This is a genomic window from Paenibacillus sabinae T27 (assembly GCF_000612505.1).
GTDB lineage: Bacteria > Bacillota > Bacilli > Paenibacillales > Paenibacillaceae > Paenibacillus_AQ > Paenibacillus_AQ sabinae.
Genome location: NZ_CP004078.1, coordinates 2,645,695 through 2,703,196, shown reverse-complemented (window position 1 = coordinate 2,703,196; position 57,502 = coordinate 2,645,695). Strand labels below are relative to the sequence as shown.

Below are 57,502 nucleotides of genomic sequence, written 5' to 3'. Positions count from 1 at the left end.
GAACCTTGCTGTGGAGCCATACGCGAAACCCGCTGCGTTCCAATTCGTCGACCGTTAGGGCGAGCAGCAAGCGGTTTTGAAACACGCCGCCGCTGAGAGCCACCTCATTCAGACCCCGCTGGGATCGAATCCGTCCGCAGATATCCGCTACAATTGCAGCTAATGTCCGGTGAAACGCTCCGGAAACTCTGGAGACGCTTACTCCGTCCCGAATTTCGCGAACCAGTTCCCGGATCAGAGGCGCAGTGCCGATCTCAAGCATGCCTTGCACAGTCTTCACTTCGTACGGATAAATCCGTGAAGTCTCCGGGTCCGCCGCGCTTTCCAAACGGATGGCCGCTTGGCCTTCGTACTCGGCATAATGGCATATGCCGGTCAGAGACGACACGGCGTCAAACAGCCTGCCAACGCTGCTCGTAAGCGGCGTGTTGATGCGCTGCAGAATTTGGCGTGTGACAATGTCCCTCTTGTACGGCTCGATTGTATTCAGCCACTCAGCCGGCAGCTCCGCCGCTTCGTCATTCAGAATATAGCTCAAGGCCATCCGCCAAGGCTCCTTGACGGCTGCATCCCCGCCGGGGAGCGGGACATACCCGAAGCGGGCTATGCGCTCAAATCCGCTGTAATCCCCGGCGAAAAATTCACCGCCCCAGATATGCCCGTCTTCGCCTAGTCCCGTGCCGTCGAAGGCAACCCCGATCACCGGACCGTAAACGCCGTTCTCCGCCATGCAGGAAGCGATGTGGGCGTGATGATGCTGAACGGGAATCTTGACGATGTTCTTTTGCTCGGAAGCATATTGGGAAGATCGGTATCCAGGGTGCATATCGTAAGCCACAACGCCGGCTTCGGCAGCAAAAATACGCTGAAAATGCTCCGCTCCACCGATCAGGGAATCCAGCGTTTCCAGGTTGTCCAGATCGCCGATATGATGGCTGACAAAGGCTTTGCGGTCCTTCACCAAACAAAAGGTATTCTTTAACTCTCCCCCCACAGCTAAAATGGGAGGATTGCCGGACTTGTCCGGCTCCCCTTCCGCCGGTTGAACGACAGCGGACAAGTCAATGGGAAAAGGGACGTATCCCCGTGACCTGCGAATAATGTACTCCCGTTCCCGGAACACGCTGGTTACCGTATCATCCGTCCGCATATGAATTGGCAGTTCCCCAACCAGGTAATAATCGGAGATTCCTTGAAGAGCGGGCACCGCCTCTTTGTCGCGGTACACAATAGGTTCGCCGGAACGGTTGCCGCTTGTCATGACCATTAGCTCCATACCGTCCTGAAACAGCAGATGCTGCAGCGGCGTATACGGCAGCATCACCCCCAGCATGTTGTTGTCGGGGGAAAGGGAATCCGCCGCCGGAAGAAGCTTACGCGCCTCTTGCTTCAAGGGAAGCAGGACGATCGGCCGGCGGGGGCTTGTGAGAAGCTCCCGCTCCTTCTCCGTCACGGTGCAGATGCGGAGCACCGTCTCCAGCGAATCCGCCATAACGGCGAATGGTCTGCCGTCTCTGCGCTTTCGCGCTCGCAGCTCTCGTACCGCCGCCTCCTTCGTTGCGTCACAAGCGAGGTGATAGCCGCCAAGGCCCTTGACCGCAAGAATGGCGCCCGACTTCAACCGTTCGGCAGCACATGAGACCGGGTCAGCCGTTTCCACTCTTTTGCCGGAAGCGTCCAGCAGATATACCTTCGGTCCGCACTTTGGACAGGACACCGGCTGGGCATGAAACCGCCGATCTGACGGGTCATGGTATTCCTTCGCGCAGTCCTCACACAGCTCGAAATCCCGGATTGTCGTATGCTTCCTGTCGTAGGGAACCTGAACCGTAATGGTAAACCGGGGGCCGCAGTTGGTACAGTTGATGTAGGGATAGCGGTACCTCCGGTTACCGGGGTCCTTCAACTCCGCAAGACAATCTTCACAAACGCAAATATCCGGCGAGAGGTGCACCTCGTGAGAGGCGGCGCCAACGCTCTCTTTTATGCTGAATTCCGTGTATCCGATTGGGGAGTGCAGTTCCCAGGTCAGTTCCTCGATATGAGAGAGCGGCGGGGCGGACGTTCGTAGTGAAGCCAAAAAAGCATCGATGTCCGGTCTGCGGCCCTCCGCCTCCAGTCTGACGCCGCTTGCGTCGTTCGTAACCCATCCTTTCAGATCATGCTGATGCGCAAGCCGGTATACAAAAGGGCGGAACCCCACTCCCTGCACAATACCCTTCACCTGGACATCCACCCGGATGACCTCACTCAACATAGCTTTTCGCCCTCATTCCATTCCTGGATGTCATAATGAAGCCGCCTCCCTGCGTTTTTCCATCCGTATGACGACTCTCAGGCTAATCTCATAAATAAGAATCAAAGGCACGGCCAGCAGGATCACCGAGGTGATGTCAGCCGCGAGCAAGCCTTCCCCGATCAATACGGAGAACACAATGGTGAACCTTGCTTTTTTCATCCAGGAGGAACGCAGGAGTCCCAGCTTCCCAAGTGCGATGAGCGGAAAAGGAAGCATGAAGACAAGACCGAAAACGACACACAGCATCGCAATGAAGCTGAGGTATTCCTCACCTGACAAAGCCGCCTTCATATAAGAGTTTCCGTATGTGAGAAGTGCACGCAAAACGGAAGGAACGACCGCCGCATAACTGAGCACGACGCCCAAAATGAAACTGGGAACCATATAAAACACCGCCGAAAGCAGCACCTTTCGTTCCTTGACGGTCAGGCCGGGACCAATAAATGCAAACAGCTGATAACCGATGAACGGGGTCAACGCCACTAGGGACGCAATAAAAGCCAGCTTGACCCTCAGGACAAAAGCACCGGTTAACGAAAAAAACGCCAGATCCAGCTCCTCGTTCCCAACGGATCTTTTTAAAAGCTCCACAATCAGGAACGCTTTCGCGTATATGACGGCAGTCAGCACGATGATGGAAGCCAACGTCACAATCAATCTTCTGCGCAGCTCCGCCAAATGCTCCAACACCGGTTGATCCGTATCTTTCCGCACACGGTTTGGATTAATCATGGGTAGTCACACGCTTCATCCTTGGCATGCCCTTTCGCTCTAGAAGATAAATCGTCCAAATGCTGATTTCGTACAGCGCCGCCACCGGTATCGATTCCGCCACCAGCGAGAACGCATCGGGGGTTGGAGACAAGATCGCCAGGATGATCGCAATTCCCAGTATCGCGAATTTCCGTTTTCTCATCAGTATTTTGGAATGAACCAGCCCAATTCTCGACAATGCGACCATCACGATCGGCAGTTCAAACACCAAAGCTACGGAAATCAGGAAGAAGGCCATAAACGATACATAAGCGCTCCCGGCAATCATCGGCCTCAGAACGCCTTGTCCGCTCTTGATCAGAAAGTCGACGGTGTTCGGTAAAATAAACTTGTAGGCAAATGCGAGTCCCCCCGCAAACAGAACGACAGCGAACGGAATGGCTAAAAAATAAATTTTGAGACGAATGCCGCGTCCCAGCAGGGGGGCGAACATGGATACGATCAGGCAGGCTAGTACCGGAAAAGAAGCGACAATCCCTCCGAACATCGCCACCTTCAGCTTCGTCATCACTCCGTCTACAGGTGTCATAAAGAACAGCGGCTGATCCTGAAGCGGCTGGCATAACAGCTTCAGAAGCGGGTCCGACACCGCGTATACTGCCGTCGCTGCGACAATGACAACCAGCACCCCGGCTATGATGCGGGAGCGGAATTTGCCCAGCCAGCGAACGGCCTTAACGATATTTTCGCTCTCCCACATCAGCATTCACCGATGAGACGATTACGACTTAACTTCATTGGTTTCTTGAGTAACAGTTGCTTGAACCGGAACAGAGGCAACTTGAATCGGAACAGGCTCGTTAGTGGCGGTTGAAGCGGTAGTCTCGCCGGTTAATTCCTTGGACGCTTTCCGGAATTCTGAGAAGGCTTTACCGATAGCCCCGCCCACCGAGGGAAGCTTGCCAGGACCGAACACAATTAACGCGATGACCAAAATAACAATAAGTTCGCCAAAACCAATATGAGGCATAGGTAACACTCTCCTTTTTTTATACTGGATTCGAGATTGAGATCTTTTCCTTCAACCAGGAGCACAGCTCATCAATCCCCTGGCCGGTCACGCAGGAAGTTTCAATAACTTTCGCTCTCGGATTGATTTCCCGGATATCCTTGTGGAATTCATCCTTATTAAAGTTTGTATAGGGCACCAAATCGACTTTATTCAAAATGACAAATTCGGACTTTTCAAACATTCTCGGATATTTCAGCGGTTTGTCGTTTCCTTCCGTCGTGCTTAATACGGTGATGATCAGATCCTCCCCCAGCTTGAAGGACGCCGGACAAATCAGGTTGCCGACATTCTCGATAACCAGCAGGTTCGTCTCGTCCAAGTTCAAATGACTTAAGGCGTTCCGGATCATCTGCCCGTCCAGGTGACATCCGCCCTCGGTGTTGATTTGCACGACTTGCACGCCTTGAGCCTCGATTCTTTCGGCATCTTTGGTTGTATAGAGGTCACCCTCAATCACCGCAATCTTCACTTCATCCTTCAGCTTCGCGATCACTTTCTCCAGAATGGAAGTTTTGCCGGACCCCGGGGAGCTCATCAGATTGATGACATACAGGCCCTTCTCGTTCATCAGCTTCTTGTTCTCTTGCGTCAGCTCGTCATTCACCTTCAGGATGTTGGTAACCACTTTAACGCTGCTCATTTAATCACCCTCCATTGTATCGATATACAGCTCATAACCTGTAAGGACCTGATTGTCCAACCCACCGCACGAAGGGCATACGGGATGGTAATAAAGGATGGGAAACGTAATGTCACAGCTCCCGCATGAGGCTGTTGCTTCCACCTGTTCGATGATAAAATCCGACCCTTCGGCAATCGTACCCTGCGATGCGTTCTGAAAAACGAATTGCATGGCATCCGGAAGTGCCCCCGACAGTTCTCCCACCTTGGCCGTGATGCGCCTGATTTTGGTCAATTGATGCTCTTCGGCTTTCGCGAGGATTAATTCCAAGGCGCTTTCTACAATAGCCGCTTCATGCAAAGTTCGTCTCCTCCTGACTTGCAAAACCCAACTCTTGCTTGAGAAGCCCGATAATATCGGGAATCTTGCTCCTCATGAGATCCGTCATTTCGAGTTCAAAACCAATCTCCTGCGGCTCAATACCGAATATGATCACGTCCGGAGCGGCGCCGAGCATGCGGGCCATTCGGACCACATCAAAAATCTGAACATCGTGAATGGACAAGTTCCCCTTCTCGTAGCTCTTAAGATCCTCCGGCCTGATCCGGTAAATCGTTCCGGGCTCCAAGCCGGCCTTTAATGCATCGATAACGATAATTTTCCGGCACTCCAGAAAATAGCTCAGCATGGCCAGAGTGGAAGTCCCCCCATCCACCAGTTCAACCGTGGACGGGAGGTCTTCTTTCTCCAACTCGCGGATCGTATGGACGCCGATACCGTCATCCTTCAGGAGTATGTTGCCGATTCCAATGACCGCGGTATCCTTCATCGTTATTTGCCAAGAGGCTGCACGACAAATTTGGACATTTCCACGCCGTCCGGGGACATGACATGCACGGAACAACCGGTGCAGGGGTCAAAGGAATGCACTATGCGAAGCAGCTCCACAGGCTGCGCCGGGTCTGCCACATGGGTGCCAATCAGTGCTTTTTCAACTGGCCCAGGGTTGCCGGAATCGTCCATCGGGGAGGCATTCCAGCAGGTTGGGGTAATAATTTGGTATTTGGAAATTTTGGAACTGGATACCGATACCCAATGCCCGATCGCGCCCCGGGGAGCTTCCGTTAATCCGGAGGCGCTGCCCGTTACCGGATCGCCGATATTTGTAAAGCCGCTGGCTCCTGGCGTCAATTGATCCACCCAAGTCTGCATGTTGCTTACGAGCTTGGCCATTTCTACGTAGCGCGCCATATGCCGGTCCATAACGGATACGCCCCTGCGGTAGTCGCCGCTTACCCATGCTCTGGCCAGCGGTCCCGCTTCAAAAGGCGTATTGTTGTACCGTGGAGATTTCAACCAGGTATAAGCTCCGCTCTTTCCGTAGCTCGCCGTAGTGGTGCCGCTTGCCGGAGCTTGTCCGCTTGGAGAGGAGTAGTAGGAATATTTATTGTATTCCTTAATGTTCGCTTCGTTGAATGTGCCGACAGTTCCGCCTGTGACCGTACCGGCAGGGAATAACAAGCCTCCGGAAGTATTCGTGTCAAATGCGCCGAAGGTGATCAGGTTGCCGTATCCTGTCCCCACGTTGTAGTAATCACTGTAAGCCGAAGCCAGCATGTTGACGTCCGATTGATAAGTACTGGAAATGAAGGACTGTATCTCGTTCAAATAGTTTCTGAAGTTGGTGATTTCCGTTGCCGATGGCAAGGCGGTTACGCCGCCCGGAATAATATTCGCGGCATGGGGAAGTTTACCGCTGAAGATGGCCGCCATTTCGTTGGCTTTTCTACGGATTTGCAGCGCCGAAATATAGTGATCCGTCAGCGTTTGGGTATCGGCGGCACTGAACCTTAGATCCTGCGTATAGCCTCCCGTCCACGGGCTCATCTGCGGACCTTGAATATAGTCTAGTAACGATAAATGGTAAAAATGCGTGATGCCGCTGTCCAGGAAATTCGCCCCTTGGATCAAATTCCGAAGCATCAGCCCCTGGAGATTCGGTTGAAAGCCCTTTATTTTCTCAACCGCCTTTGCAGAAGCAACGGCCTGGGGAACCGGGCATACCCCGCAAATCCGCTGAGTCAGGAAAGAAGCATCCCTTGGAGGCCGATTGAGCAGCATGTTCTCAAAATCCCGGAACAGCATTCCGGCGACGGTGGCGGAAGCCACAGTATTATCAGCACCCAATGTGACCTCGACCTTCAAATGTCCTTCTAGACGCGTTACCGGATCCAGTTTGATCGTGCTCATTATCATTCACCCTTTCTTAGTGGCCGCTTTAAGCGTTAATAATGGGATTTAGCGGGAATGTAGGAGATGTACAACCGATGCACGGATGATCCGATTGGATGCACCAGCCTTGTTTGTTATTCCACATTAACGAGGGGCACGGCGATTGGTTATAGGGCCCTCTGCAGCCGACAGCCTTATAACAGCCGTAAATTCCGGGCTGGGGCACCTGGGTTTTTCCTCTTCTCGGACACACGCTATGAATGTTTGTGTTGAAATATTTACTTGGGCGGCTGTTGTTGTCGAGAGAAGGCACACCGGTCAAAATTAAATCAAGCAGAGTCTGCACCATTACCGTCGCATTCACAGGACATCCCGCCAAATTGACGATTGGGTTCGCGGTTTGCCCGCTCAGCAGCGACTTCACGGATACACATCCTGTGCTGTTCGGGGCTGCGGCCGCAACCCCGCCGAAAGAGGCGCAGGTGCCTGCCGCCACGACGTATTTCGCTTTCGGTCCATATTTGAGAACCGCATCATACATGGTAAGCGGCACCCCGTCCTGCTCGCCTATAATACAGTAGTTCTTGGAGGCTCCCCCCGGAATGGCGCCTTCGATTACAAGAATAAATTGTCCGTTATACTGGTTCGCCGCATTCTCAAGCGCCTGCATCGCACTTTCACCTGAAGCCGCCATGAGCGTGCTGTCATACTTCATACTGATTTTGTTTTGAAGCACATCTTCGATGGTGGTCGGGTTCGTCACGTTAAGCGTGGATATGCTGCAGCCGGAACAGCCCGACCCCAGCAGCCAAATGACCGGCGGGTCCGTGTCCGCCGCTAGAACCGTGTTAAGCTTGTCCATATCCATCTCCAACTTCAGCGCTGCCACAGCCGCCACCGACCACTTGAGAAAATCTCTCCTGTTGATTCTCATCAAATCTCTCCTTTTCGTCGATTGGGAGTCTCCTATCCATGGAACCACTTTCTTTCTATGACAAAACCACCCAGATTATAAAGTGAAAGGGAATGAAAGATCAATGAACAAATTGAAAACTTTTGGATAAATTACCTAAAATTTGACGTTTATCTACAAGAATCGAGGGGCGGTGTAGGAGGGGATTGGTGAGAAAGGCTGAAGGATGTCGAGATTGAATTTGCAGAAGAATAGCCGTTTATAACGTTCATTCATGCAAAAATAGGTATAATGCCCACTATGCTTCGGGCCTAATGAACCACTTCCATAATCCCATATCCGGCTTCATTCTATGGTGATCTCCGATGATCTTCGTTATAATTAAACCAGGAAAATAATTTATATATTGAATCTTTTGATCAGGTGAATGTTAAATTTTACAATCATTGGAGCTGGTTAATAGATGGAGCAGGTGCTTGAATATATTCGCGGGCAAAAAGAAGCCGTTATAGAGTGGTGGTTGAACGAGGTTGATAAAGAGTATCCCCTTTTTTATAATTTGGATAAATTAAGGGAGCATGGAAAGCTCTATTTTGATCTGGTCACAGCCGTACATATTCCTGTCAAGGAGCATCCTCTTTTTCAGCATTTACCGGAATGGTGCCAGATTCTGTTTCTAAAAAAAGTGCCGATCGTACATGTCATGCACAGTTCCCATTTATTCCGTCAATCAGTGTTTAAAGCGCTTTCGGATGCGCCGCTGGATGAAGGAAAGCTGATGAAGGTGTTGGCCATTCTGAGTGAGCGCATTGATACTTATGAGAGACAAGTAACGCAGTATTATACGGTCCACGCCCATGCACAGCTGGAGGATCAGGAACAAAGACTGGGTGAGATGCATGACGATAAACTAAATCTGATCGGAAAAATGGCGGCCAGTATGGCCCACGAAATCCGCAATCCGCTGACTTCCATTCGAGGGTTCATCAAACTGATTCGGGACCGTCTGCCGGAAGAGTCACTTGCTCTCGTTGAAAATTATATCCACATCATCGAGACCGAATTCGATTTGATCCAGAGTCAAATCACCGGCTTTCTTACCTTTTCCAAAAAACCGGTTGAGGAAAACTTCGTGCTGCTGAACGTCAGAGAACAGATACAATCTGCGCTGGTGCTTATCAATCCGCTGCTGATCAACAATAACATTGAGCTGACCGTCGATTTGCCGCATGAGATGATGTTTTATGTACAAAAGACGCCGATTCAACAGGTGATCTCGAATCTCCTTAACAACAGTATCGATGCGCTCGGCAGCGTCAGCGGAGAGAGACGGATTTGGATTACCGGCGCTGAAGACGAACATTGGATCACCCTCAAAATCACGAATAATGGACCGAAAATTCCGGACGGAATTCAGCACAAGCTATTCCAGCCTTTTGTTACGGGCAGAGAGCATGGGACGGGTCTGGGGCTTGCCATTTGCAAAAAGATTATGGATAACCACCAAGGTGACATTTCCTTCCGCTCCACCGATAACGAAACCGAATTCATCCTGCAGTTCAAGAAAAAAGGTTACGGTTCCATAACCTTTTAAACAAAAAAACTCAAGCCTTTTTATGGCATGAGTTTTTTTGTTTTCTCAAAGTGTGCGTCAGTCTCGGCTCAGGATTTTTAAGCATTCTGCTGCTGTAAAATCATTTTCAGCCCGTTTTTGTTAACCAGCAAATCCTCCAGCGTGTATTCGTCAAGCACTTGCAAATACGCATTGAGTGCTCGCCCGAGTACGCCTTTCAGACCGCATACCGGGGTAATCGGACATTGGTTCCCTGCGGGATTAAAGCATTCGACGAGGTGGAAATCGTCTTCCATTCTCCGAATGACTTCGCCGATGTTGATTGCTTCGGGTGCATGCGCCAGCCGGATGCCGCCTCCCCTTCCTCTCACTGTTTCGATATACCCCGCTTTGCCAAGTTCATGTGCAACTTTGACCAAATGGTTTTTGGATATGTTATACGCATCCGATATTTCCTGAATGGTTGACCGTTCGCTTCGCTCTTTCGTCCCTAGATACAGCAGAATCCGCAAGGAAAAATCAGTGTACATCGTAAGTCTCATCATTACCCTCCTGCCCTAGCGTGACAGTATGTGATTATTATTACAATTCGACTTAAATATTTTGTCCATTTTGTTAAAGATGTATTTTGAATATATCTTTAATTTTATGAAAAGCTTATAGTTAAGCTATCGAATTGAGAAGGAGTGAATCATCATATTATCCCAAAGAACAAGAGACATCGTCAAATCGACAGCCCCTGTCTTGGCGGAGCACGGCACTGCAATTACATCGGTGTTCTACCGGAATATGTTTGCTGCTCATCCTGAATTATTGAACATTTTCAACCATACCAACCAGGCTCAAGGCCGCCAACAGGCAGCACTTGCGAATACGGTATATGCGGCGGCTGTTCATATTGACAACCTGGAGAATATTTTGCCTGCAGTTGTTCAAATTGCGCATAAGCACGTCAGCCTCGGGGTCAAGGCGGAGCATTATCCGATCGTCGGCGAGCATTTGCTGAAAGCGATCAAGGAAGTATTAGGAGAAGCGGCGACGGATGACATTCTGGGCGCATGGGCAGAAGCTTATGGTGTCATCGCTGATGCTTTTATAGGCGTCGAAGCCAACATGTACAAAGAGTCGCGGGAACAAGATAACGGCTGGAACTTCTTTAAATCGTTCATTGTTGCACAGAAAGTAAAAGAAAGCGACACCATCACATCCTTCTATCTAAAGCCGGCAGATGGCTCCAATGTTCCGGAATACAAACCGGGTCAATACATCTCCATTCGCGTTTCCATACCGGGTGAGGAGTATATGATGATCCGTCAATACAGCCTGTCCCAGGCGCCAAGACCGGATGAGTTCCGAATCTCGGTAAAACGCGAAGCCGACAAAGATCCAAATGGCGTAGTCTCCCTCTATCTTCACGAACAGGTCCAAGAAGGGAACACCGTCGAAGTGAGCGTCCCTGCCGGTGAATTTATTCTCGACCCAGCGAAAACTTCGCCTGTGGCCTTTCTTTCAGGCGGTGTCGGCATTACGCCGATGATGGGCATGCTCGAAACGGTATCGACCATAACGCCTGACCGGCCGACCGTCTTTTTGCATGCTGCGCGTAATGAAGCGCTTGCCGCTTTTCAAGTCGAAGTGGAAAAACATGCAGCAAATATGAGCAATATGAAGTACAAAACGTTCTTTTCGGATAAGCCGGATGGCTACATCTCGCGCAAAGTTCTGGAGGAGTTTGTCGATACTGCCGGAGACGTGTATGTGTGCGGACCGGTTCCATTCATGGAATCCATTATCCGTGAATTACATGAGATAGGTGTAAAGAACGAACAGATTCATCACGAATTCTTTGGACCAGCTATGCAGCTGGATAACAAATAGTCCTTGTCAGACAGTAAACGGCGGCCTCTCCCTTAGTAATTTCGGGGAAAAGGCCGCCGTTTGAGCTTACCTATATTCCAGTTTTCTGTTCAGCAGAAGACCAATTGGATCGGCCTTATTTATACATCATCGTCCAAAATCCGATATCCTGAAAGCCGATCCGTTTATAAATCGTTCCCGCCTTCGGATTATCGTAAAAGAGACACAGCGAGCGGCCTTTCTGGACGACATCGGCGCACAGCTTCCTGACGACGGAAGTGGCCAGCCCCTGACCGCGGTAATCCGGGTGCGTTGCTACGCCGATGACCATAGCCGACAACGAATTTTCCGCCGCCGTTGAGGCAGCTGCGGCAACATGCCCGTCACGCTCAATGAGATAGGTGCGTCCCGTGCCGGTCTCCAGCGACCTCCGCATACCCGACCGCATGCTGTCTGGATTCGTATCGAATTCTTCGATAACGTCCATAAGCGAGCACACGGGCTCTACATCGGCAATCTCTGCCCGCCGGACCGAGGCCCCGACATGTGGAGACCTATCCCCGGCTTCATTCAGCGATGTAAGCTCCGCAAAGAACAATTTTTTTTCTTTTCGAAAGCTCATCAACTCGCGAAATTGTGCAACCAGATCCGACGATCCGGAAAGCATCTCAAGCCGGTCGTCCCTTAGCATCAGCTCGGCGAAGCCGTTCACATCAAACGGTCCATCCGCGTATGGCAAATAGTTATGCTCATAGCGCAGAAGCACGGCCTTCAGCCTCCCGTCCGCAGAATCAAATTCTCCCCATATCTCCTGAAAATCCTGCTTGAAGCCAAAATTCTCGACGTCGCCGATCAGAAACAGATTAAGCGCGGGCGCTTGACCCAAAAAAGCCAGCAGCGTCTGGCGATCGTCGTCCGTAAGCTTGCGAATCATCCGACATCCCCCTACCGATAATTAAGATAACTGCGATTGAACTGCGGTGTTACAAGCAACGACTGGTGTAAAGAATACTCGGTCTATAAATCTATATTTTGACGTAAAGTCTGTCCAAGCGCAATTAAAAAAAGACGCCACGCGGACGATTGGCGTAGGAATAACTTCTTGCCTGCCGCTATCCGTGGGCGGATGTTGCCTTGCCTTTACCTGAAGGCTCATTGAGCTGCTGTCCTGCATAAGACGTCTGCTCCTTAATCGCTAGCAGTACCTCATCTACAATAAGACCGGAGGATTCAGTATGCGAAACAGCCCTCATCTGCCTCTTCATTTCCTCCCGGAAAGAATATATTTCAAGTCTCCGCAGCTGGTCCAGCAGCTCCGCTTCGCTAAACGCGGTGCAAATGGCTTGCTGCCTCGTTAGCGATTCTGCATTTCCAGCTTCCTGGCCGGGGAGCGGACGGTACACAATAACCGGCAGTGACATCGCGAACGCCTCCGTCAGCGTCACCCCTCCCGCTTTGGTCAGCAGGCAGAAGGAAATGCTCATCAGCTCATGCACATCGTCGGTATATCCCAAGATGTGGACGCGGGTATTGTCCCGGTATGTGTTATCCATTGACGTACGGAGCCGATGATTGTTCCCGCAGAGCACGATGAGATCAAATTCGGTACGGTCCAGCACGCTTTTTAAAATATTCCGGACTCTCGACATCACCCCATACGCTCCTCCGGCAAGGAGAATATAGCGCCGGCCATCCTTTAACCCATGCTTCCGCAGCACCTTGGCCGGGTCCGGTGCTCTCCTGAACGCATCTCTAACCGGAATCCCGGTGACCTTAATCGCCTGCTCGTCGATGCCAGCTTCCAGCAGCGCCTCTTTAATCTTTTCCGTAGGGATAAAATACTTCATCGTATGGGGGTGAATCCATCTGCCATGCAGCACGTAATCCGTTATTACGGTAAAGACCGGAACCTGACTCGCGGACTCTTTACTAAGCTCTGAAGCGGCCAGATACGGAAACGTGTGAATAATGACGTCGGGCCGGATATACTCCAAAATGCCTTTCGCTTTCCGCTTTCCCATCGAGTGGAGCAGTCTGCCCAAAGGATCTTCCGGCTTCATTGCGCTCGTTGCACCGTACATCAAGCCGTAAAGATTTGGAGCATAGATAGCGCTTTTTAAATAAAAAGCCCGGGAAACCCCGTTCAGCCACGGATGAACACGGGCAAAAAGGTCAACAATGTGCACACGTTCAACGCCTCTTGCCCGAAACGACTGCTCAATTGCCTGAGCCACTTTGGCATGACCGTCTCCGAACGCGGATGATACGATAAGCACAACAGGGTCTGGGTTCATCGGTAAGCTCCTTTGTGTTCAAGCGTTTATATTATTAATTACCGATACGCGAAAATTATGCAAAAAAAACAAAGCCCCGAGACGTCATCGGGGCATGTCTGAATATTTCGTTATTACCGGATGTAGCTGTCCAGCGCTTTGGTGAGGTCTTCCAGCACCTTGCTTTCGTTGCCGTGATGAACGGCTTTGACGACGCAGTTCTCCAGATGATCCTTGAGCAGCAATTTGGCCGCCTTGTCCAGCGCCTTCTGTACGGCTGCGATTTGCAGCAGCACTTCGGAGCAGTCCCGGTCCTCGGCGGTCATTTCTTTCACTGCACGAATATGGCCTTCAATCCGGGCTAATCTATTGACGATCTGCTTACGGTACTTATGCTCATAATCGTGTTCGTGAACACCGGATTCCTGACCCATATGCGTACCCCTCCGATTTTTCACTGATTTAGCTGATTCAAATGATGACCATGCCGTTATTATATCAAGAGTCGCGTCGGAGGGGCAATTTTCCTGCCTTTCGGCCCATGAGAGATCAGCGCAGCAGTCTTAGTCCGCTCAGGATAACGGCCAGCGTGCTTCCTTCGTGGCCGACTACGCCTGACGGCAGATTGATGCCGCCCCAGAAGTTGGATACAACCAGCACGGCAATTACGGCAAGCGCAAACGTGAGGTTCTGCCGGATGACTCTGCGAGCGCGCCGTCCAAGTGAAATGGCGAACGGGATTTTGGAAATGTCGTCCGTCATCAGCACAACGTTCGCCGTCTCCAGCGCAACGTCGGTTCCGGCGGAGCCCATCGCGATTCCCACGGCGGAAGCGGCCAGCGCAGGCGCATCGTTGACGCCGTCGCCCACCATGGCAACCTTGCCGTGCTGCTCGGTCAACTGCCGGATCAGCGCGAGCTTCTGATCGGGCATCAGCTCCGCGTGAACCTCGTCGACGCCGGCGGCCCGGCCGATGGCTTCCGCCGTAAGCTTGGCGTCACCGGTAAGCATAACGACCTTTTTATTCATGCTCTTCAGCTTCATGACGGCTTCCCGGACACCGGGACGAAGAACATCCTGCACCGCCAGCATACCGGCCAGCGTGCCATCCGTCTCCACGAAGATCACCGTCTTGCCGTCCGCTTCAAGCTTGCCCGCTGTTTCCAGTACAGTATCTGCTATTGTGAGGTTCTCAAGCAGCTCCTTTTTGCCGATGCGGCACTTCCTGCCGTTAACGGTTCCGCTAACGCCCATTCCCGGCACAGCCTGCATATCCGATGCCGATTCCAGCGAAAGCCCCGCGTCCTTGGCATGACCGACAATAGCTTTGGCGATCGGATGCTCGGACAGATACTCCAGCGAAGCGGCAAGTGTGAGCAGCTCCTGTTCGCTGAAGCCTTCGGAAGGAATGCTGTCCGTCAGCTTCGGTCTTCCAACTGTGAGCGTCCCCGTTTTGTCAAAAGCGACGACTTTCACTTCCCCTATCTGCTCCAAATGAACCCCGCCCTTAAACAGCACGCCTTTGCGGGCGGCATTTGAGATGCCGGACAGAATCGCAGGCATGATTGAGGAGACAAGCGCGCATGGCGAAGCGACTACAAGGAAGATCATCGCCCGGTAAACCGTGCTTTCCCAAGACCAGCCCAAGAGAAACGGAGGCGCGATCATCAGCAGCAGAGCGGCCGCCACCACAATTTTGGCATAGATGCCTTCAAAACGCTCAACGAACAGCTGGCTTGGCGGCAGCTCGTTCTTGGCTTCCTGCACAAGATGAATGATCCGGGCCAGCAGCGTATCTTCCGCACCTGTATCGGTATGAATCCGCAGCGCACCTTGCCCATTGATCGTCCCCGCAAAGACCGGATCGCCGGCGGAAAGATCGACGGGAATGGATTCGCCTGTGATGGAGGATTGGTCTACCGCCGATTGCCCCTCCAGAATATGACCGTCGCAGGGAATGCGCTCACCCGGCCGGACGAGCACGATGTCGCCTTTTTGCAGCTGAGCCGCCCGAACCTTTACCTCTCCGCCGTCTTTAAGGAGAACCGCCTCTTCCGGCCGGTATTTCAGTATGGAGGCGATGTCCTGGTTCGTCTTCTCCATCGTATAATCCTCCAGCGCACCGCTCAGGCAAAAAATAAAGATCAGAATCGCGCCGTCGACCAGTAACCGATGCCGGCAGCCCCCAATGCTGCGACGACCATAAGGAGGTCAACATCCAGATCCTTTTCTTTAATCAGGGTCTCCAGCCCTTCCCAAGCCTTCCGATAACCGCCGACAATATAGGCGAGAATGAAGAAAATAATTTCTCCCGCCTGCTGTCCGTTTCTGCCCATGATCCAGGCTAGTCCAATAAACAGCAGACAGGCCGCCGCGATGATCAAGCCTACATGCTGCTCCCAGACTGCCTTTAGCGGCCTTTTCTCCTCTTGTTCACTTCCCAGTATGACTTCTCCCATTTCTCTGTTCCCTCCCCAAGTATTATCACAAATAATGAGAATTGTTCTCACAATAATATCCCCCTGGGGGGGTTAATGTAAATTGAGGATGTCAGCTATTTTGTGACAAAAATCGTATAATTTCAGTCAAACAAAGAGTGTGAGCGCTTTAAATATTTGCATTCGGAATTGTAAGTCCGCTCTGAAGAGAAACTTACAACTCGGCGGCAACCCCGAAATGATCGGAGACGACCGCGCCCCTGATCCCGTTCATGACGACATGGCAGGATTTGGCCTGAACTGACCGGTTAGAGAAAATATAATCGATCCTCAGCTTGCCCTCGTTATCGTCCCAGCCCTTGATCGCTTTGGTGACCGTAGCTCCGTCGTCCTTGATCACTGCGGATGTGTAGAGATCGTTCCAGCCTTTTTGGGTGACGTAATCATAGCCTTCATTCCGGATTTCCGCCACATTGTTGAAGTCGCCCATGACGAACACCGGAAATGCTTTCAGCGTGTCGAGCTTCGCCTGCGCGGCATCCCATTGCCTCCGGAAAGGCTCTACTTCGTCGCTCCACCAGCCGAAATGACCGCTGACAAACCAGGCTTCCTCTCCGCCGGCCTCCGTCTTGACGCCTACTATCTTCCGCGTTCGATAATTCTCGAAATCCCGTATAACGGATACGTATTCGCTGAAGCCGTCGATAATCGGGGTGCGGGCTAAGATCGCCAGCCCTTCGTCGTATTTTACAAATCCGGTATGCACCGGAATCCACGTCCAGTAGTATGGCAGCCCAAGCTTTTGCAGCAGTACGTAGGCATAATTATCCTGTTTGATCACCGTTCCCGGTTCCGCCTGAAAATAGCGTTCCAAAACGCCATCTGGCAGCGCTTGCTCTGCTTTGGTTTGGTTAACCTCTTGCAAAGCAATAACATCAATCTCCTGCTCCCGGATAAAAGAGGCCAATTGCTCTATCTTCCTAATCTGGTCGGTTTCAATCCACGCATGGGCATTCAAAGTCAGTATTTTCAAGACAAATCCCCTGGCTTTCTCTATTGTAAAATAAATGCTATTTTTTCATCGTAATTATACTTCTTTTCAGGAGGTTGTCAAAAAAAAAGCATGCAGCAAAACAGATTTTTGCCGGCATGCGTACTGACTATTCTATTAGTGGAGTTGCCTAATGCAGAATTTCCTTCTTGTCTACCCTGGCGCCCGATAAAGACCGCTCGAACATATCTAGAATAAACAGGAACCGTTCCGCTTCGCGGAATACATGGTCTGCGAGCAACGGATGAATAATGCTTTTGATCCGGCATTCATTGATTAAATCACGCGCCGTTTTCTTGAAATCGCGCAAGGATTGGACCGAGACCTTGTTCTCATCGACGAATTGACTGAGCAGCGGAACGGTTTGTGATTGAGGGCGCATGCTGCTTAAATCGGTCGCTTGGAACACCAGCATATCAAAATCTTGACTGAACTCCCGCGCCTGTTCTACCAATTTCCGTTCGGACGGGTCGAGCAAATGACCGATGAATTTGGCGTGATCTGCCATGATTTTTAAGAAGAATACATTTTCATCGATAATCGCATCCGGCAGCGGCTCGAGATTCCCCGTATTGAGTTCTATCAGGCGGTTTCTGAAATAATTCGCTTCCCTGCTCACATGGTCTACCAGCAGGGGGAAGTTGGTTTGTCCGGGAAGCTTGCAGCGCAGGATCAATCCCAGCACCCTTCGTTTAAAAGCCCAAATCTGTGTCGCGGCAATGGATACTTCGGTATTAAATGCCTGGATCGTTTGTGGATCGGTATTGACCTGAAATTCGTGGGCTCTCCTCTCAATATCCTCAAAAATCTTATAAAACCGGTTGGCCTCCTCTTTTAGCTGAGTATCCTCGCATCTGAAGCCCAATCCGAGAAACAGGGAGTGCTCCTTCATAATTCTGGACCAAAATCGTATTTCATCCAGCGACCTGGCAACGAATTCGTTCAATCCAATCTCCCCTTTGCCCATAAAATCACCTGTTATAGGGATATGGATTTGGTTTGTCCATTATGACCACCATTAAACAAAGAAACCCGGAGTCTTGAAAAAGACCGGGTCTCTGATCGTTAGGCGTCTATTCAGGTGAATTATTCATAGCTTGGGAGCCATTCACCATGAGCGGCAATCAGATCGTCGCACATGCTCACGATGTCATCCATGGACAGCTCTGCCGCCGTATGGGGATCGAGCATTGCCGCATGATAGATATGCTCTTTCTTTCGCGTGATTGCGGCTTCGATGGTCAGAAGCTGGGTATTAATATTCGTGCGATTCAGCGCCGCAAGCTGCGGCGGCAGGTCACCGATAAAGGTTGGCTGGATTCCGCTGCGGTCGACGAGACACGGCACCTCTACGCAAGCCTCTCTTGGCAGGTTGGTGATGAGGCCGGTGTTCATGACATTGCCGCCGATTTTGTATGGAACGTTCGTCTCCATCGCTTCGATGATATACGACGCATACTCATGCGAACGCTCATGCACCAGATTGCGGTTATTGACCAGCTCCTCGCGCATATGCTCCCAACGATCGATCTGCTCTACACAGCGGCGCGGATATTCGTCCAGCGGAATTTGAAAGCGGTCGATCAGCTCGGGATAGTTCCGCTTTATGAAATAAGGATGATACTCCGCCGTATGCTCCGAAGATTCGGTATTGTAATAGCCGAATTTCTGCATAATTTCGTAACGGACCATGTCGCTATGCGGTTCCTTTTGCTTCTCGGCGGCCCGTCTTTTAATTTCGGGGTACAGATCCTTCCCGTCCTTGGTAACTTCAAGCAGCCATGCCATATGATTGATTCCGGCGATCTTCGTCTTAACGCCTTCCTGCTCAAGGCCCAAATGCTCGAAAAGATGCGGCACGCATACCTGCACGCTGTGGCACAGGCCGACGGTATTCACGCCGCCGTAGGTGTTCATCACATTCGTCAACACGGCCATCGGGTTCGTATAGTTCATAAAGAGCGCGTCCGGACACGCTTCACGGATATCTGCGGCAAAATCGAGCATCACCGGAATCGTGCGCAGGTTGCGGAAAATACCGCCGATGCCGACAGTGTCGGCAATCGTCTGACGCAAGCCGTATTTCTTCGGGATTTCAAAATCGGTGATGGTGCAGGGATCGTATCCGCCTACTTGAATGGCATTAACCACATATTTGGCACCGCGCAGCGCTTCTTTGCGGTCGGTGTAGGCCTTGATCTCACAGGTGCTGCCGCTGCTCTGCTTCAGGTTAAGGAGCATATTCTCCGAATCCGACAGCCGCCGGGCATCAATATCGTACAGCGCCAGTTCAAATCCTTGAAGCGCGGGCGTCATCATGCAGTCACCCAGTACATTTTTGGCGAAAACCGTGCTTCCTGCTCCGATGAATGTAATTTTTGACATTGATTCTATTCCTCCTTATGTCGGGAGACGAATACGGGATCACAGTGCGTTTCTTGTAAAAGAAGCTTTAATAAACCCAGGAAAATTGCGATGTGCCGGTGATTTCGTTCCCTTATCTTCTCTTCCTACTATAGGACAGAACCTTAGGAATTTATATGGAGGAATAAAAGGAGCATATGGAGTTTTGTCGTATACTTAAATTAAGCCGAAAGCGAAAAATACAGGCATTCTAAAGCTGGAGGGTCTCATGAATTCTGACCATTATCAATTTGAAATCGGCATTAACCTGCAGCCTGAGGCGAGAGAACTCACGGTTCTGTTCAGCGGAGAGGGCAGTCCCAAACCGGGCCATAAAGTCGGCCCTTCCGTTCACGATTACTATTTGGTTCATACCATCCTGTCCGGTCAAGGCGTGTTCGTAAGCGAGGGTCATGCTTATGTATGCCAGGCGGGAGACACGTTTCTCATTACGCCGGGTAAATTGTTTAGCTATGAATCCGACAAGCGGACGCCCTGGCATTATGTGTGGGCGGCGGTTCAGGGTGAGCAGGCTTTGAGGCTGCTGAGTGAAGCCGGGCTTAGTCCGGAGAAACCGGTGCTTCAGGGCGCAGATGCCGCCGCTCTGCATTCCATATACCAAAGGATTCGGCTGTCTTTCCGCCAATCGCCCTACCCCGGGCTGGAAAGCCTGGAGGCGTCGGGCTGGATGAGATTGCTGCTTCACCGATTGGGTCTTGTCAGCCGTAATCTGGAGAATGGGGCGGCAGAGCAACCGGAGATGATCGACCGGCAGGTTGAGCAAGCTATACGCTGGATATCCCTGCAGTATCATCAGCAGCTCGGCATCGGCCAGATCGCATCCTCTTTGGGCTATCACCGGGCCCATTTCTCCAAAGCCTTTAAAGAACGGACGGGCCTGTCCCCCAAGCAGTATCTGATGAAGATCCGAATGGACAAAGCAAAGGAACTGCTGGCCAGCAGAGCGCTTACGATAGATGAGGTCTCATCATCCGTCGGGTTCAACGACGCGCTCTACTTCTCCAAGCAGTTCCGAAGCTGGTTCGGACAGTCACCGAGTGAATACCGAAGCCGGCTTGCTCCATTTTAGGATAATCGGACGGAGACCGTGACCTTATATTGCGAGTATTTGTGCATCTAGGGATGTGAGCCCTACGGTCTGATTCAAAAGGGCAGGTTTATTCTGGTAGAGTTCAGCATGACCAGTATGTCATGCGCGCTGCGGCTTCCGGCCAGTCATGCGGTGCGCCGACCAAACGGCAAACGCGGCGAAGACCAGGCCGCCGCCGGCCAGGCAGACGCCTATCCAGCCCCTGGTATGCCAAGCGAAGCTACCCAGCGTCGAGCCGATGGAGCCGCCGGCGAAGGTGCTGACCATGAACACTGTGTTGATGCGGCTTCGGGCAGCGGGCTCAAGGGCATAAATTCTTGCCTGATTGCTGACCTGCGTCCCCTGGATACCCAGATCCAGAATGACGACGCCGGCAATCAGAAAGGCGATGGAGAAGCCGGTCAAGCCAAACAGTACGAATGACAACAGCGTCAGGAGAATAAGTGCGCCGATGATTCGATAAGGCGGGACTTTGTCAGCAAGTCGGCCGACGATCGGCGCTCCGGCCGCACCGGCGACGCCGACGAGACCGAACAGCCCGGCAATCGAGCTGGTGTAGTGATAAGGCGGGCCCTCCAGGAAGAAGGTCAGCGAAGTCCAGAACACGCTGAAGCTGCCGAACATGCAGGCGCCAATCAAGGAAGCCTCGCGCAGGGTGGCGTACTTCCGGGCGAGCTGAAGCATGGAGCGAAGAAGCGCGCCGTAAGAAGCCGACACCTGCGGCTTCGTGGCGGGGAGCTGGCGATACATGAGCAGCGAAAGCAGCAGCATACAGGCGGCCGCAATCCAGTACATGGATCTCCAGCCAAACAGGTCGCCGACAATGCCCGATACGGTGCGGGCAAGCAGAATCCCGAACAGCAGGCCGCTCATGACCGTCCCGATGACCCTTCCTCTCTCCTCCGGCTGTGCCAGCTGCGCCGCCAGCGGAACAATGATCTGCGGAGTAACGGTCGTGAAGCCGATCGCAAAGCTGGCGAAATACATCCACCCAAGACTGCGGGATTCGGCAAAGCTCACCAATGACAGGGCGACACAAATCAACAGCAGTGAAATGAGCTTGCGTTTTTCGCGGATATCCCCTAGCGGCACGAACAGCAGCATGCCCAAGGCATAGCCGATTTGCGTGAACATGGAGACATATCCGACCTCGCCCGGAGACGCGTTGAAGGCGCGTCCGATGTCGGCCAGCAGCGGCTGATTGTAATAAAGGTTGGCCACGCCCAGTCCGGACGTTATGGCGAGCATAAGAATCAGGCCGCTCGATAATCCTCTCCTGTGTCTGTCGGAATCCATTTCGGCAATGGATGAAGTCATAGCAGTTTATCCTCCGTTTCTAGCTACAAATAATATAGCGGCTATCGTTTAGTTTATATTATATCAGCCGCTGTCAAATGATAGATTTCACCGGATGTGAATCTAAAACAAAAATCCCCGGGGGTCCGGGGATTAAAAGATTCATTCGGAGTAATTCAAGCTTCATATGTGGAATTTCACGGCTGAAGAGCGGAGTCTGGCCGCCTCTTACACATGTAAACGCCGTTCTCCCAGGCTCGTAGACCTGGCATGACGTTCTTGCAGTAAAGCGGCTATTGCCTTCTCGGCTTCCTCAACATTGTTTACGGTCAGCCTGATTTTTTCGGATTCGCCGTACAGTTCAGCGGTATAGTCGTATTTGGGGTCATAATAGTGCTCCAGCAGCAGCAGGATCGCGTTCTCGAAATTTCCGGAAATCAGGCACCGGTCGATCTCTGCGGCAATGGGCACATGAATACGGGATTTGATTCTGCGGAACGCCGCCAGAATCTCTTCCTGATGCTCATGGGGCCGATAATCCGTCATGATCTGCGCAACCCTGGCTTCCAGCGGCATTTCGATTCGAATCTGGGTACCGGTCTCTTTCTGCCGGCCCATGAACGGCGGCATGACAACCTTCCCGATCCGCATGCTCTCCGCTTCAAACAGCACATACGGCGATTGTTCAAGCTGGATCAGCTGTTCCAGCAGCAGGCTGTCGAAGGTTTTCTGGTTGTTGGCTTGAAGGCCAACCTGTCCGAAGATCGAGCCCCGGTGCCCTGCCAGACCTTCCAGATCGATCACGGGATACCCGTGATGCCGAAGGCGGTGCAGCAGCGCCGTTTTGCCCGTTCCGGTATTGCCGTTAATGATGTAGGAATGGGGCTTGAAATCATACGATTCCAGCGTCTCGACGACCCATTTCCGGTAGGCTTTGTATCCTCCGGTCAGACGGTACACATGGATGTCCATCAAGGAGAGCAGAGTCGCCGTCGTCCGGCTTCGCATGCCCCCTCTCCAGCAGAACACCGCCTTATTCCCTGGAATTCCCCCGAACTGCCGGATAAATGCCGGGAGCTTGGCGGAGACCAGCTCCAGCCCGCGATCTTTGGCCGCCTGAATGCTTGTCTGCTTGTACAGTGTGCCGACTTCGGCTCTCTCCGCATCGTCGAAGAGAGGAATATTCAGGCTGCCGGGAATGGTAGAATCTCTGTACTCGGATGGGGAGCGGACATCGACGATCGTCATCTCTTTGCGTGCTTGTAGCGCCCGAAGCTCTTCGAGCGAAATATCCTGAAACAATGCCCTCTCTCCTTCTTATGTCTTAGATCACCGTAATCAGTCCCGGATTCTCGGCGGTAACTTCTCCAATGATAGCTGCTTCTACGCCGGCGGCTGCCAGAGCTGCCAGAAGTGATTCGCTCTCTTGACCGGCCACGGAGATCAGCAATCCCCCTGAGGTGACGGCATCACACAGCAGAAAACGGCCGATCTGATCCAGCGATTCGGGATAGATGACCGTGCCTTCCAGATGGGCAAAGTTATTGCGCGTTCCTCCGGGAACGAAGCCTTCCTCCGCCAGCTCGCGCGCTCTAGGCAGCACCGGAACGGCGTCTTTCCAGATTACGAGTCCGTTCCCGCTGCCCTTCGCCATTTCCGAAGCATGTCCGAGCAGGCCGAAGCCCGTAACGTCCGTGCAGGCGTGAACTTCATAGGAGCCCATCACTTCGGCCGCCGTTTTGTTGAGTGTGGACATGACCGCCGTCAGCCGCGCGGTTTCTTCTGGAGATAGGCGCCCTTTCTTGATCGAGGTGGTCAGTATGCCGACCCCGATCGGCTTGGTCAGGATCAGCTTGTCCCCCGGCTGTGCGCCGGCGTTGGTCCGGACTTGATCCGGATGCACAAGGCCGGTTACGGCAAGGCCGAATTTAGGCTCTTTGTCATCGATGGAATGGCCGCCGACCAGCGTCGCGCCCGCTTCGCTCACCTTGTCCGCCGCGCCGCGCAGAATGTCGGCTAGAATGCTTTTATCCAGCGTAGAAATCGGAAAAGCGACAATGTTGAGCACGGTCAGCGGCTTTCCGCCCATGGCATAAATATCGCTCAGCGCGTTGGCGGCGGCGATTTGGCCGAATGAATAAGGATCATCGACAATCGGTGTAAAGAAGTCCACCGTCTGAACCAGCGCCAAGTCATCGGTCAGCTTGTAGACACCGGCGTCGTCACTCGTATCGAGTCCGACCAGCAGATTCGGGTTCGGTACCGATTTCGGCAAATTCCGGATCACCTGCATCAGATCAGCGGGGCCGATTTTGCAGCCGCACCCTCCTTTGCTGGATAATGAGGTCAGCTTTATTGTTTCAGTTTGAGACATAACAGACTCAACTCCTTAGGAATGAATTCAAAAAATCACAGTACCTAATATTTTACATCATTCTTGTATATTTTCGCAAAATAAAGCTTTTCCAGCTTCCCTGCTATGTTATAATTGTAACATTTCGAGTTTATACAGATGGAGGTCATTTATTGTTATGTCACCAGCAACAAGCAGTTCATCGGTGCCCCAAAAATCCGGAGATTTCAAAGCCGTAGCGCTAGCGGTTATCTTTCTCGTTATCGCTATAGCCGGTCTCACATACGTCAAGTGGTGGCCTTACTACCACAAAGCGTTTAAGGCGGCCGCCGAGCATTCGATCGGTTCTTCCATTTTGACCGGCAAGGAAGCCGCGGCTCCCGCGCCTTCGCTGCAAGCTGCGCTGGATTATGCGGCTGCCTATTTCAAATCGGTATGGAAAGCTGCGGTGCTTGGTATTCTGCTGGGCTCGCTCGTCCAGGTGTTTATCCCGTCCCAGTGGCTTCTGCGCGTTCTCGGCAAGGCCAGCTTCAAGAGTACGGCACTCGCCGGACTGGCTTCACTCCCCGGTATGATGTGCTCATGCTGTGCCGCGCCGATTGCCGTTGGTTTACGAAAGAAGAATGTATCGGTAGGCGCCGCGCTCGCGTTCTGGATCGGCAATCCGGTCCTAAATCCGGCGACCCTCATTTTCATGACCTTTGTATTGTCGTGGAAGTTTACGTTGATGCGGATCGTATTCGGAATTGCCATTACGTTCGGGATCAGTTACTTCGCCAATAAATTCGCCGGAGATACGGCGGTTCCGGGGGCGATTGCCGAGCCGGAGAAGCCATCTGCCGAAAATGAAGGACCGCTGCTGCTTCGCTGGATCGCCGCTGCGGGAAAAATGCTTTTTGCCGTCGTTCCTGCCTATATCGTAACGGTTCTCCTGCTTGGAGCGGCGCGGGCCTGGATGTTCCCTTCTCTTGGAGCGGGCGTGGCCAGTGGCATTCTCGCCGTCATTATTTTCGCGATCGCTGGCACCTTGTTTGTGATTCCGACTGCCGCTGAAATTCCGATTATCGGAACCTTTCTTTCGTTCGGATTTGGAACGGGCGTTGCCGGGGCGCTGCTTGTGACGCTGCCGACGATCAGCCTGCCGTCCCTGCTTATGGTATACCGTTCATTTCCGCGCCGGGTCTTGGCGTTCGTCTTCCTCTCGGTCCTGGCCGCCGGTATTCTCGGAGGTATTGTAGGTTCTCTGGTGCTCTAATCGCACAGGATGTCCGGCAGATAGACAATTTAAAGTGAAAACTCCCTTTCTGCTCTTTAGCGGATCGGGAGTTTTTAGCTTTTTCAGATTATGCTTGTGGGCACAAAGGGAAAGCCGTGTAATGATTCAGTCTATCGCATTCGACGGGATTGGAATAAACGAGCTGCTACCGGACTGGATAGAATGAAGCGACCTATACTGATTCGACTTGAAGAAGTGACCTATCGCGCTCGACTGGGACGAAGAAATCTGTAGCACTTGACTAGACGAAGTGACCTATCGCACTCGGCTGGACGAAGCGATCTATCTCACTCTACTGGACGAAGCGGAAATCCTCCCTTTTATTTTGGGAAAAGAGACTGACTTCAGGCTTAAGACGGAAAAACTCCCTTATAATTGTCCGATTTCGTTTGAAATCAGGCAAAAATCGCTATTAAGCTGGAGTTTTTCCTGTTTATCAGCTGAAATAGCCGTTTATCGGGTGAATTAAAGGGAGGTTTTCCCGTTCATGAAATGAACGTATGGTCGACTAGATGCTTCATACGGTTCGGACACAGCGATATAGATCAGCTTATCATCCAAGCTGTTCGGACCTAGGCACATAGTCTATCGTATCCTTCAAACCGTTCGGACATTGCGACATACCCTATTGCCACCCCAATATGCTATTCAACATAGTGAAAACCTAGTGCGACCGTTCATGCTGTCAGACATTGCGGTTTAGCGAAGCGCATCTCTACGCAATTCTGATACGGTCAAGCGCATCTCTATGCAGTTCTGATATAGCCAACCGAATCTTCAGCGTTCTTCACTATGTGTCCTAGCCCTTCTGCCAGCGCTTTACCATCTCATGTAAGCCAGGAACATCGAGACCGTCCATCGTAAAAGCTTTGCGCAGCAGGTCTTGGGGAATCCACTCGTCATATTTCCCCAAATAGGGAGCTTCGCCTGGTGCCAGCAGTTCTAGCGGGTCAAGCCCGGCGGAGCCTGCTTCCAGGATAGCACTCTCCAGCCAATCGGCGTCCGCCTTTCCGGCGACGACCATGTAATAAGGCTCCATCGGGACAACCGAGCGTAAGGCCAGCGGGCGCGTCAGCTTATGCTTCAGCAGCCGCTCCAGCGTGCGGAATGTCCGGCTGCCCGCCCAAGGCAGGATGAACAGCGAGTCGCCGCCCGCCGGAAGCACGGAACGCTCGAGCAGCCCGCTTTCCCGGGCGAGCCGCCGGGCCCGCTCAAGCCGGGCTGCTGCTCGGGGTGCAAGATACGGGTAAAGGGCCGTATCGCCAAGTATCTCCCGGATTTTGGTCATGATCCGGGTATGCACGTCGCCGCCGGCACCAAGCCATAACGTATCGACTTTGCCGCGCGACGATTTCACATACACAGCCTTGTGGCGGTTGTCCACCTCTTCCACCTTCCACAGCTTGCCTGCCAGGGTGAAGCAGTAACCGGGAGGCGGCACGGTTGTAATCGAGCCGATTTCTTCCGTGCCGTTATATACAACATGCTCCTCGTCATCCTTGAAGACCGCCAGAAAACGGAAGTTATTGACGATCTTCTCTCCCGCGAGTCCGATCAGGAGGCTGCCTTCATCCATCTGCTCAACATGACCCATCCCCAGTTGGTAAGCCATGAAGGCGTTATAATCGTCTTCGCTGAAATGCTGAAACGAAGGGAGCGAAAGAACGGCCTCCCGCAAATCTTCCGACTCAGCTTCTCCCATGCTCTTCAGGATACTCATCGTCTGGTGATACAGGAGGCCCATCGGGAGCTTGCGGACGGTCAGGGGCTCAACCCATTTCTCGCGCACATACAGCTCAATGACGGCGATCGCCCGGAGCAGCGTCCACGGCATGCGCGCCGGAAGCTGGGCTTCCTCGTCCTCCTCCTCCGGTGTGACGAACATCATCTCCGCCGGAGCGTCGCCCCGGCGCCCCGAGCGGCCGAGCCGCTGCACAAAGCTGGAGCAGCTGTAAGGCGCCCCGAGCTGCATGACCCGCTCCAGCTCGCCAAGGTCAATGCCCAGCTCCAGCGTAAGCGTAGCCGCGGCGACCGCCGGTCCGGGGCCTTGGCGAAGGGCGGCCTCCGCTTCCTCCCGCAGCATCGCGGAGATGCTGCCGTGATGGACGTGGAACACGTCCGGCTCCTGGCGCCTCGCCGCGATGCGCCGCATTTCCAGAATCGCCGTTTCCGCGTCGGTGCGGCTGTTGGTGAAGACCAGCGCTTTTTTCAGCCGGGTATGGTCGTATATGTAGTCGAAATAGGCTTTGCGGGCAAGCTCCAGCTGCTCAGCCTGCTTCTCGTCCCTCGCGTCCGGAAAGGAAAAATGCTCGACGCTCAAGCGAAGTCTCCGCCCGCCCTGGGGCGCGGACACCTGCACACGCAGCCGCGTCCCTGCTGCAAGCCAGCGGGTAGCGGTCTCATAATCGCTGAGCGTCGCGGACAGTCCAATCCGGCGCGGCGAGCAGCCCGCCATGCGGGAAATCCTCGAGAGCAGGCTGAGCACCTGGATTCCCCGGTCCGCGCCCATGAAGGCGTGCACTTCGTCAATAATGACGAAGCGAAGATCGCCAAACAGCGCCGGAATAGCGTTCGGACGGTTCATCAGCAGCCCTTCCAGCGACTCCGGGGTAATCTGAAGCACGCCGGACGGATTCTTCATCAGCTTCGTCTTCTCGGATTGCGGGACATCGCCGTGCCAATGCCAGACTGGGATGCCGCCTTCGATCAGCAGGTCGTTCAACCGGGCGAACTGATCGTTGATCAGCGCTTTGAGCGGGGCGATATACAGTATGCCGACAGAGGTCGAGGGATTTTCATGCAGTTCAGTCAGTGCTGGAAAAAAAGCCGCCTCCGTCTTGCCAGACGCAGTGCCCGAGGCAATCAGCAAATGGTCCGGCGACTCCAGCAGCACCCGGCAGGCGTCCACCTGCGCTTCGCGCAGCGTCTCCCACCGGTTCTTGTAAATAAATTCTTTAATAAACGGCGCAAGCCGGTAAAACGGATTATCGCTCATAACTCGAACTCCGCCAAAAGGTCGTCCATCGTATCTTTGCCTCCTTCAGCCTTACCGGTTCCCGTCCGTTCTCCGACCAGGCTTTCAAACGACGTCTCCGGGCTGCTGTGCAGTGTATGCAGCAGGTCCATGAAATCTCGCACCAGCTCACGGGGTGTCAGTAGCTCGTCCGCGCCCAGTCTGGAAGAGGCTTCCTCCATAAAATGCACAAGCTGATCGTCAGTCAAGACAGAGGCATAGCCGTAATGCAGCGCATGAATATCCCGCAGCCGCTGCAGCAGCACCAGTATTTCCTCTGAGGACAGCATCTCGAGCGGAATGATCGGCCCCGAGAAATTATTCGGAGCGGCTGCCCCGTACCGTCCGGCCACAAGCCTGGAACGCAGCGCCTCGTAGCTGAAGAGTCCCCTCCGGTGATCCTCGACAAACTGCGGAGTTCCGCCAAGGAAAATGCCAAGATACTCCGCCTTCCCCTGCATCGTGTCATTGAACATGGTTAACAGCTTCTCGTAATTGCTCTGCCTGGAAACGCTGTTCGTAATCTTGTACAAATTGACACCTTCGTCGATGAACAGCAGCAGTCCCTTGTAGCCGATGGCCGCGGAAAATTCCGCCCACAGCTTCATGTAATCGTACCAGTTGTCGTCATCGATAATGACGCCGACGCCCAGCGCCTTCCGGGATTCCGTGCGGGTCGCAAATTCGCCGCGAAGCCAGCGCAGCGCCTCCTGCTTCAAGTCCTCGTCGCCAAGTTTATGGCCGTTCCAGTAAGACGCCAGCACTTTGGCAAAGTCAAAGCCGTGCACAAGACTTCGCATCTCGGAGGCGACGGCAAAAATCTCCTTCTCAACCTCGCCGGCGAAAGAAGGATGTCCGGGTTCCACTCCTCGTTCATTCATGACCTTCTGCTGAAGCGAGGATATCCACTTCTGGAGGATGACTTCCAGCGCTCCGCCGTCCGGCCGGGTGCGGGTCGACAAGTGGCTGATCAGCTCCTTGTAGGTGGCAAGACCCTGTCCTTTGGTGCCGACAAGTCTGCGCTCGGGCGACAAATCGGCGTCGGCCACCGCGAAGCCGCGGTCCATCGCGTAATTGCGAATCATTTGGAGTAAAAAGCTTTTGCCGCTGCCGTATTTGCCGGTAATCAGCTTGAACGCCGCGCCTCCCTCGGCGATGTTGTCAAGATCGCGCAGGATGGCTTCGATCTCCGCGCGGCGGCCGACGGCAATATACTCCAGCCCAATGCGCGGAACAACCCCCGCTGTAATCGAGTTGACAAGCGCTGTCGTCATTCGTTTCGGTATTTTCAGTTCGTTCATGCCTTATGTCACCTCTTCAAGTATTGCAGCAAGGACGCATACTCGGGCGAGATCTCTTCGCCGTCAATCAGCAGGTCGCCGATAACGTCCATAGCGATTTCGTTGATTTCGTCAATCAGCAGGTCGGGAAGCGCTGCATGAGCAGTGGCAAGTCTGCGCAGCTCGGCCGGGCCATCCGGACCGGATAAAGCCAATACCGCCTCACGCTGCAAAGGACTGAGCGCTTGAGCCAAAGCTTCCCACTCGCTGCCGGGCATTAAATCCGTTGTCTCCAGCATATTCGGTTCCGCCTGCGCTTCCGGAGCGGCTGCACCTCCCTCAGTTTCGGCCATGGCTTTCCAATCACTTCCGGGCGCCATAACCAGGGTCTGCGGGTTGATGCGCTCGCCCTGGGCTTCCAAAGAGTCCGCGCCTCCCTCATGTACAGCAGCCGCTGCTGCTTCCTTAACAGCTTCGTTCTCTGTAGACGGAAGATCTTTCTCCAGCTTCCGGCTATCCGAAACGCCTTCCCCATGTCCTACAGATCCTGCCGGTTCGCAATAGTCTGCGCCAATGTGCTGCCCCTGAACTGCTCCTTCTACCAATAGTTCAACAGGCGGGATGCCATCAGAACCGTTCACATCGTGCAGCTCCACCACAGGCCAATCCCCATAAGCGGACTTCTCCTCCAAAGCCTCCAAGGACTCTTCCACCGTCAGCAGATTGCGGACAACGTCGGAGTCGCCGCGCAGCCGCTCCAGCTTCTCCTTGTCGATCACGATATCCGGCCCTTTCTCTTCACGCTCCGCCTTGCGGTATTCCCGTTCAAGAAATTTGCCTACTAGCTCTTCAATATCTTTATCTATGATGATTCCTTTCAGACGGCCCCGATAGTCCATCAGTGCTCGCAGCTTGTTCTCGGCAAGCCGGAGCAACCGGGTAATCAGACTCCTGAGCGGAGGCGATTTGCTTATACGAACGACCGGAACGAGAACGGAATAGCCGTACAGCGAAATGTCGTAGACAGCGCTCCGGAACAAGTAGCGTTCCCTCGTCACCGGCGGTCCCGGAGGATACATTTCGAGCAGCGAAGTTCCGTGCTTGCGCTTCGCATAAGCGTCAACCAGCGCGATGACCTGCGGAACGAATCGCTCCAGCGTTTCATTGCCCGGACCTGCATAAAATTTCGACTTGGTCATGTCGTAATCCGACATCAGCGACAGGGCAGGTAAAGTGAGCTGCTCCGGCGCGGACGCAAGGCACCGCATCAGCTCGATTTCCGCCAAATCTCCGCCCAGCCCTTTGGCCCGGACGACGATTTCCCGCAGCGGAATGTCCAGCTTATGGATAAAAGAAAAATCCGCAATCCACCCGCCGAGATAGTGATCGAGGCGCCCAAAAGTGCCGCGGTAAGCTTCCCACAGCCGGGACAGCTGTTCATATCCGTCCTGTGGCGTCTCCCAGCCGACCCCATTGATCAGCTCGTACACATGCAGAAAAATATAAGACAAATCGGTTTCGGGATAACGGCCGTGTCTGACCTCGTTACGCCAATAGAAGTACCATTTCGTCTGCGGACCGGTCATGTGCCCGTAGGTCGGCCAGTAGCTCTTGAACTTGACGAATTCGGCTGAAGCTTGGGTAGAGCCGGCTAGTTCCCTTGCGTGCACCACGAACTGGCTTTCCATCGTAACCGGTCGTTTAGAGGATGCCGATTCGCCGTCTCCGATTGAACGGTCCGACGGATACGCCGTCCGTTCCATTTCAAATCGGTTCCGATGCGATGGAGTCTCTCGCCCCGTCGAAGGCTGTTCCTTTCGGGTCTCCACTTCCGTCACAGCGCGTTCCCGCTCCCCATCTCCCCGCACATCATTCCGGGTTCCGCCCTCTTTTGCACTAATAGTTTTGTCTTGTTGCGGTACAAAAGCTTCCGAATGACCTCTCCGCTGTTCTTCTCTCCGGTCCGGCAGCTCCAAATCCCACAGCTTCAGCTGTTCGGGACCCTCGGGCTTGCTCCGGCTTTTCTCGTTCAGCCCCCGGTTCTTCTCCGCTGCAGCCGCGCGTTTCGTCTCCTCTGCCCGAACGTCTTCGCGCGAAGGCACCGCCATATTTTGTTCATCGCCTTCCCAGATCAGATCCGAGAAATGCGGCTCGTTGTTATAGGCCATCAATTGATCCCGCTCCATTGCCGGCAGCTCAGGGAACCGCCCGTTTAGTTCCTCCCATTATACCATGAATTCTATGATTTGCTTCCTAACATGGGAACGTTTATTCGGATTATAATTGAAGCATTGCACCCGGTACAACTGAACTTTCATTTTTTACTGCTGGAACATTCATTTATCAGACATGTACTTCGGGGATTAGAGAGGAGACCACAGAATGGAAAAAGTTAAAATCCACAGAAACCTTGCGAAATTGAAGAACATCGAGCTGTTTTATCTGGATACCCGAACCGAAGGACCCGCCATACTTTGTCTTCACGGCAGATGGGGCCGGGCGGAAACCTGGGTTGATTTTATGGAGCGCTATGGGCAGCAGTACAGAATAATTGCACCGGATCAGAGAGGTCACGGCCTGAGCGGTAAACCCTCATCGAACTATACAGCGGAAGAAATGGCGGAAGACATGGTTGAATTATTGGATGAGTTAAAGATTGAATCGGTACTTGTCGCCGGGCATTCGATGGGCGGACGGGTCGCCGGTTACTTAACAGCGCTATATCCTGAATATGTAAAAGCCTTGGCGATTCTCGACAGATCCGCATCCGGACTAGCCAAGACCGGCACGCCGCCATCAGACCCGCTCCCAGCCGTCGACCCTTTGACCCGGGATTGGCCGCTGCCTTTTTCCAGCTTGAGCGAAGCGATGAATTATATCCAGCAGTTCACTGATTCGGAGCTGAGCTATCAATATTTCATGAATAGTCTCGTCGAAACGGTTGAGGGATACCGGATGCTGTTCAGTTCTCATGCTATGGCCGCTGGAATGGCGCATGATGTCGATTGGTTTCATCTCCTGCCGAAGATACAATGTCCGGTGTTGTTAATCCGTGCCAAAGGGAATGATGCCGTTTCCGACGAGGATTTTGCTAAAATGCAGTCTCTTCTCGCCCATTGTGTCGCCCGTGAAGTGTCGCATCCCGACCACAACGTTCATTTGGCGAACAAGAAGGAATTTTATGGGTATTTTGATGAGTTTTTAAAAATAACAGAAGGTTGGCTGCGCAAAAGTAACTAATGCGAGACCAACCCTCATTGGTTATTGCAAATCCAATCCCTTCGTTTCCTTGCCAAGAAACAGTACAGCAGCTGCGCCGATAATAACCGTAACGAAGAACAGCAGAAAAATGGCTTGAATGCTCACGGACCACTCTACCAGCACGCCTACGAGAAGTGGTGCGATAATACCTCCGACCCGGCCAAAGGAAGCGGCCATTCCGACACCCGTTGAGCGGATCGCCGTCGGATACAGTTCCGGCGTGTACGCGTACATTCCGCCCCAGGCGCCGAGGTTGAAGAAGGACAGGCAAACGCCTGCGGCGATCAGCATTCCCTCGGATGAGGCGAAGCCGAACCAGGCCGCGCTAACGGCGGTAAAGAACAGGTAGACGATCAGCACGAATTTGCGGCCGAACTTCTCGATGAAATAGGCGGCGGTAAAATAACCGGGAAGCTGTGCCAACGTCATGATCAGCGTGTATTCAAAGCTCCGCACAAGGCTGAAGCCCTTCAGCACCATTACCGACGGCAGCCACAGGAAAATTCCGTAATAGGAAAAAACAACAGTAAACCACAAAATCCAGAGCATGACCGTCGATCTGATGTATTCCGCCGACCATACCGAGGCGAACCGCTTGGTAAAAGGAACGGGCGCCTTGCGTATTCCCGCAAACCGGGGAGAATCTTCGATCGCCCGCCGGAGATACAGCGCATACAGCACCGGGACCGCCCCGATCACGAGAGCAAGCCTCCAGCCGTAGTCCGGAATGACAAAATATGCGATCAGAGCGGCGGCAATCCAACCCACGGCCCAGAAGCTTTCGAGCAGAACGACTGCACGGCCCCGATCCTTCGGCTCGACGCTCTCGGAGACGAGTGTGGAGGCAACCGGAAGCTCACCGCCAAGGCCGAAGCCTGCTATGAATCGCAATACGCATAATAGTGCAAATCCCGCTGCCAGTGAAGATAACCCGGTGGCGGCCGAGAAAATGATCAGCGTCCAGAGCAAAATATTTTTCCGTCCGTATTTGTCGGCCAGAATTCCCGCCGCAGCGGCCCCAGCAGCCATTCCCAGCGAATTGATGCTGGTCAACAGACCGATCTGTCCAGGCCTCAGACTCCATTCCTTGGCCAGCGCCGCAACGACAAAAGAAATCATCCCGACGTCCATGGCGTCGAACATCCAGCTGAGGCCCGCGCTTAAGAGCAGCTTGCGCTGCTTCGGGCTTGTTAGCAATGTACCAGCTTTTGCTTCCACGCTTGAATCCCCCTAATTTCCGTCTTGGTTAATTGTATTTAACTTTCCCTGTTTGGATTGAAACCTTTCGTCTTACCTTTGGTTAGAAGTCCAGGAACAGCGAAGCGTTGAAATACTGTCTGGCCAGCGCCTGAAAATAACAGGCTTGAACGGAAACCGCCGCAATTAACAGCGAGTTCCGCACGGTTTCCCGCTGAGGCGGGTTCAGATGAGAGAGCTGACGAACCGCTTGTTCGGCGGCCAGCGCCAGTCTTCCCCCGCTCCACAGCCTGTCCCGCATAGGTTCCGGCTTCCGTTCTTCGGCCTGACCGCCTGCTTCCCTATTCTCTTCGAACAACAGGGCGTAAGCGCCGTACAGCTCTACGGGCTTCAGCAAATCGTCGTCATCCTGTTCCGGCTTCAAAAACAGCTTGCGAAACAACCGGCGGATACTCCGAAAGTCAAGCGATGATTTCAGATCCTCAATCATAAACAGCATAGCCGCCTGATTGACCGAATACTTTTTCCCTTCTCTCGGCGCTCCAAGATATTCTTTGAAATCGCGTTTCACCCAGTTTTGCATAGCGGTAATGGAAATTGTGGAATACTCTATTAGCGCTCCTAACGCGGCTATTTCCTGGAGGGACAGCCCTTTGGCTTTTCCCCCTCGGATGATTTTTTGCAGAATAGCCGGAATATCCGTGGTCAATAGCGCGCTCAGCGAAGTGCCCTCCTTCATTTCCTGACGGTGAAGCTTACCCCATGCGTTCTGTAAAATATGCAGCGGCGTATGGTCGGACTCGCCGGTCAATGAGAGCAGAAGAGAGGACATCTCCACGCGGGTTAATGTAAATGATTCCATAGCCGTTTCAGCGCCTCCTTTTGTCTTTGACCTGTTGAAAATCCGCCAAATTTGTAATTCCGACGAAAAGTTCGTAAAATAAGTTCATATGAACTTGTATTGTAATTATAACTTATTTTATCTAGGAAAGGGATGGTACCGATTATATGGGTATAGGACTAAGTTTGACGTTGGTGGCCGTTTTGATTTTTTTGACCGCTTTTTTTGTAGCTACAGAATTTGCAGTGGTGAGACTCCGGGGAAGCCGGATCAGCCAAATGGTGCTTGAAGGGCGCAAAAATGCGCTTGCCGTTCAACAGGTTGCCGCCAATCTTGACGGCTATTTATCCGCCTGCCAGCTTGGCATCACCATTACCGCACTGGGCATTGGCGCCCTTGCGGAACCGGCCTTTGACCGCTTGCTCGCCCCCCTCTTTCACCTGGCCGGCGTCGGAGCAGAATTAAGCCATGTTCTGTCGTTCGTGCTCGCCTTCTTTATCGCGACTTTCCTGCATGTCGTTATCGGTGAGCTCGCGCCAAAGACCGCAGCCATCAATAAAGCGGAAGAAATCAGTCTCCTGACCGCCAAACCGATTATCTGGTTCTATCGCATCCTGTATCCTATGATCTGGCTGCTTAATGGCTCCGCCAATCTGATCGTCCGTCTGTTCGGGATGAAGCCGGCAAGCGAGCATGAAGATGCGCACTCGGAGGAGGAGATTCGTCTGATTCTGTCCGAGAGCTACGAAAGCGGCAAGATCAACAAAGCCGAGTATGGCTATGTCAACCGGATCTTCGCTTTTGACGAAATGCTTGCCCGGGATATTATGGTGCCGCGTACCGATATGGTCTGCCTGTTCACCAATTATTCTCTTCAAGAAAACTTGAATATTATCCGCAAAGAGCAGTATACCCGCTTCCCGGTGGCGGAAGGCAACAAGGACAACATTATCGGGATGATCAATACCAAGCAGATGTATCTCGAATATGATAGCAATCCCGGCTTTAATTTTAAAGATCTCATCCATCCGCTGCTTACGGTTTCTGAAGTTACGCCTGTAAAGACGCTGCTTACCCGCATGCAGAAGGAACGCGTTCATATCGCTCTCCTGCTTGACGAATACGGCGGCACTTCCGGTCTGATCACGATCGAAGATATTCTGGAGGAAATTGTCGGCGAAATACGGGATGAATTCGACGCGGATGAACTGAAGAACGTAGAGAAGCTCGGAGAAGACCGGTACATGGTGGACGGCAAAGTGTCGCTGCCAGAACTGCGCTTGCTGACCGGTGTCGACCTCGAAGACGAGGAAGTGACCACCATCGGCGGCTGGGTATACAGCCATCTGGAAGAGCCTGCGGTCGGCAAAGAAATCGTGCACGGGCAGGATACGTTTATCATCCGCGAAATGAACCGCCACCGTGTCCGCAAAGTGGAAATCGAGCTTGGGACGGGAGAGTGCAGAGATATTCCAGAGCAATCGTTGACGTGAAATTCGGTTTGAAACACTGCAAGTCCAAGGTAAAAACAGCCCGTTCTCGCTGAGACCGGGCTGTTTTAATTTTTGGGGGAACATCGGTATTTTCGATCCTCGTCCACCTGTGTCGGGCTGTCGCCGGATTGTCCTTCGTATGTAGATTTACCCGTTAAGCCTCGATAATTTTACTCATATAGTATTCATCTACCCATTCGCCGTTTACTTTAAGCGACTTCATTTTGGTTCCTTCAACGGAAAAGCCGCTCTTGGTGTACAAGGCAATGGCCCGCTCGTTATGTTTCATGACCGTGAGCTCCAGACGGACGATCCCGTTCTTCCTGGCCCACGCATCCAGTTCGCGCAGCAGAGCGCTACCCACGCCCTTACCCTGACAGCACTTCTGCACCCCGATAACGATATAAGCGCTATGGCGGTTACGGTTTGCCCCTCCTCCTTTGGCAGCCACATAACCCCCAAGCTGTCCGTCTGCTGTCGCACCGATCAGGATGGACGCCGCCGATTCGGCAAAGCTTTGGATCATCTCCGCAACCTGCTGCACACTGGATTGCCGTTCGCCCGGTTCGAGCATCATAAAGGCGGTTTCTTCGTCCAGCGTATGCTGCAGGCGAAGAAGTTCCTCGGCGTCGCCGGGAACCAGTTCCCTTAAAGTAACATCCACTTTACTCACTTCCCTAACGTCTGAACTTCACTACTAGAAGATCATCTAAAGGTATTTTTTAAACAGTTTGCTTCCTTCTCCGTCATAGCCAAGAGAGGCGTAGAAGCGGTGCGCTTCCTCCCTGCGGGCCGCGCTGGACAGCATGATTTTGAGCGCATTTCTGGCTGCTGCCGCTTTCTCGGCATGTCTCATTAAAGCTGCGCCTATGCCTCTTCCCCGCATTTCGGGAGCTACAATGACTCTTTCGACAACAGCAAAAGGACGGGCTCCGCTAAGCGCATCCATGCAAAAGTGCAAATGCACCGTACCGGCGATCAATCGATTCTCCTCGTATACATACAAGAAACTGTCCGGATTCGAAAATATTTGCCGTATGCGGCCTGGGTGAACCTCAATATCTGTATTGCCTTGAAGCAGCAGCCGGTACAACTCCTCAATCCGGCGGGCATCCTCCGGCAGGGCTTCTCTAATCAAACAACGGTCTTCCTTCACTTTCCGTCCTCCTAGGAGCGGCAGACCATCAGCACATTTCCGTCCGGATCTTTGAAGTTAAACCAATGGTCATGCTCGATATCGGTCAATACTTCGGCTCCGCTCTGCCTCACAAAATCATAAGCGGCGTCGATATCCTCCGTGTTCAGGTGAAATAACGGTGTATTCAGAACACATTCGCTGGTGTAAATTCTGCTGTCCAGCACAATGGCCGGGCTGGTCTCTGGAATAACGAACATGTGTCCGAACAGAATTTCATCATGTGTTGGCAATCCTAGCAGACGGCAATACCACTCTTTCGATCTTTCAATATCACTGACCGGAATAAAAACGCCACCAATCTGACTCAGGATGGGACTGTTCACCGTTAAAACCCTCCTTTGGAAGATGGGAATAAGGTTATTCCAATAGTACCATTCGAGATGGCAAGTGCATTTCCTGCCGTACGCTTAGGAAAAGGATAAAATTATGATATAATTTGTCACAATGCCGGAACGAACACAACAATAGTCAGGAGAATAGACTCATGGCCAATTTATCCTATGGCGGGCTGCGTCTGACTCCGCCCAAAATCTTGTCCCTCGGTTTTATCCTTCTTATTGCCGTAGGCACCGTGCTGCTGTCCCTTCCCGTTTCATCTGCAGGAGGCGATATCTCATGGATTGATGCGCTGTTTATGGCCACCTCGGCGACATGCGTGACCGGGCTGGCCGTTATCGATACCGGGACGGGACTGACGACCTTTGGCCAGATTGTGCTGCTCGTGCTGTTCCAGTTCGGCGGCCTCGGGTTCGTCACAATGGCTACGCTGATTACGCTCGTACTTAACAAGAGGATCTCGCTAAAAGACAGATTGCTCCTCCAGGAGACGATGAACCAGAACTCGATGCAAGGCATTGTTCGCCTGATCCGCCGGGTTCTGATTTATTCGCTCGTAATCCAGTTTGCCGGCGCTGTGGCGCTGACGCTTCGCTTTCTGGAGGAAATGCCTGCCGGGAAAGCGGTATATTACGGCATCTTCCACAGTATTTCCATTTTTAACAATGCTGGCTTCGACCTGTTCGGCGATGTTCACGGGCCGTTCAGCGGACTGACGAGGTATGTGGAAGATCCTGTCGTTAACATCACGGCCATGCTGCTTATTTTTCTTGGCGGTATCGGCTTTATCGTATTGTCCGACGTTGTCGATTTCCGTAAGCGCAAAAGGCTGACCCTTCATTCCAAGGTGGTGCTGTCGACATCCCTAATTCTGATCGGTGCCGGTGCCGCGTTATTTTTCTGGCTGGAGCTGTTCCATACGCTGAAACCGCTGCATTTCGGGGGTAAAGTGATGGCCTCCTTCTTGCAAGCCTTGACCCCGCGATCCGGCGGTATTACGACCCTGGATATTTATCAGCTCCGGGAATCCACGCAGTTTCTGATCATCCTGCTGATGTTCATCGGAGCGGCACCGGGCTCGACCGGCGGAGGGATCAAGGTGACGACGTTTGCTCTGCTCATTGCCGCCGTATACTCTCGGGTTCGCGGCAGAGAAGATGTGGTGCTGTTCCGCCATCGTCTGTCCAAGGAGAACGTCTACCGGGCCATAACAATGACGCTGCTCTCTCTGCTGCTTGTTATCATTTCAACGATGCTGCTGTCCATTACCGAGGAAGCGGATTTCCTTGCCGTCATGTTTGAGGCGGTCTCCGCGTTCGGTACCTCGGGGCTTTCAATGGGACTAACCGCAGAGCTGAGCGCTGCCGGAAAAATCCTCATCATCCTCCTCATGTTCATGGGACGGATCGGCCCTCTTACGCTGGCTTATGCTCTCAGGCCAAACCGGGGGAAGGAGCTGTACCGCCACCCTGAAGGCCATATTATGATCGGATAAACAGAAGAGCGGCGATTTTCGCCGTTCTTTTGTTAACTGTCCGACTCCTCCGCATCCAGCGCCGCATCCAGCAGACGGTCGAACAGCTCGTCGTCTTCCTCCAGCTTGGCGTCCAGCTCCAGAATTTGCTCTTCGTTTCCGGATTCGCCCGCAAAGCTCAGGCTGTAATCCCATTCCTTGCCCTTCTTGCTGAAAAACGTAATTTCGTAGTGAGCCGCGTGGCCCTCCAGGGTAAATACGGTTCGTCCCACATAATTTCCTTCAGCATCGCGGCGCATGGCCGCTTCCGTTATACTAACGCTCATGCAGCTTCCTTCCTTTCATTGAATCGGATGTCCAGTCGCTTCAGAAGCGAAGTGGAAATCCTTTTCAGTATATCATTGTTTCCCGCTAAAAATCCCGTCCTTCCTAGCTGATTGACTTTTTTCATCCGGCGGTTAATAATTTATTACAATACTTAGCAAGCTTAATTTGGCAGGAAGAAACGGTCTTAGGTCCGCCTTAATGACAAATCCGTCTCTTGGGATATTCTAAAGCTAAGATTAAGTGCGAAGCTTAACGATTTCATCGAACTTAAAGAAATTGGGGGAAAATCTTTATGACCGATTTTGAAGCAAAGCTCTCCAAATACGCCGACCTGGCCATCAAAATAGGCGTAAATGTGCAGCCCGGACAGGCGCTGGTCGTGAATGCGCCCATCGTTGCGGCAGAATTCGTCCGGTTGATCGCAGCCAAGGCATATGAAGCGGGTGCCAGCCAGGTTAAAGTGAACTGGAGCGACGAGCGCATCACGCGGCTGATGTTCGAACATGCCGCCCCGGAGGTGTTCACTAAAGCCCCGACCTGGTATGCCGGCGAAATTACCGAGTTTGCCGAGAACGGCGCGGCCGTGCTGTCGGTCATCGCTGAGGACCCGGATGCTCTGAAAGGCATCGAACAGGCCCGGATCGCGAACTATCACAAGACTCGGGGAGCGGCCCTGACCAAATACCGCGAGTATGTCATGTCCGATAAAATCAGCTGGAGCATCGTCGCCATCCCTTCGCAGGCTTGGGCCGACAAGGTGTTCCCCGATGTGCCTGCGGAAGAGCGGATCGACAAGCTGTGGGAAGCCATTTTCCACACTGTGCGTCTTGACCAGGAAGAACCGGTAGCCGCCTGGCAGGATCATCTGAACACGCTGGAAGCCAAAGCGGCCGTGCTGAACGCCAAGAAATATAAGAAGCTGCGTTACGCCGCACCGGGTACGGATCTCACCATTGAGCTTCCGGAAGGCCACCTGTGGGCGCAGGGCGACAGCATCAATGCCCAGGGCCATACCTTTGTGGCCAATATGCCGACCGAAGAAGTATTTACCGCTCCGCTGAAAACGGGCGTCAACGGAACCGTCCGCAGCACGAAACCGCTCAGTTATGGCGGCAACATTATCGACGGCTTCTCTCTCACCTTCGAGAACGGAAAAATTGTCTCGGTTACCGCAGAAAAGGGACAGGAAACGCTTGAGCATTTGATCAGCCTGGACGAAGGTGCCAAATATTTGGGCGAAGTGGCGCTTGTTCCCTATCATTCCCCGATTTCGGAGTCGAATATTTTGTATTACAACACGCTGTTTGACGAAAATGCTTCGAATCATCTCGCGATCGGAACCGCCTACGCTTTCTGTCTGGAGGGCGGCAAGAGCATGACACAGGAAGAACTTGAAAAGCGCGGTCTTAACACGAGCGTTACGCATGTCGATTTTATGATCGGCTCAGCTGAGATGAATATCTACGGCGTGACAGGGGACGGAACGGAAGAGCCGGTATTCTTGAACGGAAACTGGGCGTTTTAATCGAAGGAGGGTCGGGATTTGAATTTCAATCAAAAGCTGGAGAATTATGCACTCCTTGCCGTAAAGATCGGCGTCAACATTCAGCCCGGGCAAACGCTTGTCGTCAACGCGGATATCGCAGCGTCCGAGCTGGTTCGACTAGTCGTGCGCAAAGCTTATGAGGCTGGAGCGAAGTTCGTCAAGGTGAACTATTCGGATGAGGTTGTAACGAGAACGCGCTATGATCTCGCCCCGGAGGAATCATTCTCGGAGCCTCCGAAACGGTTCGCGGAAGAAATGGAGGAGCTTGCGCGGAACAATGCCTGCTTCCTGACCATCATCTCGGCCGATCCAGATCTGCTGAAAGGTATTGATCCGAAGCGGATCTCCCTCAATCAGCGAGTTATGGCTGAGGCGATGGCGGGCTACCGCCAGCTGCTGATGAGCAACCAGGCGAGCTGGAGCGGCGTCGCTTATCCTTCGGCCTCCTGGGCAGCCAAAGTATTCCCGGATGCGCCGGAGGAAGATCGCATCCCGCTGCTGTGGGACGCAATCTTCCGCGCTGTCCGCGCGGACGCGGAGGACCCGCTCGAAGCCTGGCGGCAGCATCTGGGTGAACTGAAGCGCCGCTGCGACAAGCTGAATGAGCGCAAGTACCGCAAGCTGCATTACACGGCGCCGGGCACCGACCTGACCGTTGAGCTGCCGGAGGGCCATATCTGGTGCCAGGCCGGAGCGGTAAACGGCAAGGGCACTCCCTTTCTGGCCAACATCCCTACCGAGGAAGTGTTCACGGTTGCGCACCGCGACGGGACAAACGGCAAGGTCAGCAGCACGAAGCCGCTCAGTTATGCGGGAAGCGTTATTGACCGCTTTACCCTGACCTTCAAAGACGGCAAGGTTACGGATTATACCGCTGAGGTGGGACAGGACAAGCTGGCTGTGCTGTTCTCCATGGATGAAGGAGCCGCTTCGCTTGGCGAAGTGGCGCTCGTACCCCACCGTTCACCGATTTCTCAAAGCGGCATTCTGTATTACACCACGCTGTATGACGAGAATGCGTCCTGTCACCTGGCGCTGGGAGCTTCGTATGCTTTCACTCTGGAAGGCGGCATATCCTTGACGAAAGAACAACTGGCCGAGCGCGGTATGAACCAAAGTCTGATTCACGTCGATTTCATGATGGGCTCCCCGGAAATGGATATCGACGGTATTACGGATGACGGCACGGTCGATCCGATTTTCCGTGGTGGCGGATGGGCGTAAAGGCAGCTTCAGCCAAATAATAACGACGTTAACCCCGGGTACTCCTACTATTGGAGACCCGGGGTCTTTGCATTAAATAATGGTCGGGGGGCCTTCCCTTCAATAAGCTGAGCTAAGCGACCCATATTTCAAATTTTGTTCAATTTATAGACACAAAAATGTTGATTTTAGTTCACAAAAATGTCACAATAAAAATGTGGGAATCAATATCCAAGGAGGCGATTCAAATGATGAAAGATCCGTACTCCAACGAGTCTGAGCGGATTGAAGAGGAAGATCATGATGGCGAGCCGTTGTATGACAAGCGCATCGATGCGGCTAACGCTATCAAGTACACCGCTTACGTCATGCTCTTCCTGGGTTTTCTCTATTTCCTGGTTGCCTTTATTCTCCCGATGTTCGATTGACGGAAATTCTTTTAAAAAACCAATAGAAAGCGCTTGCGGCCAGTCCCGATCCTCTTTTGAGAGGTGCGGAGCCAGCCGTTTTTTGTTGTGTGGGCATAGAAGCTATGCCCAGCACTTGTGAATCCATGCCATCGCGTCCTGCGTCCACACCGGTTCCATCCGAGCCTTCAGCCAAAGAACGGCTTCCTCCCTTGTTCCTGGAAAAGATTCGATTCCGGTCCCGCGCATCCAATGTCCGGCCGTCTCAAATGAGGTGCTGTTCCAGCCGTTTTTCGCTCCATCGGCGTTCAGCCTCTGCTGTACCCCCGAAATGACTATATCCGAGCTTCCCTGAAGCTCGTTCAAGGCGTTGTCAAAAGCGGTCTTCTTCTCTTTGGCCTTCATCCCAGCCTCCGCCCGAAGCTGACGCGTCTCTATCCCCTCATTATCCTCTATGATCTCCAGAATAACGTGCGCCTCCCTGCCGGCCAGACCGCCGCTATAACGCTCCCTGAACGTCCGCGCATTTCCCAATACGGCAGCGAAATAAGGAAACCATTCTCTGTCAACGAGCACAGCTTTTTTCTTCAGAAACTTCCCGTACGCTGCCAGACCCTCTGCCGGAAACCGTACACGCCACTTCCATGGATCGAGTTCCGTATCGGTGTGCCAATCTTCTTCTTTGGTAAGACTCTTGAGCGAAGGGTGATCCGGGATAAGCGGCGCAAGCGGCAGAATCCCGATTTGTGACACAAGTTTCGCGGCATCTTCAAAAGTAAAGGACGCCGGTGCTGCTTCAAATACCATGCTGCATTTCTCCTCCTTCATCGGCTTTCAATGTTCCCGGAACCGGTCAATCCCTGCCAGGAAAGCGCTAAGGGTCGCTGACAGGCTTTCGCTAACGTCAAGCGGAATCCCGAAGCCTCCCTTTTGCTCCAGCGATGCGAACCCGTGCAAAATGCTGCGGAGCCCTCTTACCGCATGCAGTTCACCATCCGGCCCCAATTGATAAGGTTTCAGAACAGCCATAATCAGATTCAGTAAACGCTCCCCTTCCTCAATAAGCTCCGCATGCTCCTCATCCGGGGCTTGCAGAGTCACCTCATACAATCCCGGATGCTGCTTGGCAAATTCGGCGTAGCCTTTTCCCATGGCCAGCACCGCCTCATTGCCGCTTAAACCAAGCGACGCGGAAGCCAGGGCCTCATAAAGCAGTTTCACTCCGTGTACTGCAAGCAGGGTCCTTAGACCGGCCTGTCCGTTAATGTGATTATACAATGAAGGGGGGCGAACGCCCAGCTTGGCGGCAAGAGCCGCCAGCGTCACCCCTTCCATTCCATGCTCGTCGGCAATTTGCGCGGCCGCCGTTACTATTTTGCCGCGACCAAGTCCCGCTCTTGGCGACATGACTTATCCTCCGTTTCTGTTATGAAATTAGGAAATGAGACCTTGTGGTTTAAGTTCCGCTTCAGCCTTCGCAATCGCTGCGCTTAACCGTTCACCGGGCTGCTTCAACAAGTTCCCGTGCCCTACCGCCAGAAGCGAAGGTTTCAGCTGCGCGATTTTAATGGCGCTCTCCAATGCGGCTTCTTTGTTCCAGGTGGCCATGGCCGGAAACGGGAACAAAGGAATGACTGTACCGGATACCGCTGTCCCGCGAAAGGTCTGAAACGCATCGCCCGCGAACACCGTACCGCTCCGCCGGTCGAGGAAAGACATCGACCCCGGTGTATGTCCCGGTGTGAGAATGGCTGTCAGCGAACCGATCTGGTCGCCATCGTGAAGCAAATGATCGGGAACACTGGTGATGTTCTTGGGAACCGCACCGCGAATAGGCGTTGGCGGTTCGCCCGGACGCAGCGAGCTGTCGCCGCGCAGCAGCGCCGAGTCTCTCTCCGAAATATACAGCTCGGCTTCGGGCAGCTGTTTCTTCAAAGCATCGAGCGCGCCGACGTGGTCGCCGTGCGCATGAGTCAGCACAATCCGGGCAAGCGGCTTTCCGAGTGATTGGACGGTGCTTAGAATGCCGTTCAGGCTGAAAGGCATTCCCGCATCAATCAGGGTAAGGTCTTTGTCTTCCTCCACAAGATAACAGTTTACCGGAAACAGGCGCGGCATCCAAGTCAGTTGAAGCATCCAGCTATCACGCGTAATTCTCATTGTCTTCCCTCCAAACTAATCTTATTAGTTATAATATAAACTAATGGTATTAGTTTTTCAATCCCTATTTATCCTTTCGAGGAGATTAATTTTCGCTGAACGCAAAAAACCGGAATCCCCTCTTCTTAACCAGAAGCGGTTGACCCCGGCGGGTGACCTGAACAGTCAGGAGTATGAATCTTACAAGTGTGAACTCAGCCAAAACGGCCCATGATATATTCCTGGGTCATCGAATTATCCGGATTGGTGAATACCTTCTCCGTCAGCCCGTATTCAATCAACTGACCGAGATAAAAGTATGCCGTATAATCCGAGATCCGCGCCGCCTGCTGCATGTTGTGGGTAACAATAACGATGCGCAGCTCCTCTTTCAGTTCCTTGATCAGCTCTTCAATCTTGCCGGTGGAAACCGGGTCAAGCGCCGATGCGGGTTCGTCCAGCAGAAGAATTCGCGGATTGACCGACAGTGCCCGAGCAATACAGAGACGCTGCTGCTGGCCGCCGGAGAGCGCAAGAGCGGAATCCTTCAGACGGTCCTTAACCTCGTCCCACAACGCTGCGCGCCGGAGACTGCTCTCGACAATTTCGTCGAGCGCTTTCTTACCCTTCACCCCGTGATATCTCGGTCCGAAAGCGATGTTGTCGTAGATCGATTTGTAAAACGGATTCGGCTTCTGCCAGACCATGCCGATTTTCTGGCGCAGCTTGATGACATCGGTGCCAGAGGCGTTAATATCCACCCCGTCGATCCAAATGCTGCCTTTGGTTGTCGACCCGGAAATTTCATCGTTCATCCGGTTGAGCGACCGGAGAAAGGTCGATTTACCGCAGCCCGAAGGGCCGATCAGCGCCGTAACCGACTTCTCCGGGAAAGGCAGGCTGATGCCTTTGACGGCTTCGTACGTGCCGTAGAAAATGCTTAAATTTTCGGTGCGGAAATTCTTCTCTACCTTCGATTCCTGTAAAACATGCGGTGCCGTAAGTGTTGCTTCCATGTTAATACTCCTCCACTCTAATTCATTCTTCGCGATGCGGTTAGCTTCCGGTAGATCAATCGGCCCATGTAGCGGGCGACCAGATTAAAGATCAGTACCGTAATGACCAGGACGGCAGACGCTCCAGCGGCAATCTGTACCGCATCAGGCGCAAGACCTTCGCTGTTGACCTTCCAAATGTGTACAGCCAGCGTCTCGGCCGGGCGGAACGGGTTCAGCGGCGAAGACGGGCTCAGCGGATTCCAGTCGTTAAAATTCAACCGCGGGCTGCTCATGCCCGCCGTGAACATCAGGGCGGCGGCTTCACCGAATACCCGGCCTGCGGACAGAATCGTTCCGGTTATTATCGCGGGTAGCGCCACCGGGAACAGGACGGTGGTAACGATTTTCCATTTGGAGAGCCCGAGCGCGAATCCGGCTTCTTTCTGCTGAGCGGGAACGCTGCGGAACGCCTGCTCGGTGATCCGTACCATCAGCGGAAGATTGAATACGGTAAGGGCCAGCGCTCCCGATACTAGGGAGAAGCCAAGACCGAATATATTGACGATGAGCAGCAGACCGAACAATCCGACGACAATCGACGGGAAGGAAGACAAGACTTCAACGATCAGACGGATAAATGCTGTAATTCTTCCGGGACGAGCATACTCGGCCATGAAAATGCCTGCTCCAAGCCCAAGCGGAACGGTAATCAGCAGCGTCAGGACAAGCAGGAACAGCGAGTTGAACAGCTGCGGGCCGATGCCTCCGCCGGCACGGATTTTTCTTGGAGCCGACGTCAGAAAGTCCCAGCTGATATGGTTTAAGCCTCTAAACAAAATGTAACCGAGCAGACCGGCCAGGACGGCTACAATCAAGAGAGCAAGGGTTACAATGACTGCAGTAGCAATTTTGTCCTTCGTTCTTGCTTTCATTAGATTGCCCTCCTTTTTTCCAGCAGGCGGACAATGAAGACGAACAAGAAGGTCATCAGCATGAGTACCAGCGCCATGCTCCAAAGCGAATTGTTCTGCGGCGATCCCATTGTAGTATTACCCATCCCCAATGTGATGACGCTCGTGAGCGTTGATGCCGACTCAAACAGCGATTTCGGTATAAACGGCGCGTTTCCGATGACCATTTGGACCGCAAGCGCCTCGCCGAAAGCGCGGGCCATGCCAAGTACGACGCCGGTCAGAATGGCAGGCAGCGTGGTTGGAATGATAACACCGCTAATAGTCTGCCAGCGGGTCGCTCCAAGAGCAAAGGAGGATTCCTTCAAATTCTGTGGAAGCGCGGACAGCGCATCGACTGCTACGCTGGTGATCGTGGGCAGAATCATAACAGACAGCACGATCGAGCCGGCGGCTACGCCGATCCCTTGTCCGGGGAACACATCCCGCAAAAAGGGAACAATAACGCTGAGTCCCACAAAGCCGTAAACGACAGAAGGGATACCTGACAGCAGCTCGATGACAGGCTGAAGGAGTTTTTTGCCCCAACCCGGAACGATTTCGGTCATGAACAGAGCGGCGCAAATGCTAAGGGGACTTGCAATCAGCGCAGCCAGGAGCGTCGTGATAAATGAACCCGCGATGAATGGCAATGCTCCAAATGATGGATTATTGCCTTCCGGTGACCACTTCGTCCCGAAAAAGAAATCCGAAATGCTGACTTTATCGACGACAAACGTTGAAACTCCTTTAGACATTACAAAATACACCATCGATATAATGGCGACAATCAGTAGAAGCACGCAAAAGGACATATAAGAACGTCCGATGAAGTCTTCGATATGATGTTTTTCAATACGCGACTTGTGATTCTGCGCGATTTTGTTGTTTTGCACTATCATGTAAGTCCCTTCTCTTTAAAGTGAAAAGAGAGGCAGAAGAACTCCGCCTCTGAATCTATAAGAATTGTATCGTTTATGCCGGTTTATTTGTTTGTTACGTTACCGGCAACGTCGCGGGAAACCTGCATCTTCGAGGCCGGAATGTAGCCCAGCTCGGTTACATCTCCATTTTGAACCTCGTCGGTCAAGAAGTAATCGAGGAATGCTTTAACTGTTTCAGTCGGTTCGCCGTTCGTGTACATATGCTCGTATGCCCAAACCGGATATTTACCGCTGATTACATTGTCCACGGAAGGGTCAACGCTGTCGTATTTCAATGTTTTCACCGTTTCGTCGAGGTAAGACAGAGCCAGGTATCCGATTGCTCCCGGTGTTTCGGCTACGATCTTTTTAACGGTACCCGAGGAATCTTCCTGGATCGAACCCGGAAGGTCTTCCGTCTTGGTTCCCAGTGCAAACTTCTCGAATGTAGCGCGTGTTCCGGAGCTTGCCGGACGGTTGATGATCTGGATTTTTTGATCCGCGCCGCCAACTTCTTTCCAGTTGGTGACTTTGCCGGTGAAAATATCAACCAGCTGCTGTTTGGTCAGATTGTCAACGCCTGCAGCCGGATTGGTTACTGCCGCAATCGCAACAACTGCCACTTGATGATCGACAAGCGCCTTCGCTTTTTCAGCGTCCGCATCTTTCAATTTCTCTTCCGCGAATACGTCGGAGTTACCGATATCGACTTGTTTTTCCGCAACTTGTGTGAGGCCTGTACCGCTGCCGCCGCCTTGAACCTGAATGTCCAGGCCAGCATGCTGCTCCATGAATTTCTCGGCAACCTGCTCAACCAGCGGCTGAAGAGCCGTGGAACCGGATGCCAGAATCGAACCGCTCAGTTCTGCGCCGCTGTTTGTTTCTGTAGGCGCGCTGCTAGCCCCGGCGTTGCCGCCGTTGGCCGAATTGTTTCCCCCGTTATTTCCGCATGCCGAAAGTGCCAAAACGCTAGTTAATGCAAGTGCCAAAAACCAGGATTTTCTAGAGCGCATTATTGTTTGTCTCCTCCTACAAATGGTGTCTTATTTAGGCTCGTTCGCCCTGACATGATTAATTGTAAAATCTGTACGTAAGTTAAACCCCCGACTTGTGTAAACGGAAAGATAAAAAAAGAAATAAAATATGTATAACGATATAGAGATATTCTATAATAGATGAAGAGAATTGTTGAAAAGCCTGGTTTATACGGAGGAATCCCATGAATATTTTAAAATTGCAAATTGTCGTTCTTATTGAAAAACATAAAAAAGTTACCGACGTCGCCGCCGAGCTTGGGCTCAAGCAGCCGACAGTGTCGTTTCATATGAAATCGCTGGAGAGTGAGCTAGGTACCCCGCTGTTCCAAAGCCGGAGCGGCCGGGTGCTGCTGACCGAAGCCGGACTTGCGCTGCATCCCTATGCCGTCCGTATTGTCGCGCTGGCATCGGAGGCCGAACGAAGCGTCAAACAGACCGTTTCCCGCTCAAAGGTCAAGCTGGACATCGGTGCTTCGCAGGTCCCGGCGGCTTATTTGCTGCCAGCTGTATTGGCCGGACTGGTGCGGCATTATCCGGAAATCGAAATCAGCGTATCGGAAGCCGGTGAATCCGGTCTGCGCGAACGACTGCGAAGCCGCGAGCTCGGTCTAGGCGTTCTGCACAGCAGCGGGCAGGCGGATGAATCTTTACATTTGAAAAAGATCGCTGACGATGAAGCTGTCCTTATCTTTCCTTCAGGTCACCCTTTTATATACAAGGATGATCTCGCACCGGATGAAATTGCCCGGGAACCCTGGATTCAGCATGCCCAAGGCAGCCGTCTGCGGGAATTCGCCGACAGCTGGGCCGAATTGAACGGCCTGCACTTATGGAACAAGATGGAGCTGCAAAGCTCTGAGGCCGTCAAAAGATCAGTCGTTCAAGGCCATGCGGTCGCTGTTTTTTCCAAAATCGGCATAGCTGCGGAGCTGGAGTCGGGGAGCTTGGGGTATCGGCAGCTTCCGGGGATCATGCCAGAGCGCGGGGGTTTCTATCTGGCCTGGCGAAAGGGCCACGCCCTGACGGAAATACAGCAGGCTTTTGCAGACAGTCTGGAGTCTATTTCTTAGAATACGGGAGGTTCATATTTTTATGGAGCTTTATCATTTCAGTAAAGACAGCCTTGAGAGCGATGAATTTAAGCCGTCCTTGTTTATGCGTAAGAAGTGATGAAATGACAGAAAGACAAAAAAGTGCCAGGGCAGCAGTTACCCGGCACTTTTTTTACACTTAGAGATCGGGATCACATCGGCTTCTCTGCAACCAGTACAAACGTCTTCGGGATGCCCTTGTCGAACACATCCGAGGACAAATTCGGCTCTTCGATCAGCTTCCTGATCCGGAATCCGCTGTCAGCTGCAGCGGTCACAATCTCTCCGAGCGTCCATTTGCGCCAGTATACGACGTCCGCCTGTACCCCGCTTGTCCCGTCTTCCGGCGAATATTTGGCATACGACACCCGCTTTTCCTCAAGCGTTGTATCGAAGTAATCTCCGCTTACTTTATGCTTCCGAACTTTGGCCGTTGAGCCTTTGGAGGAGATCAGCTTGGTAGATACGGGATGGAAATCCCGCAAAATAAACGTTCCGCCCGGAGCCAGCAGCGAATATGCCGTGTCCATGAAAGGCTTCAGGTCAGTAAAATAATGGACAATCCCCTGCTCCGCAAAGACAATGTCATAAGCTTCCCGCGAAATGTTCTGCGGCAGATGCAAGACATCGGATACGATATATTTCAGCCGGACTCCCGCCGCTTCCGCCAGCTCGGACGCATAACGCGCATTGCCTTCGGAGAAGTCGGCGACCGACACCTCCGCGCCGAGCAGGCCAAGAGCCACCGCCTTTACCCCGTTCGATCCCATCAGGTTCATTATTTTCTTGCCGCTTACTTCTCCAAAATGGGCCAGTATGGGCTGAAGCTTGGCGGCCGGATTATTGTGCAGCTTGACCGCGGCTTCTTGAGGCGGACCGAATCTGCTTGTCCAAGCGCTGTATGTATCCTCATTCCACAGTTCTTCGCTGACGGAGGAGGTTACCGGCGTATCGGGTTTATGATCATCCGTAGGACTGTCATGCATAATGTAAAAACTCCTTTACCTCATTCTTAAGTGGTGCAATCGGGACTTTCAGCTCTCAAGAAGCGTTTTCCGGGAGCACCTGAGCGTCCTGCGCATAGCTGCGTTGCCGTTCTTCTTCTCTGGTTGCTATCCGGGCGCCCACATACAAATAACATGCGAGACCGCCGAGCACCAGCACGCCGCCGCCCCATTGCAGTCCGGTCAGCCGTTCGCCAAGCAGCAAATAGGCCAGGATGCTCGCTCCGACCGGTTCACCGAGAATGTTCATGGAGACGGTAGTGGCAGAGGTGTATTGGAGGAGCCAGTTAAACAAAATATGCCCAAATACGGTCGGCACAACAGCCAGCAGCGCAAAAATGCCCCACTCTTTAGGTGGATAGTCGAAAAAGGCGATGCCGGTTTCCAAATTGTACAATGCAAACACGGCGCCGGCGATGATAAATACAATCAGGCTGTAGAGATAAGACGGCATTCGGGCGACCAGCTTTTTGCCGATCATCAGATGGACGGCTACCGCCGCTGTCCCAAAAATGGAAAGTAAGTCACCCTTAAGGTTGTCTTGCGACAGTCCGATGTCTCCCCAGCCAATGAATACGACGCCGACAATCGCCACGCCAAGACCGGCTATCGCCGAAACGGAGCTGCGCTCTCTATATAGAAGAAACGAGCCAATCATTATGAAAACAGGTTCAAGCGCCATAATCATCGTAGAACTGGCGACCGAAGTGAATTCAAGCGAACCCATCCACAGTAAAAATGCAGCGCCAGCATGAATCCCGAGGCTGCCAGCAGCAGCCAGTCATTCAGCCGCAGCTTCGCCAGCGCTCCACTGTACGGGCGGACGAACGGGGCCATCAGTAGCGAGGTGAACAGCAGGCGGTACATCGCCTGTACAGAAGCCGGCGCCGAGGACCATTTGATAAAAATGGCCGAGAACGAGATGGCAATAATCCCGACCAGCATGAGCAATGCGACGGGGACCGGCGGTTTTTTGGTAGTCATGAATCGGTCTTCCTTTCCGTGTGCGTCGATGGGGTTAAAAAGCTGCCTTCTTAATGTAACGCAGACGGCGAAAAAAATCAGCCTTTTTATTAAAAATTGGCCTGTTTCAGAATGTAATCTCGCCAGCCGGTTTCAGCGTGACGACCCGTCCTCCGAGCACTGCGTTATGGTGGCGAATAATTTCTTCACCGGTAAGCTGTCCGTTGTCAAATGTGCTGTGGGCATCCTCCACCAGAACGGAAGAGTAACCGAGGCTGTACGCCCGGCGGCATGTCGTATCTACGCAGTACTCGGTTTGCATGCCTGCGAAGACCAGATGGGTGATTCCTTCACGCTCCAGCTCTTCCCTAAGTCCGGTAAGATGGAAGGCGTCCCACGTCGGCTTCTCAATAATCGTTTCCCCGGGCAGCGGCGTGACGCGCGAGCTGATCTGCCATGTAGGCAGTCCTTTGGTAAATTCCTGGTCCTCGGTATGCTGAATAAAAATAACCGGCGTGCTGCTCCTCCGCGCCCGATCGAGCAGCGACACGATTCGTTCCATCACACCTTCTTCGTCATGCAGCTTCATTCCCGGATAGGAAAACATCGCCTCCTGCACGTCAATCAGAATGAAAGCCGTCCGCTGGTTTACCATTTTTAGTGCCCCCTTCGGCTTGATCTAGTTATCCAAAAGTATACCAGAAATAGAGATAGCCAAGTATTGGCTTTGTGATACACTGGAGAAATCAATCTCAAGCAAGGAGTGAGCCTCTTGAAGAAAATTCTGGTGCTCGGCGGAACGCGTTTTTTTGGCAAAAGGCTGGTAGAGCTGCTATTGGAGGACCCTGAAAATGACGTTGTAATTCTGACGCGGGGAACGACGGTTGACCCTTTTGGAGACCGGATTCGCCGCATCCATGCGGACCGCACCCATCCGGATGAACTTGCCGCAGCGATAGGGGATCAAATGTGGGACGTTGTCTATGACAATATTTGTTATTCGCCGGATGAAGCCATGGCCGCCTGCCGCATTTTTAATAGTAAAACAAATCGGTATATTCTGACTTCCAGTCAGTCTGTTTACGATCCAAGCCCGGAAATATTGAGCGAAGACAGGTTTGATCCCGAAGCTTATCCGATTCAGGGGGGCGGTAAGGCAGATCTCCCGTATTCGAAGGCAAAACGGCAGGCCGAAGCGGTATTCATGCAGCAAGCTGCGTTTCCGGTAGCCGCGGTCCGGTTTCCGATCGTACTCGGCGCAGATGATTATACGAGACGTTTACATTTTCACATCGAGCATGTCCGGCAGGGAGAGCCGATACGCATTCCGAATCCTGAAGCACGGATCTCCTTCATCCGCTCGGATGAGGCCGCCAATGTTCTGCTCTGGCTCGGGCGTTCATCATTAACTGGTCCGGTGAATGCTTGCTCAGACGGTTCCATAACGATTGGAGAGATCATCTCTCTCATTGAGCAGGCTGCAGGCCGACAGGCTGTGGTCCAAACAAGGACGGAGGATCGGCATATGTCTCCATTTGGCATCGGGCAGTCCTGGTACATGGATACAGCGAAAGCTCGGGCTGCCGGATACTCTTTTCTTTCCCTTTCGGATTGGCTTCCGGAATTAGTAACCGACCTTAACCGATCATATGCGGATCATCATATGCGGACGCTATAAGGGAATTTGCACAGGAAAAAGCCCGCGCCTATCGCTGCCTTCATAAGGAAAGCGACAGACCGCGGGCTGTAAATTGCGGTTGCAGAATGTTACGGCAGTGTGGTACTGACTGTTGCGGGCAGTTTCAAGATGTCGTTATCGCGTCTTGGCGTTCTCCGAACGCCAATCGCTTTGTTCTTTCATGTATTGGCACATCATTTGAAGAAGTTCTTTGATGACTACAGGCTTTTTGATGAAATCCGTCGCGCCGGCGGCAAGGCACTTCTCTCTGTCTTCCTTCATCGTCTTCGCGGAAACGGCAATGATCGGAAGCTCCGACAGGAGCAGTTCCTCACGAAGGATGGATAACGTGTCGTAGCCGTCCAGCACCGGCATCATAATATCGAGAAGAACGATTCCGATTTCGGGGTGTTCTCTGACGGTCTGTAGACATTCAAAACCGTTCTGCGCGGTCAGCACCTTCATGTCGTATTTTTGCAGCGTCTTAGTCAGCGCGAAAATATTGCGGGAGTCGTCATCAACCACCAGCACGGTTTTACCGGCCAGGCACTGGTACTCGGCTGAGTTCAAGCTGTCGTCGATCCGCATTTCCGAATAACCGCTATCTGCAGGCCCTCCGACTTCAACTGCTGCAGCTGCTTCGGAATTGAATAATTGGCTCTGCGGATCCCACGGTTCTTCCGTGCAAGGAAGATACAAAGTGAAAATACTGCCCTCATTCGGCTTGCTCTTAAGCCCAAGATGCCCACCGAGCAGCTTTGTAAGCTGCTGGGAGATCGACAATCCGAGCCCTGTACCGCCGAATCTTCTCGCCGTTGAACCGTCGGCCTGCTGGAAAGCTTCAAAAATCAGATTTCGCTTGTCCGAAGAAATTCCGATGCCGCTGTCTATAACGGAGAACGCCAGCACGGCCCCGGAAGGATGATATCCGGCGGCTGAGAAGCTGTCGAGCTTGGATACCTCGAGCTTTACACTGCCTTTTTCCGTAAATTTAAACGCATTGGACAGCAGGTTTCGCAGAATTTGATGCAGCCGAAGCTCATCTGTGTAAAAGATGTCAGGCACATTATCTTGAATATCGACAATGAATTCCAATTTCTTGGATTCTGCGGTCTTGCCGAAATAGCCGTCGAACAGGGAAGGAAATTCCGTCAGATTAACCGCGCTTGTTTCGATTTGCATTTTGCCTGCCTCGACCTTGGACAAATCCAGAATATCATTAATAATTGCAAGTAGATCGCTGCCCGAGGAGTGAATGACCGATGCATAGGTTTGCTGCTCTTCCGTCAGATTGCCCCCCTGGTTTTCGGCCAAAATTTGCGAAAGCAGGAGCATGCTGTTAAGCGGAGTCCGCAGTTCATGCGACATATTGGCCAAAAACTCGGATTTGTAGCGGGAGCTTCTTTCCAATTCCTCGTTGAGCTCTTCCAGATCCGCTGCCGTATTCTCTGCGAATTGCTTTTGGGTTTCGAGCTTGCTGTTAACATTTATCAGTTCGTGGGTCTGTATCTGGAGCTCTTCAGACTGGGTCTGCAGCTCCTCGTTCATAGTCTGGGATTCCGAATAGAGCTGTTCAATCTGCATGCGGGTCATAACCGAATTGACAGAGACGGCCAACAGATCGAGCATCTGCTTCAGCAGCGTAAAATGCTCCGGAGCCCATTTCATGAGCGAAGCGACCTCCACCACCGCAACCGTTCGGTTCTCGAATATAGCCGGCGCGATCACCGCCTGTCTTGGAGGAGTTCTTCCAAGACCCGAGCTGATGTGAATATAATCGCCGGGGAGTTCTTGAAGCTTCAGGACATTCTGGTCCAGCGCGCACTGTCCGACCAGGCCTTCACCCATCATGACTTTTTCCCTGCCGATGTGAATATCCTCTTCGCCGCCCGCATAAGAACTGACCCGAACCAGACTATCGCCGTAGTTGCCTTGGGCAATATAAACCGCGCCATATTGGATTTCCAGCATGGTAGCCAGCTGGCTCAGGAACGTATCGCTTAAATCAGCAGGAGCCGTTTTCTCCTGAAGCTTAACCGACATGCGGGCTACCTGATCGCTGATCCGCTGTTCTCTTTCCACATTTTCCAGAAGACGGTTGGTCGCCATGGCGAGATCGTGGATCTCGTCTTTGGTCTTCACTTCAATTCGTCTCACCTTGCTGTTTCCATCGGCGATATGGTTGATGGCATCAATCACGTTCTTGAGCGTTTTGACGATCCCGCCGGAAATCAGAATGGAAGCGGCAATGGCGACCAGCGCGACCAGACTCCATAAAATATACATGGTAACAATCAGTTGGCTGTTGCGACTCTTAAGATTGGTGATCCGTTGTGACGTTATGGTTTTCTCAATATCGCGAAAATGTTTAGACTGCTTGCGGATTTGATCGACAATCGATTTGCCGGTATCCGCCCGGAAATAGGCGCTTACCTCGGCATTTCGTCCTGCTTGCTTGAGATCGACGACATATTGTCCCGATTTGACGATCCATGTTTCGATATTGGTTTTGATGTTGCTCAGATTATCCACCTGGGTGGAATTGCCGGAGATCATTGCGTGCAGATCGGTATAATGGATCCGCCATTGCTCCAGCCCGTCGTAATAAGGGGCAAGATAGGATTCATCACCTGTGATCGCATACCCGCGTTGGCCGGTCTCCATATCGAGTACATTTTTTTCAATCTGAAAAGTAAGGGCATTCACCTGCATATCATGTCCGCTCAGCATCACCGTTTCCTGTTCGAGTTCGGAGATCCGGCCCTGAACGATGACCAGAAACAGACCGAGCAGAAACAGAATCATACTATAGCCGAGTGCAATTTTTCCACGGACTTTCAAATTCCATACACGATTATCCACAAAAAATACAACCTCCGTCCCGGCATCCGGCGGATTTACCGGTTATTTTGGCATCCCCATTCCCGGAGGCTAAATGATTTCGGTTCGCATGACGCGTTCCTTAAGCTGACGGACGCCTGACTCAAGCCTCAAAATCGTCTCCTCGATCTCTTTCGGATCGATTCCGCGGACAACGGGGGGCGGCGCCTGCCTGCTTTCCTCTTTCAATTCACGCAGGGTAATCTGCTGCTCCTGCCATTTGTCCATCAAGTCGGCGATGGTTGCATAGAACCGCTCGTAATCCTTAATGACGCTGTCCAAAAACGTATCTACTTCCTCCGGATCGTATCCGCGCAGCTTCATGCCGAATTCTTTCTCATGAATGGTGAGTGCGTCAAGCGCGATTCCAAGCTGAGTGAACAATTTTCTCTGTTTGTCCAGCCTCCGCTTCATATGTTCATCCATCTTCCATTACCTCCAAATGTGGACTGCTCTCTTCCGGCCTTCTTATTATAGCAAGGTGAGAAGATGCTGAAAACACTGACCACAAGGATCGAAGCTTTCCCGTCCTTCTAAAAGTTATCAGCCACCGCTTTGTTTAATATGCCCAGGCAGCGGTCAAGATCCGTCTTTACCTGCTTTTTGTAAAGCTTTGCCTTCTCCGCTCCGTCCGAAGTGAAATGGTATAGAACGATTTCCTGAAAATCAACTTTGGGATCATTTCCCTTCAACTGCTTCGTGCGGTACAAAATCCCCTGCTGCACCAGTTCGTGAAGGGCGCGGTATATTTCGCTCTGCGGAGGATTATACCCGTGATTT

The 57,502-nt window shown here is 52.6% G+C and carries 56 protein-coding genes (2 of these 56 running past the window's edge); 12 read left to right on the top strand and 44 right to left on the bottom strand.

What is annotated here, in order from left to right:
- The 9 genes in view from hypF to PSAB_RS12390 are tightly spaced (at most 30 nt apart) and all read right to left on the bottom strand, a layout consistent with a single transcriptional unit that may run on beyond the window.
- Positions 1-2,257, bottom strand: partial view of a carbamoyltransferase HypF gene (gene hypF, locus PSAB_RS12430; protein ID WP_025334904.1) — the 5' portion only. 110 nt of this gene lie to the left of the window's left edge; the window shows 2,257 of its 2,367 coding nt (coding positions 1-2,257); it begins with the start codon at positions 2,255-2,257; its stop codon lies off the left edge, out of view.
- 30 nt (positions 2,258-2,287) lie between these two features.
- Positions 2,288-3,031, bottom strand: coding sequence for a twin-arginine translocase subunit TatC (gene tatC, locus PSAB_RS12425; protein WP_025334903.1), 744 nt, complete (start codon positions 3,029-3,031; stop codon positions 2,288-2,290).
- The gene (gene tatC / locus PSAB_RS12420; protein WP_025334902.1) at positions 3,024-3,773 is read right to left on the bottom strand and encodes a twin-arginine translocase subunit TatC; all 750 of its coding nucleotides are present in this window, start codon (positions 3,771-3,773) and stop codon (positions 3,024-3,026) included. The genes tatC (PSAB_RS12425) and tatC (PSAB_RS12420) overlap by 8 nt, the downstream gene beginning before the upstream one ends.
- Before the next feature lie 21 nt (positions 3,774-3,794).
- Positions 3,795-4,043 (bottom strand): Sec-independent protein translocase subunit TatA/TatB, encoded by a 249-nt coding sequence (locus tag PSAB_RS12415; protein ID WP_025334901.1) that lies wholly within the window; start codon positions 4,041-4,043, stop codon positions 3,795-3,797.
- 19 nt (positions 4,044-4,062) lie between these two features.
- On the bottom strand, positions 4,063-4,725 hold the full coding sequence (gene hypB / locus PSAB_RS12410; RefSeq protein WP_025334900.1) for a hydrogenase nickel incorporation protein HypB: 663 nt from the start codon (positions 4,723-4,725) through the stop codon (positions 4,063-4,065).
- A complete protein-coding gene (locus PSAB_RS12405) occupies positions 4,726-5,067 on the bottom strand; it encodes a hydrogenase maturation nickel metallochaperone HypA/HybF (RefSeq protein WP_025334899.1) in 342 nt (113 codons plus the stop codon).
- Positions 5,060-5,536: a HyaD/HybD family hydrogenase maturation endopeptidase gene (locus PSAB_RS12400; RefSeq protein ID WP_025334898.1), complete on the bottom strand. Its 477-nt coding sequence runs from the start codon at positions 5,534-5,536 to the stop codon at positions 5,060-5,062. The genes PSAB_RS12405 and PSAB_RS12400 overlap by 8 nt, the downstream gene beginning before the upstream one ends.
- A gap of 2 nt (positions 5,537-5,538) precedes the next feature.
- Complete coding sequence (locus PSAB_RS12395; RefSeq protein WP_025334897.1) at positions 5,539-6,957, bottom strand: nickel-dependent hydrogenase large subunit; 1,419 nt, start codon at positions 6,955-6,957, stop codon at positions 5,539-5,541.
- 28 nt (positions 6,958-6,985) lie between these two features.
- Positions 6,986-7,873 (bottom strand): hydrogenase small subunit, encoded by an 888-nt coding sequence (locus tag PSAB_RS12390; protein ID WP_025334896.1) that lies wholly within the window; start codon positions 7,871-7,873, stop codon positions 6,986-6,988.
- 442 nt (positions 7,874-8,315) lie between these two features.
- On the opposite strand from PSAB_RS12390, the gene PSAB_RS24595 reads away from it, so the two are divergent.
- A complete protein-coding gene (locus tag PSAB_RS24595) occupies positions 8,316-9,446 on the top strand; it encodes a sensor histidine kinase (protein WP_025334895.1) in 1,131 nt (376 codons plus the stop codon).
- 77 nt (positions 9,447-9,523) lie between these two features.
- Here PSAB_RS24595 and PSAB_RS12380 read toward each other — a convergent pair whose 3' ends face one another.
- Positions 9,524-9,967 (bottom strand): RrF2 family transcriptional regulator, encoded by a 444-nt coding sequence (locus PSAB_RS12380; RefSeq protein ID WP_025334894.1) that lies wholly within the window; start codon positions 9,965-9,967, stop codon positions 9,524-9,526.
- A gap of 154 nt (positions 9,968-10,121) precedes the next feature.
- On the opposite strand from PSAB_RS12380, the gene hmpA reads away from it, so the two are divergent.
- Positions 10,122-11,303 carry an NO-inducible flavohemoprotein gene (gene hmpA / locus PSAB_RS12375; RefSeq protein WP_025334893.1) on the top strand — a complete coding sequence of 394 codons (1,182 nt, stop codon included), beginning with the start codon at positions 10,122-10,124 and terminating at the stop codon, positions 11,301-11,303.
- A 115-nt stretch (positions 11,304-11,418) separates the two neighbouring features.
- Here hmpA and PSAB_RS12370 read toward each other — a convergent pair whose 3' ends face one another.
- The 8 genes from PSAB_RS12370 to melA form a co-directional block, all read right to left on the bottom strand.
- Entirely contained in the window at positions 11,419-12,216 is a 798-nt protein-coding gene (locus PSAB_RS12370; RefSeq protein WP_025334892.1) for a GNAT family N-acetyltransferase, read from the bottom strand.
- A gap of 178 nt (positions 12,217-12,394) precedes the next feature.
- Positions 12,395-13,576: an MGDG synthase family glycosyltransferase gene (locus tag PSAB_RS12365; protein ID WP_025334891.1), complete on the bottom strand. Its 1,182-nt coding sequence runs from the start codon at positions 13,574-13,576 to the stop codon at positions 12,395-12,397.
- A gap of 113 nt (positions 13,577-13,689) precedes the next feature.
- Positions 13,690-13,989, bottom strand: a complete 300-nt coding sequence (locus PSAB_RS12360) for a metal-sensing transcriptional repressor (RefSeq protein WP_025334890.1) — start codon at positions 13,987-13,989, stop codon at positions 13,690-13,692.
- Positions 13,990-14,104: 115 nt separating this feature from the next.
- Positions 14,105-15,673 carry a heavy metal translocating P-type ATPase gene (locus tag PSAB_RS12355; RefSeq protein WP_264370905.1) on the bottom strand — a complete coding sequence of 523 codons (1,569 nt, stop codon included), beginning with the start codon at positions 15,671-15,673 and terminating at the stop codon, positions 14,105-14,107.
- A gap of 26 nt (positions 15,674-15,699) precedes the next feature.
- Complete coding sequence (locus PSAB_RS26150) at positions 15,700-16,014, bottom strand: hypothetical protein (protein ID WP_226991705.1); 315 nt, start codon at positions 16,012-16,014, stop codon at positions 15,700-15,702.
- Between the two features lie 193 nt (positions 16,015-16,207).
- Positions 16,208-17,026 carry an endonuclease/exonuclease/phosphatase family protein gene (locus PSAB_RS12350; protein WP_025334889.1) on the bottom strand — a complete coding sequence of 273 codons (819 nt, stop codon included), beginning with the start codon at positions 17,024-17,026 and terminating at the stop codon, positions 16,208-16,210.
- A 148-nt stretch (positions 17,027-17,174) separates the two neighbouring features.
- Positions 17,175-17,990, bottom strand: coding sequence for a DUF2935 domain-containing protein (locus PSAB_RS12345; protein ID WP_025334888.1), 816 nt, complete (start codon positions 17,988-17,990; stop codon positions 17,175-17,177).
- A 140-nt stretch (positions 17,991-18,130) separates the two neighbouring features.
- Positions 18,131-19,429 carry an alpha-glucosidase/alpha-galactosidase gene (gene melA / locus PSAB_RS12340; protein WP_025334887.1) on the bottom strand — a complete coding sequence of 433 codons (1,299 nt, stop codon included), beginning with the start codon at positions 19,427-19,429 and terminating at the stop codon, positions 18,131-18,133.
- Between the two features lie 247 nt (positions 19,430-19,676).
- On the opposite strand from melA, the gene PSAB_RS12335 reads away from it, so the two are divergent.
- Positions 19,677-20,537: a helix-turn-helix transcriptional regulator gene (locus PSAB_RS12335; protein ID WP_025334886.1), complete on the top strand. Its 861-nt coding sequence runs from the start codon at positions 19,677-19,679 to the stop codon at positions 20,535-20,537.
- 120 nt (positions 20,538-20,657) lie between these two features.
- Here PSAB_RS12335 and PSAB_RS12330 read toward each other — a convergent pair whose 3' ends face one another.
- The 3 genes from PSAB_RS12330 to selD all read right to left on the bottom strand — a co-directional run bounded on the left by PSAB_RS12330 (position 20,658) and on the right by selD (position 24,228).
- Positions 20,658-21,875, bottom strand: coding sequence for an MFS transporter (locus tag PSAB_RS12330; protein WP_025334885.1), 1,218 nt, complete (start codon positions 21,873-21,875; stop codon positions 20,658-20,660).
- 207 nt (positions 21,876-22,082) lie between these two features.
- Positions 22,083-23,156: a tRNA 2-selenouridine(34) synthase MnmH gene (gene mnmH, locus PSAB_RS12325; RefSeq protein ID WP_025334884.1), complete on the bottom strand. Its 1,074-nt coding sequence runs from the start codon at positions 23,154-23,156 to the stop codon at positions 22,083-22,085.
- Between the two features lie 22 nt (positions 23,157-23,178).
- Positions 23,179-24,228 carry a selenide, water dikinase SelD gene (gene selD / locus PSAB_RS12320; protein WP_025334883.1) on the bottom strand — a complete coding sequence of 350 codons (1,050 nt, stop codon included), beginning with the start codon at positions 24,226-24,228 and terminating at the stop codon, positions 23,179-23,181.
- A 157-nt stretch (positions 24,229-24,385) separates the two neighbouring features.
- Here selD and PSAB_RS12315 point away from each other — a divergent pair, with 157 nt between their 5' ends.
- Positions 24,386-25,462, top strand: a complete 1,077-nt coding sequence (locus tag PSAB_RS12315; protein WP_025334882.1) for a permease — start codon at positions 24,386-24,388, stop codon at positions 25,460-25,462.
- Between the two features lie 820 nt (positions 25,463-26,282).
- Here the strand turns inward: PSAB_RS12315 and PSAB_RS12310 are convergent.
- Genes PSAB_RS12310 through PSAB_RS12300 form a run of 3 tightly spaced genes read right to left on the bottom strand, consistent with a single transcriptional unit; the run spans position 26,283 to position 31,944 of the window.
- Positions 26,283-28,478 (bottom strand): DEAD/DEAH box helicase, encoded by a 2,196-nt coding sequence (locus PSAB_RS12310; protein WP_025334881.1) that lies wholly within the window; start codon positions 28,476-28,478, stop codon positions 26,283-26,285.
- A complete protein-coding gene (locus PSAB_RS12305) occupies positions 28,475-29,797 on the bottom strand; it encodes an ATP-binding protein (RefSeq protein WP_025334880.1) in 1,323 nt (440 codons plus the stop codon). Before PSAB_RS12305 ends, PSAB_RS12310 begins: the two co-directional genes overlap by 4 nt.
- An 8-nt stretch (positions 29,798-29,805) precedes the next feature.
- Positions 29,806-31,944, bottom strand: a complete 2,139-nt coding sequence (locus tag PSAB_RS12300; protein WP_226991822.1) for a TerB N-terminal domain-containing protein — start codon at positions 31,942-31,944, stop codon at positions 29,806-29,808.
- Between the two features lie 214 nt (positions 31,945-32,158).
- On the opposite strand from PSAB_RS12300, the gene PSAB_RS12295 reads away from it, so the two are divergent.
- On the top strand, positions 32,159-33,016 hold the full coding sequence (locus tag PSAB_RS12295; protein WP_025334878.1) for an alpha/beta fold hydrolase: 858 nt from the start codon (positions 32,159-32,161) through the stop codon (positions 33,014-33,016).
- Between the two features lie 21 nt (positions 33,017-33,037).
- Here the strand turns inward: PSAB_RS12295 and PSAB_RS12290 are convergent, their stop codons facing one another.
- Together PSAB_RS12290 and PSAB_RS12285 are read right to left on the bottom strand one after the other, a co-directional pair.
- Positions 33,038-34,180: an MFS transporter gene (locus PSAB_RS12290; protein ID WP_084266654.1), complete on the bottom strand. Its 1,143-nt coding sequence runs from the start codon at positions 34,178-34,180 to the stop codon at positions 33,038-33,040.
- 157 nt (positions 34,181-34,337) lie between these two features.
- Positions 34,338-35,096 carry a DUF1836 domain-containing protein gene (locus PSAB_RS12285; RefSeq protein WP_025334876.1) on the bottom strand — a complete coding sequence of 253 codons (759 nt, stop codon included), beginning with the start codon at positions 35,094-35,096 and terminating at the stop codon, positions 34,338-34,340.
- A gap of 146 nt (positions 35,097-35,242) precedes the next feature.
- On the opposite strand from PSAB_RS12285, the gene PSAB_RS12280 reads away from it, so the two are divergent.
- Positions 35,243-36,568 carry a hemolysin family protein gene (locus PSAB_RS12280; RefSeq protein WP_025334875.1) on the top strand — a complete coding sequence of 442 codons (1,326 nt, stop codon included), beginning with the start codon at positions 35,243-35,245 and terminating at the stop codon, positions 36,566-36,568.
- A gap of 154 nt (positions 36,569-36,722) precedes the next feature.
- On the opposite strand, the gene PSAB_RS12275 is transcribed toward PSAB_RS12280, so the two are convergent.
- Genes PSAB_RS12275 through PSAB_RS12265 form a run of 3 tightly spaced genes read right to left on the bottom strand, consistent with a single transcriptional unit; the run spans position 36,723 to position 38,089 of the window.
- On the bottom strand, positions 36,723-37,232 hold the full coding sequence (locus PSAB_RS12275; protein ID WP_025334874.1) for a GNAT family N-acetyltransferase: 510 nt from the start codon (positions 37,230-37,232) through the stop codon (positions 36,723-36,725).
- Between the two features lie 45 nt (positions 37,233-37,277).
- Positions 37,278-37,724 (bottom strand): GNAT family N-acetyltransferase, encoded by a 447-nt coding sequence (locus PSAB_RS12270; protein ID WP_226991704.1) that lies wholly within the window; start codon positions 37,722-37,724, stop codon positions 37,278-37,280.
- 11 nt (positions 37,725-37,735) lie between these two features.
- Entirely contained in the window at positions 37,736-38,089 is a 354-nt protein-coding gene (locus tag PSAB_RS12265) for a VOC family protein (RefSeq protein WP_025334872.1), read from the bottom strand.
- 161 nt (positions 38,090-38,250) lie between these two features.
- Between PSAB_RS12265 and PSAB_RS12260 the strand changes: the two genes are divergently transcribed.
- A complete protein-coding gene (locus PSAB_RS12260; protein ID WP_025334871.1) occupies positions 38,251-39,597 on the top strand; it encodes a TrkH family potassium uptake protein in 1,347 nt (448 codons plus the stop codon).
- 32 nt (positions 39,598-39,629) lie between these two features.
- Here PSAB_RS12260 and PSAB_RS12255 read toward each other — a convergent pair whose 3' ends face one another.
- The gene (locus tag PSAB_RS12255; RefSeq protein WP_025334870.1) at positions 39,630-39,902 is read right to left on the bottom strand and encodes a hypothetical protein; all 273 of its coding nucleotides are present in this window, start codon (positions 39,900-39,902) and stop codon (positions 39,630-39,632) included.
- 293 nt (positions 39,903-40,195) lie between these two features.
- Between PSAB_RS12255 and PSAB_RS12250 the strand changes: the two genes are divergently transcribed.
- The 3 genes from PSAB_RS12250 (at position 40,196) to PSAB_RS12240 (ending at position 43,080) form a co-directional block, all read left to right on the top strand.
- Positions 40,196-41,428 (top strand): aminopeptidase, encoded by a 1,233-nt coding sequence (locus PSAB_RS12250; RefSeq protein WP_025334869.1) that lies wholly within the window; start codon positions 40,196-40,198, stop codon positions 41,426-41,428.
- 18 nt (positions 41,429-41,446) lie between these two features.
- Positions 41,447-42,673 carry an aminopeptidase gene (locus PSAB_RS12245; protein WP_025334868.1) on the top strand — a complete coding sequence of 409 codons (1,227 nt, stop codon included), beginning with the start codon at positions 41,447-41,449 and terminating at the stop codon, positions 42,671-42,673.
- 227 nt (positions 42,674-42,900) lie between these two features.
- Positions 42,901-43,080 carry a hypothetical protein gene (locus PSAB_RS12240; protein ID WP_025334867.1) on the top strand — a complete coding sequence of 60 codons (180 nt, stop codon included), beginning with the start codon at positions 42,901-42,903 and terminating at the stop codon, positions 43,078-43,080.
- A 102-nt stretch (positions 43,081-43,182) separates the two neighbouring features.
- Here PSAB_RS12240 and PSAB_RS12235 read toward each other — a convergent pair whose 3' ends face one another.
- The 7 genes from PSAB_RS12235 to PSAB_RS12205 all read right to left on the bottom strand — a co-directional run bounded on the left by PSAB_RS12235 (position 43,183) and on the right by PSAB_RS12205 (position 49,082).
- Positions 43,183-43,866 carry an AlkZ-related protein gene (locus PSAB_RS12235; protein WP_025334866.1) on the bottom strand — a complete coding sequence of 228 codons (684 nt, stop codon included), beginning with the start codon at positions 43,864-43,866 and terminating at the stop codon, positions 43,183-43,185.
- 27 nt (positions 43,867-43,893) lie between these two features.
- Positions 43,894-44,466 carry a TetR/AcrR family transcriptional regulator gene (locus tag PSAB_RS12230; protein WP_025334865.1) on the bottom strand — a complete coding sequence of 191 codons (573 nt, stop codon included), beginning with the start codon at positions 44,464-44,466 and terminating at the stop codon, positions 43,894-43,896.
- A gap of 27 nt (positions 44,467-44,493) precedes the next feature.
- A complete protein-coding gene (locus PSAB_RS12225; protein ID WP_025334864.1) occupies positions 44,494-45,219 on the bottom strand; it encodes an MBL fold metallo-hydrolase in 726 nt (241 codons plus the stop codon).
- Between the two features lie 194 nt (positions 45,220-45,413).
- Positions 45,414-46,214 (bottom strand): phosphate ABC transporter ATP-binding protein PstB, encoded by an 801-nt coding sequence (gene pstB, locus PSAB_RS12220; RefSeq protein ID WP_025334863.1) that lies wholly within the window; start codon positions 46,212-46,214, stop codon positions 45,414-45,416.
- A 17-nt stretch (positions 46,215-46,231) separates the two neighbouring features.
- Positions 46,232-47,128 carry a phosphate ABC transporter permease PstA gene (pstA, locus tag PSAB_RS12215; RefSeq protein ID WP_025334862.1) on the bottom strand — a complete coding sequence of 299 codons (897 nt, stop codon included), beginning with the start codon at positions 47,126-47,128 and terminating at the stop codon, positions 46,232-46,234.
- Complete coding sequence (gene pstC / locus PSAB_RS12210; RefSeq protein ID WP_038595832.1) at positions 47,128-48,048, bottom strand: phosphate ABC transporter permease subunit PstC; 921 nt, start codon at positions 48,046-48,048, stop codon at positions 47,128-47,130. The genes pstA and pstC overlap by 1 nt, the downstream gene beginning before the upstream one ends.
- 83 nt (positions 48,049-48,131) lie before the next feature.
- Positions 48,132-49,082 (bottom strand): phosphate ABC transporter substrate-binding protein, encoded by a 951-nt coding sequence (locus tag PSAB_RS12205; protein WP_025334860.1) that lies wholly within the window; start codon positions 49,080-49,082, stop codon positions 48,132-48,134.
- Positions 49,083-49,288: 206 nt separating this feature from the next.
- Here PSAB_RS12205 and PSAB_RS12200 point away from each other — a divergent pair, with 206 nt between their 5' ends.
- Positions 49,289-50,176, top strand: a complete 888-nt coding sequence (locus PSAB_RS12200; protein ID WP_025334859.1) for a LysR family transcriptional regulator — start codon at positions 49,289-49,291, stop codon at positions 50,174-50,176.
- Positions 50,177-50,349: 173 nt separating this feature from the next.
- Here the strand turns inward: PSAB_RS12200 and PSAB_RS12195 are convergent, their stop codons facing one another.
- The 4 genes from PSAB_RS12195 to PSAB_RS12185 all read right to left on the bottom strand — a co-directional run bounded on the left by PSAB_RS12195 (position 50,350) and on the right by PSAB_RS12185 (position 52,819).
- Positions 50,350-51,183, bottom strand: coding sequence for a class I SAM-dependent methyltransferase (locus PSAB_RS12195; RefSeq protein WP_025334858.1), 834 nt, complete (start codon positions 51,181-51,183; stop codon positions 50,350-50,352).
- Positions 51,184-51,238: 55 nt separating this feature from the next.
- Complete coding sequence (locus tag PSAB_RS12190; protein ID WP_338045044.1) at positions 51,239-51,928, bottom strand: DMT family transporter; 690 nt, start codon at positions 51,926-51,928, stop codon at positions 51,239-51,241.
- A complete protein-coding gene (locus PSAB_RS26455; RefSeq protein ID WP_338045043.1) occupies positions 51,886-52,185 on the bottom strand; it encodes a DMT family transporter in 300 nt (99 codons plus the stop codon). The genes PSAB_RS12190 and PSAB_RS26455 overlap by 43 nt, the downstream gene beginning before the upstream one ends.
- 106 nt (positions 52,186-52,291) lie before the next feature.
- Complete coding sequence (locus PSAB_RS12185; protein WP_025334857.1) at positions 52,292-52,819, bottom strand: cysteine hydrolase family protein; 528 nt, start codon at positions 52,817-52,819, stop codon at positions 52,292-52,294.
- Between the two features lie 117 nt (positions 52,820-52,936).
- On the opposite strand from PSAB_RS12185, the gene PSAB_RS12180 reads away from it, so the two are divergent.
- Complete coding sequence (locus PSAB_RS12180) at positions 52,937-53,842, top strand: NAD-dependent epimerase/dehydratase family protein (protein ID WP_025334856.1); 906 nt, start codon at positions 52,937-52,939, stop codon at positions 53,840-53,842.
- A gap of 135 nt (positions 53,843-53,977) precedes the next feature.
- Here PSAB_RS12180 and PSAB_RS12175 read toward each other — a convergent pair whose 3' ends face one another.
- From PSAB_RS12175 to PSAB_RS12165, 3 genes are all read right to left on the bottom strand, one after another.
- Positions 53,978-56,704, bottom strand: a complete 2,727-nt coding sequence (locus PSAB_RS12175; protein ID WP_025334855.1) for a CHASE3 domain-containing protein — start codon at positions 56,702-56,704, stop codon at positions 53,978-53,980.
- 69 nt (positions 56,705-56,773) lie between these two features.
- Positions 56,774-57,148: a DivIVA domain-containing protein gene (locus PSAB_RS12170; RefSeq protein WP_025334854.1), complete on the bottom strand. Its 375-nt coding sequence runs from the start codon at positions 57,146-57,148 to the stop codon at positions 56,774-56,776.
- Positions 57,149-57,255: 107 nt separating this feature from the next.
- Positions 57,256-57,502, bottom strand: the 3' portion of a protein-coding gene (locus tag PSAB_RS12165; RefSeq protein ID WP_025334853.1) for a replication termination protein. 113 nt of this gene lie beyond the right edge of the window; only the last 247 of its 360 coding nucleotides appear in the window; its start codon lies off the right edge, out of view; its stop codon occupies positions 57,256-57,258.

Coding starts and splice junctions, on each gene's coding strand:
- tatC (WP_025334903.1), bottom strand. CDS start 3,031: ATGATTAATCCAAACCGTGTGCGGAAAGATACGGATCAACCGGTGTTG.
- tatC (WP_025334902.1), bottom strand. CDS start 3,773: ATGTGGGAGAGCGAAAATATCGTTAAGGCCGTTCGCTGGCTGGGCAAA.
- PSAB_RS12415 (WP_025334901.1), bottom strand. CDS start 4,043: ATGCCTCATATTGGTTTTGGCGAACTTATTGTTATTTTGGTCATCGCG.
- hypB (WP_025334900.1), bottom strand. CDS start 4,725: ATGAGCAGCGTTAAAGTGGTTACCAACATCCTGAAGGTGAATGACGAG.
- PSAB_RS12400 (WP_025334898.1), bottom strand. CDS start 5,536: ATGAAGGATACCGCGGTCATTGGAATCGGCAACATACTCCTGAAGGAT.
- PSAB_RS12395 (WP_025334897.1), bottom strand. CDS start 6,957: ATGAGCACGATCAAACTGGATCCGGTAACGCGTCTAGAAGGACATTTG.
- PSAB_RS12390 (WP_025334896.1), bottom strand. CDS start 7,873: ATGAGAATCAACAGGAGAGATTTTCTCAAGTGGTCGGTGGCGGCTGTG.
- PSAB_RS24595 (WP_025334895.1), top strand. CDS start 8,316: ATGGAGCAGGTGCTTGAATATATTCGCGGGCAAAAAGAAGCCGTTATA.
- PSAB_RS12380 (WP_025334894.1), bottom strand. CDS start 9,967: ATGAGACTTACGATGTACACTGATTTTTCCTTGCGGATTCTGCTGTAT.
- PSAB_RS12370 (WP_025334892.1), bottom strand. CDS start 12,216: ATGATTCGCAAGCTTACGGACGACGATCGCCAGACGCTGCTGGCTTTT.
- PSAB_RS12365 (WP_025334891.1), bottom strand. CDS start 13,576: ATGAACCCAGACCCTGTTGTGCTTATCGTATCATCCGCGTTCGGAGAC.
- PSAB_RS12360 (WP_025334890.1), bottom strand. CDS start 13,989: ATGGGTCAGGAATCCGGTGTTCACGAACACGATTATGAGCATAAGTAC.
- PSAB_RS26150 (WP_226991705.1), bottom strand. CDS start 16,014: ATGGGAGAAGTCATACTGGGAAGTGAACAAGAGGAGAAAAGGCCGCTA.
- melA (WP_025334887.1), bottom strand. CDS start 19,429: ATGTCAAAAATTACATTCATCGGAGCAGGAAGCACGGTTTTCGCCAAA.
- PSAB_RS12335 (WP_025334886.1), top strand. CDS start 19,677: ATGAATTCTGACCATTATCAATTTGAAATCGGCATTAACCTGCAGCCT.
- PSAB_RS12330 (WP_025334885.1), bottom strand. CDS start 21,875: ATGACTTCATCCATTGCCGAAATGGATTCCGACAGACACAGGAGAGGA.
- selD (WP_025334883.1), bottom strand. CDS start 24,228: ATGTCTCAAACTGAAACAATAAAGCTGACCTCATTATCCAGCAAAGGA.
- PSAB_RS12315 (WP_025334882.1), top strand. CDS start 24,386: ATGTCACCAGCAACAAGCAGTTCATCGGTGCCCCAAAAATCCGGAGAT.
- PSAB_RS12310 (WP_025334881.1), bottom strand. CDS start 28,478: ATGAGCGATAATCCGTTTTACCGGCTTGCGCCGTTTATTAAAGAATTT.
- PSAB_RS12305 (WP_025334880.1), bottom strand. CDS start 29,797: ATGAACGAACTGAAAATACCGAAACGAATGACGACAGCGCTTGTCAAC.
- PSAB_RS12300 (WP_226991822.1), bottom strand. CDS start 31,944: ATGGCCTATAACAACGAGCCGCATTTCTCGGATCTGATCTGGGAAGGC.
- PSAB_RS12295 (WP_025334878.1), top strand. CDS start 32,159: ATGGAAAAAGTTAAAATCCACAGAAACCTTGCGAAATTGAAGAACATC.
- PSAB_RS12290 (WP_084266654.1), bottom strand. CDS start 34,180: ATGTTCGACGCCATGGACGTCGGGATGATTTCTTTTGTCGTTGCGGCG.
- PSAB_RS12285 (WP_025334876.1), bottom strand. CDS start 35,096: ATGGAATCATTTACATTAACCCGCGTGGAGATGTCCTCTCTTCTGCTC.
- PSAB_RS12280 (WP_025334875.1), top strand. CDS start 35,243: ATGGGTATAGGACTAAGTTTGACGTTGGTGGCCGTTTTGATTTTTTTG.
- PSAB_RS12260 (WP_025334871.1), top strand. CDS start 38,251: ATGGCCAATTTATCCTATGGCGGGCTGCGTCTGACTCCGCCCAAAATC.
- PSAB_RS12255 (WP_025334870.1), bottom strand. CDS start 39,902: ATGAGCGTTAGTATAACGGAAGCGGCCATGCGCCGCGATGCTGAAGGA.
- PSAB_RS12250 (WP_025334869.1), top strand. CDS start 40,196: ATGACCGATTTTGAAGCAAAGCTCTCCAAATACGCCGACCTGGCCATC.
- PSAB_RS12240 (WP_025334867.1), top strand. CDS start 42,901: ATGATGAAAGATCCGTACTCCAACGAGTCTGAGCGGATTGAAGAGGAA.
- PSAB_RS12235 (WP_025334866.1), bottom strand. CDS start 43,866: ATGGTATTTGAAGCAGCACCGGCGTCCTTTACTTTTGAAGATGCCGCG.
- PSAB_RS12230 (WP_025334865.1), bottom strand. CDS start 44,466: ATGTCGCCAAGAGCGGGACTTGGTCGCGGCAAAATAGTAACGGCGGCC.
- PSAB_RS12225 (WP_025334864.1), bottom strand. CDS start 45,219: ATGAGAATTACGCGTGATAGCTGGATGCTTCAACTGACTTGGATGCCG.
- pstB (WP_025334863.1), bottom strand. CDS start 46,214: ATGGAAGCAACACTTACGGCACCGCATGTTTTACAGGAATCGAAGGTA.
- pstA (WP_025334862.1), bottom strand. CDS start 47,128: ATGAAAGCAAGAACGAAGGACAAAATTGCTACTGCAGTCATTGTAACC.
- pstC (WP_038595832.1), bottom strand. CDS start 48,048: ATGATAGTGCAAAACAACAAAATCGCGCAGAATCACAAGTCGCGTATT.
- PSAB_RS12205 (WP_025334860.1), bottom strand. CDS start 49,082: ATGCGCTCTAGAAAATCCTGGTTTTTGGCACTTGCATTAACTAGCGTT.
- PSAB_RS12200 (WP_025334859.1), top strand. CDS start 49,289: ATGAATATTTTAAAATTGCAAATTGTCGTTCTTATTGAAAAACATAAA.
- PSAB_RS12195 (WP_025334858.1), bottom strand. CDS start 51,183: ATGCATGACAGTCCTACGGATGATCATAAACCCGATACGCCGGTAACC.
- PSAB_RS12190 (WP_338045044.1), bottom strand. CDS start 51,928: ATGGGTTCGCTTGAATTCACTTCGGTCGCCAGTTCTACGATGATTATG.
- PSAB_RS26455 (WP_338045043.1), bottom strand. CDS start 52,185: ATGACTACCAAAAAACCGCCGGTCCCCGTCGCATTGCTCATGCTGGTC.
- PSAB_RS12185 (WP_025334857.1), bottom strand. CDS start 52,819: ATGGTAAACCAGCGGACGGCTTTCATTCTGATTGACGTGCAGGAGGCG.
- PSAB_RS12170 (WP_025334854.1), bottom strand. CDS start 57,148: ATGGATGAACATATGAAGCGGAGGCTGGACAAACAGAGAAAATTGTTC.